The sequence below is a fragment of the Idiomarina abyssalis genome (assembly GCF_900116625.1).
GTDB lineage: Bacteria > Pseudomonadota > Gammaproteobacteria > Enterobacterales > Alteromonadaceae > Idiomarina > Idiomarina abyssalis.
Map to the genome: position 1 here is coordinate 57,672 of NZ_FPBE01000007.1, position 57,671 is coordinate 115,342.

At 47.8% G+C, this 57,671-nt stretch carries 53 protein-coding genes (2 of these 53 cut by a window edge); 19 read left to right on the forward strand and 34 right to left on the reverse strand.

Features of this window, described 5'->3' with window-relative positions; translation table 11 throughout:
* Positions 1-1,038: the 5' portion of a sensor domain-containing diguanylate cyclase gene (locus BM359_RS11575; RefSeq protein ID WP_054490369.1), read on the reverse strand. The gene continues 351 nt to the left of window position 1, outside the view; 1,038 of the gene's 1,389 nt are visible here — the first part of the coding sequence; it begins with the start codon at positions 1,036-1,038; its stop codon lies off the left edge, out of view.
* Between the two features lie 85 nt (positions 1,039-1,123).
* Positions 1,124-1,663, reverse strand: coding sequence for a DUF1415 domain-containing protein (locus BM359_RS11580; RefSeq protein ID WP_054490371.1), 540 nt, complete (start codon positions 1,661-1,663; stop codon positions 1,124-1,126).
* A gap of 36 nt (positions 1,664-1,699) precedes the next feature.
* On the opposite strand from BM359_RS11580, the gene BM359_RS11585 reads away from it, so the two are divergent.
* On the forward strand, positions 1,700-2,161 hold the full coding sequence (locus BM359_RS11585) for a methyltransferase family protein (protein WP_054490373.1): 462 nt from the start codon (positions 1,700-1,702) through the stop codon (positions 2,159-2,161).
* 11 nt (positions 2,162-2,172) lie between these two features.
* Here BM359_RS11585 and BM359_RS11590 read toward each other — a convergent pair whose 3' ends face one another.
* From BM359_RS11590 to BM359_RS11615, 6 genes are all read right to left on the reverse strand, one after another.
* Positions 2,173-2,850 carry a PepSY domain-containing protein gene (locus BM359_RS11590; protein ID WP_054490375.1) on the reverse strand — a complete coding sequence of 226 codons (678 nt, stop codon included), beginning with the start codon at positions 2,848-2,850 and terminating at the stop codon, positions 2,173-2,175.
* Positions 2,847-3,563: a PepSY domain-containing protein gene (locus tag BM359_RS11595; RefSeq protein WP_054490376.1), complete on the reverse strand. Its 717-nt coding sequence runs from the start codon at positions 3,561-3,563 to the stop codon at positions 2,847-2,849. The genes BM359_RS11590 and BM359_RS11595 overlap by 4 nt, the downstream gene beginning before the upstream one ends.
* Before the next feature lie 10 nt (positions 3,564-3,573).
* The gene (locus BM359_RS11600) at positions 3,574-3,822 is read right to left on the reverse strand and encodes a hypothetical protein (protein WP_054490379.1); all 249 of its coding nucleotides are present in this window, start codon (positions 3,820-3,822) and stop codon (positions 3,574-3,576) included.
* A 69-nt stretch (positions 3,823-3,891) separates the two neighbouring features.
* Complete coding sequence (locus tag BM359_RS11605) at positions 3,892-4,482, reverse strand: uracil-DNA glycosylase family protein (protein WP_054490381.1); 591 nt, start codon at positions 4,480-4,482, stop codon at positions 3,892-3,894.
* Positions 4,439-5,278 (reverse strand): patatin-like phospholipase family protein, encoded by an 840-nt coding sequence (locus BM359_RS11610; protein WP_054490384.1) that lies wholly within the window; start codon positions 5,276-5,278, stop codon positions 4,439-4,441. Before BM359_RS11610 ends, BM359_RS11605 begins: the two co-directional genes overlap by 44 nt.
* 42 nt (positions 5,279-5,320) lie before the next feature.
* Complete coding sequence (locus BM359_RS11615; protein WP_054490386.1) at positions 5,321-6,103, reverse strand: ferredoxin--NADP reductase; 783 nt, start codon at positions 6,101-6,103, stop codon at positions 5,321-5,323.
* 143 nt (positions 6,104-6,246) lie between these two features.
* Between BM359_RS11615 and BM359_RS11620 the strand changes: the two genes are divergently transcribed.
* Complete coding sequence (locus BM359_RS11620) at positions 6,247-7,314, forward strand: PepSY-associated TM helix domain-containing protein (protein WP_054490388.1); 1,068 nt, start codon at positions 6,247-6,249, stop codon at positions 7,312-7,314.
* A gap of 2 nt (positions 7,315-7,316) precedes the next feature.
* Positions 7,317-8,147 (forward strand): DUF4198 domain-containing protein, encoded by an 831-nt coding sequence (locus BM359_RS11625; RefSeq protein ID WP_054490390.1) that lies wholly within the window; start codon positions 7,317-7,319, stop codon positions 8,145-8,147.
* Here BM359_RS11625 and BM359_RS11630 read toward each other — a convergent pair whose 3' ends face one another.
* A complete protein-coding gene (locus tag BM359_RS11630; RefSeq protein ID WP_054490392.1) occupies positions 8,148-9,173 on the reverse strand; it encodes a Vgb family protein in 1,026 nt (341 codons plus the stop codon).
* A 105-nt stretch (positions 9,174-9,278) separates the two neighbouring features.
* Here BM359_RS11630 and BM359_RS11635 point away from each other — a divergent pair, with 105 nt between their 5' ends.
* Positions 9,279-11,054 (forward strand): SLC13 family permease, encoded by a 1,776-nt coding sequence (locus BM359_RS11635; RefSeq protein ID WP_054490394.1) that lies wholly within the window; start codon positions 9,279-9,281, stop codon positions 11,052-11,054.
* Here the strand turns inward: BM359_RS11635 and BM359_RS11640 are convergent.
* From BM359_RS11640 to BM359_RS11670, 7 genes are all read right to left on the reverse strand, one after another.
* Positions 11,051-12,184, reverse strand: coding sequence for a GNAT family N-acetyltransferase (locus BM359_RS11640; RefSeq protein ID WP_054490397.1), 1,134 nt, complete (start codon positions 12,182-12,184; stop codon positions 11,051-11,053). The two genes, BM359_RS11635 and BM359_RS11640, sit on opposite strands and share 4 nt — an antisense overlap.
* A 3-nt stretch (positions 12,185-12,187) precedes the next feature.
* The gene (locus tag BM359_RS11645) at positions 12,188-12,427 is read right to left on the reverse strand and encodes a DUF2442 domain-containing protein (protein WP_054490399.1); all 240 of its coding nucleotides are present in this window, start codon (positions 12,425-12,427) and stop codon (positions 12,188-12,190) included.
* Positions 12,408-12,644: a DUF4160 domain-containing protein gene (locus tag BM359_RS11650; protein WP_054490401.1), complete on the reverse strand. Its 237-nt coding sequence runs from the start codon at positions 12,642-12,644 to the stop codon at positions 12,408-12,410. The genes BM359_RS11645 and BM359_RS11650 overlap by 20 nt, the downstream gene beginning before the upstream one ends.
* Before the next feature lie 112 nt (positions 12,645-12,756).
* Positions 12,757-13,590: a putative RNA methyltransferase gene (locus BM359_RS11655; protein WP_054490403.1), complete on the reverse strand. Its 834-nt coding sequence runs from the start codon at positions 13,588-13,590 to the stop codon at positions 12,757-12,759.
* 128 nt (positions 13,591-13,718) lie between these two features.
* Positions 13,719-13,928, reverse strand: coding sequence for a cold-shock protein (locus tag BM359_RS11660; protein WP_054490405.1), 210 nt, complete (start codon positions 13,926-13,928; stop codon positions 13,719-13,721).
* Positions 13,929-14,166: 238 nt separating this feature from the next.
* A complete protein-coding gene (gene ctlX / locus BM359_RS11665; RefSeq protein WP_074930874.1) occupies positions 14,167-15,087 on the reverse strand; it encodes a citrulline utilization hydrolase CtlX in 921 nt (306 codons plus the stop codon).
* A 104-nt stretch (positions 15,088-15,191) separates the two neighbouring features.
* A complete protein-coding gene (locus tag BM359_RS11670; RefSeq protein ID WP_054490407.1) occupies positions 15,192-17,333 on the reverse strand; it encodes a TonB-dependent siderophore receptor in 2,142 nt (713 codons plus the stop codon).
* A gap of 112 nt (positions 17,334-17,445) precedes the next feature.
* Here BM359_RS11670 and BM359_RS11675 point away from each other — a divergent pair, with 112 nt between their 5' ends.
* The 3 genes from BM359_RS11675 to BM359_RS11685 all read left to right on the forward strand — a co-directional run bounded on the left by BM359_RS11675 (position 17,446) and on the right by BM359_RS11685 (position 21,257).
* Positions 17,446-18,591, forward strand: coding sequence for a PepSY-associated TM helix domain-containing protein (locus BM359_RS11675; protein WP_054490410.1), 1,146 nt, complete (start codon positions 17,446-17,448; stop codon positions 18,589-18,591).
* Positions 18,591-19,061, forward strand: a complete 471-nt coding sequence (locus BM359_RS11680) for a hypothetical protein (protein ID WP_054490412.1) — start codon at positions 18,591-18,593, stop codon at positions 19,059-19,061. Before BM359_RS11675 ends, BM359_RS11680 begins: the two co-directional genes overlap by 1 nt.
* Before the next feature lie 72 nt (positions 19,062-19,133).
* Positions 19,134-21,257, forward strand: a complete 2,124-nt coding sequence (locus tag BM359_RS11685; protein ID WP_054490414.1) for a TonB-dependent siderophore receptor — start codon at positions 19,134-19,136, stop codon at positions 21,255-21,257.
* Between the two features lie 71 nt (positions 21,258-21,328).
* Here BM359_RS11685 and BM359_RS11690 read toward each other — a convergent pair whose 3' ends face one another.
* Positions 21,329-21,985 carry an epoxyqueuosine reductase QueH gene (locus BM359_RS11690; RefSeq protein ID WP_054490416.1) on the reverse strand — a complete coding sequence of 219 codons (657 nt, stop codon included), beginning with the start codon at positions 21,983-21,985 and terminating at the stop codon, positions 21,329-21,331.
* 336 nt (positions 21,986-22,321) lie between these two features.
* Here BM359_RS11690 and BM359_RS11695 point away from each other — a divergent pair, with 336 nt between their 5' ends.
* From BM359_RS11695 to vapC, 3 genes are all read left to right on the forward strand, one after another.
* Complete coding sequence (locus BM359_RS11695; protein ID WP_054490508.1) at positions 22,322-24,253, forward strand: S8 family serine peptidase; 1,932 nt, start codon at positions 22,322-22,324, stop codon at positions 24,251-24,253.
* A gap of 167 nt (positions 24,254-24,420) precedes the next feature.
* A complete protein-coding gene (gene vapB / locus BM359_RS11700; protein WP_054490418.1) occupies positions 24,421-24,651 on the forward strand; it encodes a type II toxin-antitoxin system VapB family antitoxin in 231 nt (76 codons plus the stop codon).
* The gene (vapC, locus tag BM359_RS11705) at positions 24,648-25,097 is read left to right on the forward strand and encodes a type II toxin-antitoxin system tRNA(fMet)-specific endonuclease VapC (protein WP_054490419.1); all 450 of its coding nucleotides are present in this window, start codon (positions 24,648-24,650) and stop codon (positions 25,095-25,097) included. Before vapB ends, vapC begins: the two co-directional genes overlap by 4 nt.
* 28 nt (positions 25,098-25,125) lie before the next feature.
* On the opposite strand, the gene BM359_RS11710 is transcribed toward vapC, so the two are convergent.
* A complete protein-coding gene (locus BM359_RS11710; RefSeq protein WP_054490421.1) occupies positions 25,126-26,406 on the reverse strand; it encodes an anti-phage deoxyguanosine triphosphatase in 1,281 nt (426 codons plus the stop codon).
* Between the two features lie 183 nt (positions 26,407-26,589).
* Between BM359_RS11710 and BM359_RS11715 the strand changes: the two genes are divergently transcribed.
* Positions 26,590-27,237, forward strand: coding sequence for a hypothetical protein (locus BM359_RS11715; protein ID WP_054490423.1), 648 nt, complete (start codon positions 26,590-26,592; stop codon positions 27,235-27,237).
* A 1-nt stretch (position 27,238) separates the two neighbouring features.
* Here the strand turns inward: BM359_RS11715 and yafN are convergent, their stop codons facing one another.
* Together yafN and BM359_RS11725 are read right to left on the reverse strand one after the other, a co-directional pair.
* The gene (gene yafN / locus BM359_RS11720) at positions 27,239-27,532 is read right to left on the reverse strand and encodes a type I toxin-antitoxin system antitoxin YafN (RefSeq protein ID WP_054490425.1); all 294 of its coding nucleotides are present in this window, start codon (positions 27,530-27,532) and stop codon (positions 27,239-27,241) included.
* A gap of 93 nt (positions 27,533-27,625) precedes the next feature.
* A complete protein-coding gene (locus tag BM359_RS11725) occupies positions 27,626-28,687 on the reverse strand; it encodes an alpha/beta hydrolase (RefSeq protein WP_234972499.1) in 1,062 nt (353 codons plus the stop codon).
* 232 nt (positions 28,688-28,919) lie between these two features.
* Here BM359_RS11725 and BM359_RS11730 point away from each other — a divergent pair, with 232 nt between their 5' ends.
* Positions 28,920-29,435, forward strand: a complete 516-nt coding sequence (locus tag BM359_RS11730) for a very short patch repair endonuclease (RefSeq protein ID WP_054490429.1) — start codon at positions 28,920-28,922, stop codon at positions 29,433-29,435.
* Here the strand turns inward: BM359_RS11730 and BM359_RS11735 are convergent.
* Complete coding sequence (locus BM359_RS11735; RefSeq protein WP_054490432.1) at positions 29,410-30,654, reverse strand: type II restriction endonuclease; 1,245 nt, start codon at positions 30,652-30,654, stop codon at positions 29,410-29,412. The genes BM359_RS11730 and BM359_RS11735 overlap by 26 nt on opposite strands.
* A 245-nt stretch (positions 30,655-30,899) precedes the next feature.
* Here BM359_RS11735 and dcm point away from each other — a divergent pair, with 245 nt between their 5' ends.
* Positions 30,900-32,258: a DNA (cytosine-5-)-methyltransferase gene (dcm, locus tag BM359_RS11740; protein ID WP_054490510.1), complete on the forward strand. Its 1,359-nt coding sequence runs from the start codon at positions 30,900-30,902 to the stop codon at positions 32,256-32,258.
* 59 nt (positions 32,259-32,317) lie between these two features.
* Here the strand turns inward: dcm and BM359_RS11745 are convergent, their stop codons facing one another.
* From BM359_RS11745 to BM359_RS11780, 8 genes are all read right to left on the reverse strand, one after another.
* Positions 32,318-32,758 carry an EcoRII N-terminal effector-binding domain-containing protein gene (locus tag BM359_RS11745; protein WP_054490434.1) on the reverse strand — a complete coding sequence of 147 codons (441 nt, stop codon included), beginning with the start codon at positions 32,756-32,758 and terminating at the stop codon, positions 32,318-32,320.
* The gene (locus BM359_RS11750) at positions 32,755-34,584 is read right to left on the reverse strand and encodes a DEAD/DEAH box helicase (protein WP_054490436.1); all 1,830 of its coding nucleotides are present in this window, start codon (positions 34,582-34,584) and stop codon (positions 32,755-32,757) included. The genes BM359_RS11745 and BM359_RS11750 overlap by 4 nt, the downstream gene beginning before the upstream one ends.
* A complete protein-coding gene (locus BM359_RS11755; RefSeq protein WP_054490438.1) occupies positions 34,581-35,381 on the reverse strand; it encodes an HNH endonuclease in 801 nt (266 codons plus the stop codon). The genes BM359_RS11750 and BM359_RS11755 overlap by 4 nt, the downstream gene beginning before the upstream one ends.
* A 10-nt stretch (positions 35,382-35,391) precedes the next feature.
* Positions 35,392-37,032: an ATP-binding protein gene (locus BM359_RS11760; RefSeq protein WP_054490440.1), complete on the reverse strand. Its 1,641-nt coding sequence runs from the start codon at positions 37,030-37,032 to the stop codon at positions 35,392-35,394.
* 172 nt (positions 37,033-37,204) lie between these two features.
* Complete coding sequence (recD, locus tag BM359_RS11765; RefSeq protein WP_054490442.1) at positions 37,205-39,112, reverse strand: exodeoxyribonuclease V subunit alpha; 1,908 nt, start codon at positions 39,110-39,112, stop codon at positions 37,205-37,207.
* Positions 39,109-42,825, reverse strand: coding sequence for an exodeoxyribonuclease V subunit beta (gene recB / locus BM359_RS11770; protein WP_054490444.1), 3,717 nt, complete (start codon positions 42,823-42,825; stop codon positions 39,109-39,111). The genes recD and recB overlap by 4 nt, the downstream gene beginning before the upstream one ends.
* The gene (gene recC / locus BM359_RS11775) at positions 42,822-46,289 is read right to left on the reverse strand and encodes an exodeoxyribonuclease V subunit gamma (protein ID WP_054490445.1); all 3,468 of its coding nucleotides are present in this window, start codon (positions 46,287-46,289) and stop codon (positions 42,822-42,824) included. The genes recB and recC overlap by 4 nt, the downstream gene beginning before the upstream one ends.
* Before the next feature lie 90 nt (positions 46,290-46,379).
* Entirely contained in the window at positions 46,380-47,276 is an 897-nt protein-coding gene (locus BM359_RS11780; RefSeq protein WP_054490447.1) for a glycosyltransferase, read from the reverse strand.
* Positions 47,277-47,396: 120 nt separating this feature from the next.
* Between BM359_RS11780 and BM359_RS11785 the strand changes: the two genes are divergently transcribed.
* From BM359_RS11785 to BM359_RS11795, 3 genes are all read left to right on the forward strand, one after another.
* On the forward strand, positions 47,397-48,299 hold the full coding sequence (locus tag BM359_RS11785; protein ID WP_054490449.1) for a hypothetical protein: 903 nt from the start codon (positions 47,397-47,399) through the stop codon (positions 48,297-48,299).
* 12 nt (positions 48,300-48,311) lie between these two features.
* Entirely contained in the window at positions 48,312-48,926 is a 615-nt protein-coding gene (locus BM359_RS11790; RefSeq protein WP_054490451.1) for a LysE family translocator, read from the forward strand.
* A gap of 87 nt (positions 48,927-49,013) precedes the next feature.
* Positions 49,014-50,123 (forward strand): sensor domain-containing diguanylate cyclase, encoded by a 1,110-nt coding sequence (locus BM359_RS11795; protein WP_054490453.1) that lies wholly within the window; start codon positions 49,014-49,016, stop codon positions 50,121-50,123.
* On the opposite strand, the gene BM359_RS11800 is transcribed toward BM359_RS11795, so the two are convergent.
* Together BM359_RS11800 and BM359_RS11805 are read right to left on the reverse strand one after the other, a co-directional pair.
* Positions 50,120-50,986, reverse strand: a complete 867-nt coding sequence (locus BM359_RS11800; RefSeq protein WP_054490455.1) for a tetratricopeptide repeat protein — start codon at positions 50,984-50,986, stop codon at positions 50,120-50,122. The genes BM359_RS11795 and BM359_RS11800 overlap by 4 nt on opposite strands.
* Before the next feature lie 15 nt (positions 50,987-51,001).
* Positions 51,002-52,873 carry a DUF885 domain-containing protein gene (locus tag BM359_RS11805; protein WP_054490457.1) on the reverse strand — a complete coding sequence of 624 codons (1,872 nt, stop codon included), beginning with the start codon at positions 52,871-52,873 and terminating at the stop codon, positions 51,002-51,004.
* A 94-nt stretch (positions 52,874-52,967) separates the two neighbouring features.
* Between BM359_RS11805 and BM359_RS11810 the strand changes: the two genes are divergently transcribed.
* Both BM359_RS11810 and BM359_RS11815 read left to right on the forward strand, forming a co-directional pair.
* Positions 52,968-53,219, forward strand: coding sequence for a hypothetical protein (locus tag BM359_RS11810; protein ID WP_053953456.1), 252 nt, complete (start codon positions 52,968-52,970; stop codon positions 53,217-53,219).
* 7 nt (positions 53,220-53,226) lie between these two features.
* Entirely contained in the window at positions 53,227-54,333 is a 1,107-nt protein-coding gene (locus BM359_RS11815; RefSeq protein WP_054490460.1) for a threonine aldolase family protein, read from the forward strand.
* A gap of 4 nt (positions 54,334-54,337) precedes the next feature.
* Here the strand turns inward: BM359_RS11815 and BM359_RS11820 are convergent, their stop codons facing one another.
* On the reverse strand, positions 54,338-54,763 hold the full coding sequence (locus BM359_RS11820) for a DUF6746 family protein (protein ID WP_054490462.1): 426 nt from the start codon (positions 54,761-54,763) through the stop codon (positions 54,338-54,340).
* Between the two features lie 114 nt (positions 54,764-54,877).
* Here BM359_RS11820 and BM359_RS11825 point away from each other — a divergent pair, with 114 nt between their 5' ends.
* Complete coding sequence (locus tag BM359_RS11825) at positions 54,878-56,710, forward strand: ABC transporter ATP-binding protein (protein ID WP_054490464.1); 1,833 nt, start codon at positions 54,878-54,880, stop codon at positions 56,708-56,710.
* Here the strand turns inward: BM359_RS11825 and BM359_RS11830 are convergent.
* The gene (locus tag BM359_RS11830; protein ID WP_054490466.1) at positions 56,707-57,531 is read right to left on the reverse strand and encodes a mechanosensitive ion channel family protein; all 825 of its coding nucleotides are present in this window, start codon (positions 57,529-57,531) and stop codon (positions 56,707-56,709) included. The two genes, BM359_RS11825 and BM359_RS11830, sit on opposite strands and share 4 nt — an antisense overlap.
* A gap of 12 nt (positions 57,532-57,543) precedes the next feature.
* Positions 57,544-57,671 carry the 3' end of a hypothetical protein gene (locus BM359_RS11835; protein ID WP_054490469.1) on the reverse strand. 877 nt of this gene lie beyond the right edge of the window, so the window shows 128 of its 1,005 coding nt (coding positions 878-1,005); its start codon lies off the right edge, out of view — the gene reads right to left on this strand; its stop codon occupies positions 57,544-57,546.

The following is a 57,671-nucleotide window of genomic DNA, read 5'->3' on the forward strand; positions in this document are numbered from 1 at the left end:
ACCGTATGTGTCGTTAACTGCTTTAAAGTGGTCAAAGTCAATAACGGCAACAACACACCCAAGTTCGCCGTTCTTCCGCATTAAGCTTTGCTCCAGTATTTCCATGCCCGCCGAACGATTCTTAAGTCCGGTTAACGCATCGGTATAGGCAATAACCGCCATGTCATCCCGTTGTCGGATTAGGTCGGAACGAACCTGTTGCTCAGCAATAACGGTTTCGACTGCAGTACCCATCATTCTTACCATTTCGACTTCAAGCTCACTGAAAGGCTCCGCCCGTCTGTTTTTGCGGGAAAACCCTAAAATGCCCCAAGTTATATCATTAAGAATAATAGGCGTACCAATGTAGGTCTCCAGGCCGTAAGTCTGGAAACTGGAGTGATCTTTAAAGCGTGGATCTTCTGAAGCATCATTGGTATGAATTAAGTTATTGGCTTTAAGTACTACCGAGCAATAGGTTGTCTCCAAAGGCAATTGCGTGCCGGCAGGAAAATCCATTTTTGCGGTTTGCGCCCATTCAATGGTGTAAGTCTCGTTTTTAATAGAACTGGCGGTACCAATATCAACACCTAAGTAATCCACACCAACTTTTAGTAACTCATCAATGGAGGCGGGGTCAATCCGGCGTCCACGTTTATGAATCACTTCATGAATGGTGCGCATAACATCAACCGATGCGTAATAATCGCTGACATCTTCAATAAGAGAGTAAAGGCCAATGACCTTACCTTGTTCGTCAAATTCAGGTAGGTATCGAATGTCCAAAAAGCACTTACGTCCATTACGGAAAGTAATGACCTCCGAAAACTCTAGTTTCTCACCAGCCGCAAAGACACGATCATGGTTTGGCTTTACCCGCTGGTAAGATTCGTCACTCAGTACGTCGGTTACCGGTCTACCCAGCATGTCATCCGGCGTTAAATCAAAAAACGAGGCATAAGCCGTATTCACAAAGCGAAAACGTCTTTCAACATCAACATAAGCTACCATCGTTGGCAGCTGTTCAATAATTCTATGAGTAATACGGTTTGTTGACATAGCGCCTCATCGCTTTAAAGCTCAAGGGTACGAGCCAGCATAACTGCTAACTATACTAACTAACAGTGTAGCAAAGTGTCGTAAACTATTCGGATAAGATTGCCTTAAAGAACTCGCTACCCTTACGGCGGGCAAACTCTATATTTCGTTCCGGAATGGATTCCGGGTCATCGTAGTTTTTCAATGCCTCTTCAATGCTGGCTTCTCGCAGCAAGTGTAACGTTGGGTAGGGAGAGCGGTTGGTATAATTCGCCGGATCATCTTGCGCCTCCCCGTCAAAACAATAGTCGGGATGAAAATGCGCCAGTTGATAAACACCCTCGTAACCCTCTTCAACAAGCAAGGCATCGGCAATATCAACCAGAGTCAGAAAGTCATAAAAACCTTCAAACCCGGAAGGAAGAATAAGCAATGTGGTTTCAGTTTCAGGCGTCGCGTCCAGGTGGTTAACTTCATCCAGTAATTGTTGCAGCACGGCTTGAGGTTCGCGCTGAGCAGCGGTCACATATCGAATACTCTTACGCTCAACTTCGCGGCGAGCAAAAGGGCAGATGTTGTACTTTACAATCAGCTGTTGCACCCAATGGCGGGTTTGCTCAATAATCTTAGCTGTATCAGTCGTCATTTTTCGTATCTTTTCCGAAAAGGAAGCCACTTTGCCATGAAATCGCTTGAACTCAAAGTACCGCCCGTGCTGGTTGTTGCCGTTGTTGCCGGGCTAATGTGGTTAACCGCCCATTACACGGAAGCCTTTAACCAGTTTTATGTTGGTCAGCGCGCTGCCGCTATTTTCCTATTGCCATTAGGCGTGTTATTACCCTTGCTGGGTGTTATTGGTTTTCGACGTGCACAGACAACAGTAGACCCACGCGACCCTGCCAAAAGTACAGAACTGGTCACCACGGGTATTTATCAGCGAACGCGGAACCCAATGTATTTAGGCTTTTTCTTTTTGTTAATGGCGTGGGGCGTTTTTCTGGGTAGTGTGTTTTCTTTATGGGGCTTAGCGTTGTATGTGGCTTACATGAACCGCTTTCAGATTATTCCGGAAGAACGTATTCTGACAGAAACCTTTGGTGAAACTTATAAAGATTACTGTCAGAAAACTGGCCGTTGGTGGTAGGGCCGCTTAATTTAAAAAAGCTGCCGCCGTTTTAAGCTCCGGCCCAGTAGAATGAGGCCCGACAAGCTAAACCAGAGCGCAGCGGTTGCCGCAACAATGTTCAGAAGGCTGTTAAAGTCCCGTTCACCGCTGTAGTCCATAAAGTGTAAACGGAACATCCAGTCACTTAACCACCAACTGCTGTTACGGTGATCAATCACTTCGCCGGAGGCTGCGTCTATGTAGGCACGCGTTGCAATGTCATCGCTGAAGGTCACTCTAAAGCCCTTGCTCCGCCAACCAATAATCTCATCACTTCCGGTTACGGCATGCACTTGTTCAATACGGCCAGGGCCATTGTAGCTTTGTCGAGCCAGCTCAGCTGCCAGCGGTGCCGAGGTCTTCCAGTCTTTTCCTGTGAGAGCATTCACATAATGCTTTTTACCATCGGTTGTTGTAACCACGTACTGAGCGGTACCCGCAACGGACCGTATTTCCAGACTTTGAACATTCTCAAAACGTTCAATTAACGCGCTTTCCGGGTAATAAACCGGACCTACGGCCTCTTCAGTAACGGGTTGGAAATAGTCATGGGCTGCCAGCTTCTCATGACCCAACCAACTAAAGTACAAGCCGCTAGCTAACCATATAAATACCTGAATAAAAATAACCAGGCTTAACCAGCGATGCAGTTTGCGCATAAACCTCATACTGACCGCCTTCTTTTTTTACGTGGCCGATAATGAAAGTAAAGCAAGGCAATGCCACTTATCAGAAACAAGCCATTAGCAATGCTAAACGCTTTTAACCACCAGGTTTCAATGTCCACCCTGTCCTGATAGTCCATAATATGGAGCATCCAGAAGAAGTCGAACATCCGCCAGAAATCATGACGCTTGGTTACAAGCTCACCCGTCGCCGCTGAAAAATATAAAGTAGCACCGGCCATATCATTAAAGTCCACTCGCCAAACGGGTAATAAGGCAGGGTTCAGCTCACCCGGGGCTTTGTCTTCAATAAAACTGACCTGGGCTTTTGTGTTTTCGTCACCGGTATAATGCTGTCGCGCTATGTAGCCGATGTCCATTCGATCAAGCTCTATCGGCTCAAGAGACTCAGCCATAAGCAACTGTGTGCCAGCCTTGCTCTCAACGCTATAAACCGGTTGCAAAGATCCATCTATCCACTGCTGTATTAAGCGAACCGACGTGGCTTCGGGGTTTTGTTCCAACACCCAGCTTATTGGAGAGTTTAAGGTATTTTTAGCAATAGGCTGCTCAAGCTCTTTCACCAGGTGATTACCGTGAATAAAGCTCAGATCAAAATACACCATATAGGCACCGCTAATACTCCACACCACCAGCTGTAAGCCGACAATAAGAGATAACCAGCGATGCCAGACTCGCCATTTTCGAGGGTTCATATGCGCTAAATTAATAACCGCCGTTCATTGAGCCAGCCATGCCTACCATACCAATGAACATGAAAATATTGATGACAATAGCAATAGCAACCCAAATAAGAGCAGCTCTTGCCCAATTTTTCTTGTTTGGATTTGTTGCATCTGAGAAGCCCCAGACAAACAACATAATAATGCCAATAAGTGGAATAGCGGTAATTAGAAGGGTGACAAACCAATTGCCAGTAGAGATAACATCATTGTTATTATTCTGATTTTCCATAATAGACCTTATTTTTATAATTTATTATTATGTAGTGCTCTATAAAATTATCGGGTCGTCTCGCAAAAGTCAAAGTAGTTCTCTAACTCTCTGCTTTAATTGAGGAATAACTTCGTCTTCAAACCATGGGTTCCGACGTAACCATAAGTTGTTTCGCGGGCTAGGGTGCGGCATAGGCAATAAGCCCGGCCAATAACTTTTCCAGTCTTTTACTTGCTCAGTCAAATTGCGCTTTGGCTCATTTAAATGCCATTGCTGAGCATACTGGCCAATAGCCAGCGTCAGTTCCAAATTAGGTAACTGCTCTAACAACTGATTACGCCAGGTTGGAGCACACTCCGGACGCGGTGGCAGGTCACCGGACTTCCCTGTTCCCGGGTAGCAAAGTCCCATAGGAATAATAGCCAGTTTTTCTGGGTCATAGAAGGTTTCTCTATCGATACCCATCCATTGTCGCAGCCTGTCGCCACTTGGGTCATCAAAGGGTTTGCCGGAAGCGTGTACACGTCTGCCAGGGGCCTGACCTGCAACCAGAATACGGGCTTTAGGGTTTAGCTGAACAACCGGTCTGGCACCTAGCGGAAGCTCCGGCTCACATAAAGTACAGGCTCTTACATCACGCAGTAATTGTTGCCAGTGCGGCGGCTCTTCCCATTTCATACCCCTGCTCCAACAGTTTTTTGTCCTGAGTAAAACGCCCCACCGGAAAGTCAGCGGGCGGTGCTAACACGGTCATATTACAATCCGTTGGTGGATTATCAATGAAGTTAATGGCGTCATTATACACAGTGGAGCGTCTGGCAACCGCGTCAAATAAAGCCGGATGATGTTTAAAAAAGCGCTTCATAAAGGTCGGCAGTGGTCGTATTTTTTTCCTGAAGCCACGGGGCTGAGACAAAATAACGGTAATGTCCCGGGCACCCATTTCATAGGCTTTAATCACCGGAATAGAGTCGGCCAGACCACCGTCTGTCATAGCTGCACCGCCAACGGTGGGGAAGTCTCGGTAAGCCAAAGGAATAGCGCAGGACGCCGGAAAAAGTTCGTGCAAATTATCGGCTGTCACCCGGGTGTAAACTGGTAAGCCTGTATCGACGTTGGTGGTAACGACATACAAAGGGCGATTTTGCTCAAGGTAATACTGAGTACTCAACGGCACTTGCTCAAACGAAGCATGCCATAGCCAGCTGACATCGCAAAAGTGACCACCTTTTAAAAATCGCCGCCAATTAAGAAACTCGGGCTGCAGTGCATGCTGCAAAAGAATCTTTCGGTTACGTCCATGGTCGCCGGCAAGAAAACCGATCAGGTTAGTTGAGCCTGCCGACACGCCAATCGCAAAATCAAAGTCTGTATGCCCGGCTTCAAGAAAACCGTCCAGTACACCCGCGGCGAAAATGCCACGCATAGCGCCGCCTTCAACCACCAGTGCTTTGTTACCTTGCTCTTGCGTCATACACCTGTCTATTTCTCAATACTCTTTACTTCTCAATACTGTTTATTTCTCAATAAAAGCCTGCTCAATTACGTAGTCACCCTGGCGACGTGACGTTGCCTTTGTGAAACCACGCTCATTCAGTATTGCCATTAAGTCTTGCAGCATAGCGTCATTACCACACAACATAAAGCGGTCATGCTCAGGGTTAATGTCGGGCATACCAATGGTTTTAGTCAAGGTACCCGACTCCAGCAAGTCGGTAATGCGTTGTTGATGAGCCTCGTCACGGAATGGCTCCCGGGTAACCGTTGGGTAGTAGATTAGCTTTTCGCGCACCCAGTCACCAAAGTACTCATTGCTTGGTAAATCCTCGCCAATTTCCTTTTGATAAGCCAGCTCTGAAACCCAGCGAACACCGTGCACTAACACAACTTTATCGTACTGTTCATAAATATCGGGGTCTTTAATAACGCTCATAAAGGGCGCCAGTCCGGTGCCTGTACTCAGCAAATACAAATTTTTGCCGGGTAGCAGGTGCCCCGGAACCAGAGTGCCTGTTGGACGAGTGGACAGTACTACCTCGTCACCCACCTGAATGTGTTGCAGGCGCGATGTCAGAGCGCCATCAGGCACTTTAATGCTGAAAAACTCCAGTTCTTCTTCATGGTTTGCGCTGGCAATACTGTAGGCCCTGAGCAAGGGCTTCTCTTCCAGCTGCAGACCCATCATCACAAACTGACCGTTTTCAAAGGTGAAACTTGGCTGACGGGTGGTTCTGAAGCTGAATAAGGTATCGTTCCAGTGGCGTACCTGAGTCACTTTTTCCGCAATGATACTTCTCATAACTATTCCTCATTGGCGATTTTGTGCGCATCATAACATAACGTGATTAAATCTAAATGAGAATTTTTATCATTAAGTATTGCAAATGAGAATAGTTTTTATATAAGATACATTCACTGATGTTTGTAAAGGATTAAAAAGTCATGGCTCGACGCTCGAGTGGACGCAAAGGATGGTCATTAAAAGACTGGCATTGGATAAGTTCTGCCATCTGCCTCATTGGCATGCTGTTGTTTTCAGTTACCGGCATTACGCTTAACCACGCCGGCTGGATAGAGTCTGCGCCCAGCGTCGAAAGCCATGAAAGTTCTCTCCCACAAACGGAATTGGCCCGGTTGGTGAATGCGTCAGGGAATGACGTTCTGCCAACTTTTTTTCACCGCTGGTACGAAGAAAAGACGCAAAACAGCATCAGTTCAAATGCCGAAATAGAATGGAATGACTACGAATTGTACGTCGCAATGCCCCGACCTGGCGGGGATAGCTGGTTCAGCGTCGACTTAGCCAGCGGTGCCTTTTATTCAGAAACCACCGATCGCGGCTGGATTGCCTACTTCAATGATCTCCACAAAGCGCGTAACACCGGGCTTTTCTGGAGCCTCTTTATTGATGTATTTGCCATTGCCAGCATTCTGTTCACTGTTACGGGGTTATTACTCTTGAAAAAATACAGCAAAGGACGAAAGTCCACCTGGCCTTTAGTTCTGGCCGGATTCATCATTCCCTTATTTGCCATTATGGGTTCTGCACATGCTGCTGAAAATGAACTCACCGTGGAAATTCCTCGCTTATCGGTTGCCGAATACCACGCACCTTACCTGGCGGTATGGCTCGCTAACGAACGTCACCAGCGAGTCGTCGACATTGCCGTCTGGTACGACGTAAACCTGAAAGACAACGAGGGTGAGAAGTGGCTGAAAGACATGCGCCAGTGGTGGCGACGCAGTGGCCGCATGGCCGACATGCCTATTGATGGTGTATCGGGTGCAACGCGTCGTCCGGGCACTAACCGTGTGGACTTAACACCTTTACTGACTCAATTACCGGAGCTTGAAGCCGGTCAATATTACTTATACGTAGAGGCAGCTCGTGAACTGGGCGGCCGTGAAATGTTGCGGCTGCCATTGTCTTTACCCATTGAAAGCCCAATATCCATCTCAGACACCGGCGAGCATGAGCTTGGCCGCGTGTCATTAAAACTGGAGCCTTAACCATGAAATTATCTTCTGTACTGACCACCAGCCTGGCCGTTCTGACCTTATTCGCAAGCGCCAGTAGTGAAGCCCACCGTGTCTGGATAAAGCCGAGTGCAACCATTGTATCCGGCGACTCGGAATGGATTACTTTTGACGCCGCTATTGCTAACGGCATTTTCTATCCGGACCACTACCCGCTGGGACTGGACCGTGTAAAAGCCATGGCACCCGATGGTGCAGCCGTGACTTTAGAAAATGGCCACAAGGGCAAGCTTCGCTCTGTATTCGATGTTGAGCTGGAAAAAGAAGGCACATATACCGTTTACTCAGCCAGCTCAGGCTTATCGGCACGTTGGGTAGACGCCGAAGGTGAACGCCAATACTGGCCACCTCGTGGCTCGCAAAAAACCAATGAGGATTTCTATAAGGAAGTACCTCAGAACGCCAAAGACCTGGAAGTTAGTGAACGCTCACATCGTGTAGAAACTTTTGTTACCTCCGGTGCACCAACCTATGACACTTTGGGTCCAACTGGTAAAGGTCTGGAACTGGAACCGGTCACTCACCCAAATGACTTATACACCGGCGAAAACATTACCTTTAAGTTCAATATTGATGGCACAGCAGCGGCGGGTACTGAAATTGTTCTGGTAAAAGACGGGGAGCGCTACCGCGACCAGTCACAACCCACCAAACTGAAAACCGACAAGAAAGGTGAGGTGACTTTTACTCTGGATGAACCGGGCATGTACTGGTTAGAAGCCGAGTACACTGACAACAATGGAAAAGCCCCGGCGAGTAAACGCCAGGGCTCCTATGTTGCGGTACTAGAAGTATTACCGATGTAATTAATCGGCTGTTACAACGGGTGGTTCCTCTAAACGAACCACGCCCAGTGTATTGGCGTCGGTACCGAACCAAATGGAGTCGGTGCTTTCATCATAAAACATATGACGAACGGTACCGCCGCCACTTTCCAGTTCCATCGGCTCTGAAAACTCATGGGTTTCTGTATCAAAGCCCACCAGCCGGTTAGGCTGAACACCGGTTTCTACAAACCAGACGTCGTTACGCTTATCGACAGCCATGCCGTAAGGACGCGAATTTTCTTCAGCGGGTGCGCGCCAGTCTTTATTCTCGCCACTGACCGGGTCGTAACTGCCAACATACCCTTTGTTGTAGTCGACATACCAAATAGTGCCATCGTCGGCCATACCCAATCGGCGCGGTCGGTTATCTTTTCTATCCAGCTCTATTTCCTGCAGCTTGCCGTTTTCTACAGTTGCCAGTTTATTGGTGCCAAAGAGTGTTGCCCAGGGTTTATCATTTTCGACAATTAAACCATAGGGTCTGGCCGATTCCGTGGGAACGTCCCACAGCATCATCTCACCATCACCGGTTTCCAGAAAACCAATTTGATTACCACCTTGCACCGTAAACCAAATGTCATCGTTGGAGGTAAAGTCCATGGTATGACTGTCACGAGTGCCGTCACCCGGCAGCTCAAATTTCTCGATGTCGCCTGTTGCAGGGTCAATTAACCCAATATGATTCATAAGATTACCGGCGTACCAGGCACCGCGGTCATCCACTATAACGGTGTGAGGGCCAGCGCCATCGGGTAAATCGTAGCGTTTAAATTCTTCAGTTTTTGGGTTAAAGGTGGCGGCGTAATGGCTTCCCTGACCCACAAACCAAACCGTTCCGTCGTGTACCCATGGGTCACGCGGACGGGAGTCCTCCCATGGAACCTGCCACTCCTGAATTTCTGCGTTCGCCAGCCTGCTGTCTTTGTGATCATCACTTTTTGCCGGCGCACTGCTTACTCCCGCCAGACCAATGATTACTGCACTTGTTAAACTTAGGTACTTCATCGTTATGGCCTCCCGAAATAGATTCGTATGTAAGTATAGACGCTATTGCGTCAAACCCAACACTGTGCAATCTTCAACCTTTAACTCTAAAACGGCGCGTCTTACATGCTGGATCAATGGCTTATCGGAATCATATTAGTTGCTATGCTGGTGCTCTTCGTCATCGATAAATGGCGTTATGACCTGGTAGCTATGATGACGCTATTGTCCGCAGCTATTCTTGGTTTGGTGCCAACAGCAGAAGTATTCAGTGGTTTTGGCAACCCCGCGGTCATTACCGTGGCCGCCGTACTCATTATAAGCCAGGCACTGTGGCGTTCAGGTGTGGTTGATGCACTGGCTTCCGCCATGAAAAACATTGGCGATAAGCGTTGGGTGCAGATGATAGCCCTAACCTCCGTCACAACTTTCTGCTCTGCGTTTATCAGTAACACCGGTACCATGGCCATAATGATCCCGGTCGCACTTCAGTTAGCCCGCAGCAGCGGCAATAACCCGTCCAAACTGCTTATGCCGATGGCTTTTGGCTCCTTACTGGGTGGCACCATTACAATGGTGGGTACGCCGCCAAATATTATCATTGCCGACATACGCAGAGAGGCAATGGGTGAAACCTTTGGTATCTTCGAATTTACGCCCGTTGGCCTCAGTATTGCTATAGCCGGTTTGCTTTTCATGTGGTTGCTCAGTCATTGGCTGGTACCGGAAAAGGCCGGTAAATCAAAGTCAGAATCGCTTTACGATGTAAGCAGCTATTTGACAGAACTGTACGTGCCCGAAGGGTCCAGCTTTGTAGGCGAAACTCTGTACGAACTTGAAAACCGTACAGAAGACGACTTTGTTATTGTTGCGCTGCAGCGCGGTGACAAGCGTTGGTCAGCACCGGCTCGTTATTTGCGGCTAAAGTCTGAAGACGTATTAATAGTTGAAGCCAACGCGGAAACTATCCAGCAAGTTATAGACGGCACCGGACTTGAGCTTAATGCCGAAGAAGAAATCGATGACCGTTTCTTAAAATCCGATGACATTACCGTAATAGAAGGAATTGTCGGACACGACTCGCGGCTTATTGGGCGCTCTGCCGCCGATATTAAACTGCGCAGCCGCTACGGCATCAACGTGCTTGGCGTCGCCCGAGAAGGTCAGAAGCTGGGCACCGCACTGGCCAATATTCGCTTTAAGCCGGGCGACGTTTTATTACTGCAGGGAGACGCAGAGATCCTCGATGACGTATTTCAGCGCTTTGGCTGCTTCCCGCTGGCACAGCGCAGCCTGCGCATTGGTTCGTCAAAACGTTTAATGTTGCCTTTGGGTATTTTTGCCGCAACCATTTTATCGGCTGCGTTTGGTTTAATCTCAGTTCCTGTCGCCTTTTCACTGGCCGCAGGCCTTATGGTTATAGTCAATATTCTACCCCTGCGAGAGCTCTATCATTCTATAGACTGGCCTATCATCGTATTGTTAGGCGCAACCATACCACTGGGGTCTGCGCTGGAACGCAGTGGCGCCGCAGACACCATTGCCAATGCCGTACTTTATATCAGCCAGGGGTCACCGGAATTTGTGGCCGTCGGCTTACTACTTATCGTCACCATGTTGCTGTCCAATATTGTTAATAATGCCGCAGCAGCGGTACTTATGGCTCCCATAGGTATCAGCATGGCCAGTAGTTTTGGCGCCAGCATGGATCCGTTTTTAATGGCCGTCGCTATTGGAGCCGCAGTTCCGTTCTTAACGCCAATAGGACACCAGTCGAACATTCTGGTTATGGGTCCGGGCGGCTATAACTTCAGCGATTACTGGCGGCTGGGCTTGCCGCTGTCGCTGGTTGTTACCGCCGTCGCTCTGGTCATGATATTGCTGGTATGGCCGCTGTATTAAGCGCGGTCTTTATAAGGCAGGTAAGTTCGCAGTGTTTTTAGATGTTCGCGTAACGCGGTGCTTTCATCACGACAATACTGTTCAATAGCCTCGTTAAGAGGAGACGCCGTAAACCGGTAAAACCCTTCACGCAAAACGGGTTCAAAGCCTCGATGCAGCTTATGCTCGCCCTGCGCACCAGCGTCAAAGTAGCTAAGGTTATGGTTGATGCAGTATTCAATACCCTGATAATAACAAGCTTCAAAATGCAGAAACTCAAGCTCTTCCTGACAGCCCCAATAGCGCCCGTAAAGCGTGTCTTCACTTTTAAAGCATAATGACGCAGCCAGCATTTCGTCATTCCTATAAGCCGCAAAGACCACAATGTGGTCAGCTAAATGTTCCCCCCAAAGTTTGAAGGTAGCCGGGGTTAAATAACCGCCATGGCCCGAGCGTTTTAAATAGGTGCGCTGGTAAAACACAATGAATTGATGCCAAAAATCTGCGGTTAATTCGTTGCCATGCAAGACTCTCATTTCGACATTTTGATCTGACACCTTTTGCCGCTCTTTGCGTATGGATTTGCGCTTGCGTGACACCAAAGCCCCGAGAAAGTCGTCAACGGAGCTATAACTTCGGTTCTGCCAGAGGAACTGAATATCAAAGCGTTGCCACCAACCCTCTTCTGCCAATGCCTCACTTAAACCCGATTCAACGTACAAACACTGCAAATTGCTGACATCGTGTTCCTGCATCAAAGCAGATTCAATAATAGGCAGAACATCAGCAGCATTAACGCTCTCGGCAGTAACCAGACGAGGCCCCTGACACGGGGTAAAAGGTATAGCATTGATAAGTTTTGGGTAGTACTGAAAACCATAACGCTCGTAGGCTTCAGCGAACGCCCAGTCAAACAAGTACTCGCCATAGGAATGGGTCTTTTTAAACCAGGGCATAATAGCAATCAGTTTGTCGCTATTGTCATGTACCGTGACGTATTGCGGCAACCAGCCTCGCTGAGGCCCAAGACTACCGCCCTGCTCAAGCGCCAACAGAAAATCATAGCAAGTAAAAGGGTAATCACTCTTAAATAACCGGCTCCAGTCAGCCTTAGGTATAGTGGTTATTGTTGAGTGTATAACTGTTTGCATGCGTTAGGTGCTTAAAAGCCCCAACACACTAATGTCTTCATCCAATTGTGGCCAGTGAATTCCCTGGCCATTTCCCAGCAGATGCCAATCTTTACGCTCCTCTTCCGTGGCCGCTTCCAAACGAGGAAACCAGACAATGGGTGCAGAAATTTTACGTCCATCAGCTAGCTCGACCTCAAGCGTTGCTTCGGTAACGGATACATTCACTGCTACAGGATGGCGATCAATCTCTAAAGTATTCATCCCAGGCCTCCAGAAGCTCTTCTTTATGTTGAACGACAATTTTGCTTATACGCCTAAGCTCAAACGATGAAAAGCCTATCGAACTGCTCATCAAAACAGGCTTAAGCCAAAATTTTGCCAGCTTGTTGTCTCGCTGCACATGAATGTGAGGAGGCTCACCGTTTTCATTACTATAAAAGAAAAAGCGATAAGCACCAATTCTTAGTATTGTCGGCATGCTTTAGTTTCCAGGCTTTATAAAGAAATCAAGCTTAGAAAAAACCAAACAATAGAACGTTATGAAATAACCTAAAAGTACGTAATCATTTGCCAGCTCATTTCATCCGGCACTAATTTTCGTAGCTAAAAACCCGCACCCATACATCGGCTGTCAGCTCTAATGAGCTGAGAGCTTCGATGCGCTCACGGCCTTCAGCGCTGCTTCGGTATAGGTGGGGAGTCATAGTAAGTAAATCTTTTATCGCCTGATTTGATGCCAAGGATACCGGAAAAGTTACTTGTTGCTCAGAGGTCAACTCAAAAGCGGAATCGGTTATCGGCAGCGTCTCATTTTTACTTTTTAGCTCGGAATAAATAATGGCTTTTAGCTCTTTTAGATGGTCAGCGGCAGGGTCCACCATAATCAACCGGCCTCCGGGCTTTAAAACCCGCTTAAATTCAGCTTCTACCGGAAATCCGAATACGCATAAAATAGTATCGACACTACTGTCGGCTAATGGGATAGAAACGTTCGATGCCACCATCCAGCTCAAACGCTTGTCCCGCTTTGCCGCCGCTTGTACTGCCCATTTGGAGATATCCAACGCCGCTACACGTAAATCAATGCCTTTTTGCTCAGCTTGTTCAACCAAATAGCGCAAGTAATAACCTTCGCCACAACCCGCATCGAGCACCGCCTGATCACCTTCCGCCAACACTGTGTTCGCCAAAGCCCGGGCCAGCGGCTCGTAGTATCCCTGCTCAAGGTACTCCCGACGTGCCTGCACCATGGCCTTGCTGTCGCCAGGATCCTTAGAGCGCTTATTCTGCACCGGCAATAAATTCACGTACCCCTGTTTCGCCACATCGTAGCTGTGGTTATTATCACAGCGCCAGCTTCGCTCATTTAAGCGCAGCGGCTTGCCATCAAGTGGGCAGATCAAATCAGTTAACGACTGAGTCACATTGGGTTCCGGTTCGCATGTTCTGTCATCATTCTACGCGGTTTGTTCTTAAAATTCAGACACAAAAAAAGCAGCCCGTGGGCTGCTCTTCATAATTTTTAGCTTACCTAGAAGCTAGTCCATGCAAATTAAATTGCCTGGATGTTCTCAGCCTGAGGACCTTTAGGACCCTGGGTTACTGAGAAAGAAACGTTTTGACCTTCAGCTAGCGTTTTGAAACCGTCGCTAACAATCGCGCTGAAATGAGCGAATACGTCTGCGCCGCCTTTCTGCTCGATAAAACCAAAACCTTTTGCTTCGTTAAACCACTTAACAACACCGTTTACTGTATTAGACATAATAAATATCCTGAAATTTTATAAAATAAGTAATCGCTCCGGGCGTTCCCAGTTGCGATGATCATGCGGGGTAAAAAATGAAACTTAAAACTGCAGGACGAAGGTATTACTAAGAGTAAAGCGACGTAGAGGAGTGTTTAACTAACTGTTTCTTATCCAACGCCGGCTACTTTACGCACATTCTATATAATATCAAACAATAGTTTTCATTTATTTTATAAATCACCTTTATAATTCTTTATGGCTTTCTAAACACCTGCGCCAGCATGCAACGAACAGAGCCGCCGCCAAGCTCTATGGTCGGAACCGCTATAGGTAATAACTCAACCCACTGCTCCAGCTGCCGTATTTGTTCTGTGGTCAATGAGCGGTAAGCGGTTTCAGACATAGCCAGAAGTTTGTAGTCATTCACCTCCAGTTCCAGCATGTTGCCTGCAAAGTTACTTATCTGCTGCTCTGTTAATGGCACTAAGGCTTTGCCCGAATTCTTCACTGAACCAACAAAAGTCTGTTGCTCTTCCTTATTGCGGATCATATCCACAGACGCTATAACAAAGTCACTGCCAACCGCCATTAGCACATTGGTGTGGTACACCGGTTTCCCGTCACTGCTGGTGGCATCAAAGGCCATTGGCTGATAGCCCAACTCATTACACAATTGCTCCAAGGCTTTCTCGTTCATGCGTTTTGAGCGGGCACCATAGGCCAATTGATTATCATGATCGAAAACCACCGATCCTGTACCCTCCAGAAAAACTTCTTCTTGCTCTAGCACGCTAAGATCGAGCGTTTTTTCGTATCCATAAGTTTCCTGCAGAAACTCAATAATATCGGCTCGACGTTCCTTACGGCGGTTATTGCAATACATGGGGTACAGCACCAGCTCTCCGGTACGGTGCGTGCTAAACCAGTTGTTAGGAAAGACTGAATCGGGTGTTTCTGTGCCGGTATCTTCAAACAGTTGTACTTTAACGCCTTTACTCTGTAACAGCTCGACCGCCTTTGTAACTTCGTCGTAAGCGGCCTTGGCGACATTGAGTCCCTGCTGCGCTATCGACTGAAAGGCATTATCCGCCATAGTTTCAGGATTTGAAGCAAAGTGATGCGGGCGCACCATAACAACGGTATCGGACGACTGATTCATTGCGTTTATAGACATTGCAGAATTTGCGCGCAGTTATAGCAACTTGGCTGACGCTTAGCAACGGGCAAAAGAAAAGGGCAGCGTTGTTGCACTGCCCTTTCTATGATTACCCAGTTCACTTACCAGGCGTATTTAAGACTCAACTCAAAGTTACGCTCTGCGCCGAAGAACCCTTGATTATAAAAATCGATACTCGAGTAATATTTCTCATCGAACAGGTTGTTGACGTTCAGGCTTAAATCCAGGTTTTTACCTAACTGATAGTTAGCCATAGCGTTTACTACGGTATAGCTGTCCTGATTAAAGGTTTCACCATTAGGGCCAATACCAGGGTTAGATACATCGCTTTGCCAGTTAGCATTAACACCTAATTTTAACGCATCAGTGGCAGTATAAAGCACACTGGCTTTAACCATGTCCTCCGGCAAGTAAGGTGCATAGTCTGAACCATCACGATCCGTTGACTCATTATGCGTATAACTGAAGAAAATGTTCAGCGCATCTGTTGGTTTACCGTTTAGCTCCAGCTCATAACCTTCACTTTCTGCTCCATCCACACCTATGGAAGGAAAAATGGTCGTGCCCGGCAATGGATCCGTATTATCAGGATCATTGATTGCTAAGTTATCTTCCTTAATTTTATAAATAGCAAAGCTGGCAGACAGCGCTTCGTTAAAGAAGTCGCCTTTAATACCAATTTCTGAATTAGACCCTTCAACTGGACCAATCAGCTCGCCGTCAGCGTTAAATGCATTTTGGGGCTGGAAAATTTCGGTGTAGCTGGCGTAGGTGGAAATAATGTCAGTAACATCGTAAACAAGGCCGAGATAAGGCGTATTGACGCTTGAGTTCTCGTAGTCACTTGTTGCCCAGGGCGACTCAGACAATGAATCGTAGTTGGTTAAACGATTACCAATTATCGCGGTAAATTCGTCCGTTAAACTAAACTGTGCGGCAGCATAAACGCCTTCCTGAGTATGAGACTCTAGCGTGCTATATGCTGGTGTATCGCTGAAGTTAGGTTGAGGTACTCCACTCCCCCAGTCAAATAAGCTAGGAACCACAATAGTATCGGTAATACCATAAGACGTAGCATTAACATCCTGCTCAGCATAGAGAGCACCTGCCGTTAACTGGTGCTCGCGACCCAATAACTCAAAAGGGCCCGAAGCTAAAATACGGAATGACGTTTGCTCCCGGTCGGACACATAGTGATTAGGAGACGCACTCAGACCTTCTCCCGTTTCTTTGTTCGGGAAGCCAGAAAAGTACAAAAGATACCCGTCCATTTCACCTTCACGGCGCTCGACATCCATTTGAAGGTCCCAGCCGTTATCAAACGCATGCTCTAGTTGTGCAAAGACATTCGTGCTTTCTCTGTCCCATCTGTTCCATGGCGAAGCGGTTGTCGTACTTACCGGCAAGTCGTCTGCCTGAGTGCCGTCGTCATAAAACAGCGGTAATGCGCCCCACATGCTACCTTTGGGGTTCCGCTCACTGTAGTCTGCACCTACCGTCAAGCGCGTTTGGGTCGTTAAATCGGCCGTTACTACCGCGTAAATTTGTGCGTTTTCTTTTTCAGACAGGTCAACGTAGCTTTCACCTTCTTCATAGGCCATCGCCACTCGCGCTTTCACATTACCGTCTTCGGTCAACGTCTGAGAATGGTCAGCCTCGAAGCGATAATTACTCCAGGAGCCAATACCAACACTCGCATAGCCGCCATCTTCTGTTTTTGGGCGCTTACGAATGAGGTTAATTGCTGCAGAAGGTTCCCCGGCACCCGTTAACAAGCCGGTTGCGCCCCGCACAATTTCCACTCGCTCAAATACTACCGAGTCGGCTAAGGCTTCACTAAAGAAACTGTTGTAGGCAATTGGCACGCCATCGAACTGGAAGTTAGTTACGTCACGCCCGCGAGAGCGGAAGAAAAAGCGGTCCGTTTCAGCCTGCTGCGCCTGAATACCCGGGGCAAATTGCATAACATCTGCAACAGTATCTAATGCGAAACCGTCAATAAAATCGCGATCGATAACTGAAATAGACTGAGGTGTCTGGCGTAGAGTTAACGGTAGTCCTGTTGCCGTTGTCGCACGGTCAAGCGGGCTTCCGGTCACTTTAATGTGTTCAAAAATCTTTTCTTTAGTCTCGGTATTTTGTTCAGCTTGGTCTGAATCTTCTGACTGCACCGCAAACGCAGTAGAAGTTAACAGCACCGATGTTACTGCTGTCGCTAAAAAGCTTTTGGCGAATGCCTTCATGAATTGTCTCCCGACTACAGACTGTAAATGCGAATTGTTATCAGCCAACATTGTATTTGATAATTGTTCGTATTTACAATATCATTTCGGAAAATTTTCCAGGGGGCTCAAAATGACGCAACGACAATGGTTTAAATTACACGGATGGTGCTCATTACCTATATGGGTATTGTTCTGCTTTATCTGTATTACTGGCACCATTGCGGTCTTCAGTCACGAGCTCACCTGGCTATTTAACGAGAATGCACGCGCCGTCAACCCAGACAGCTTGCCTGCTCAACCTGTTTCAGAACTTGTTGCCGCAGTTAAAAGCCAGTTCCCGACCGCCAACGTCACTACAGTAATGACTTTCGAACCTTACCTTATTAATGCGGTTATCTTCTCGGCCGAGAATATTCCGAATGGCATTGCTTACGTAAACCAGTACACCGGCGAAATTCAGGAAGTGAACCAGGGAATTACCTTTATTAACTTTATGCGCTCGTTGCATAGCTGGCTGCTATTCCCCTGGCAAGAAGGCTATAGCGTTGGCTACTATTTAGTTTCAGCCATGTCATTTGTCATGATAGGTGCGTTAGTTACCGGGCTGGTTATTTACAAAAAATTCTGGCGTGCCTATACACAACCTAAAGTTCGCGCTAAGCAGGGCAAGAAAACACTATTAACTGACTTACATAAGCACGGCGGTGCCTGGTCTATCTGGTTCCTTATTGTTATGAGCCTGACCGGTCTCTGGTATTTCACCCAGCAAGTGCTTTGGCATGCCGATATCGATATTGAAGGGCATGCACCGTTAGTGGAAGTATCTGACATTCCCATGGGTGAAAAAGCACAGCCACCGGTTTCCTTTGAACAAGCCCTGACAATTGCTGAGCAGCGTTTCCCGGATATAAGGCCCAGCTTTATTATGATGCCGGAGCACAACCGCGACATGTTCAAAATTATGGGTGGCGGCGACTTTATCTTTTACGATCAGTACTCCTATCGGCTTGATATTAACCCGTGGAACGGCGAAATAGCCCGTGCCGTTTCACCGGAAAACATGAATACGCTGCAAACCATCCAGCATATTATTGATCCCCTGCACTACGGCACTATTGGCGGTATCTGGACCAAAGCCATCTGGTTTATTTTTGGCCTTATATTGTCAGCCATGTCCATTACCGGATTTTTAATTTGGGGCTCGCGTACTGTTAAAGCATCGAAAGAGAGGCGAGCTGCCGCTCAAGAACAGCTGCAAAGCGAGGGGGCGCAGTAATGGCACGTCGCAAAAATACATTCTGGAACCGAAACAAATTCAAACTCAGCGGCTTAATTCTCATTCTGCCTATTTATTTTTTGTATGAGCAACTGCAACCGCCCGTATTCCCGGATGTCTGGGAAGAGAAATCGGTCGGACCTTTTGAAGTTGCCATACAGCCGTTAAATAACGATGCGCCGTATGCGCACCACGACGACTGGGTAAAAGACTTTGCGGCCTATGTAAATGACGGTGAAGTCAGCAATATACGCCAGGGCTACGTCAGTATCGGCGAAGAACCGGTTGCCCTGGAAGCCTTGCAAAAAGATGACGTCGGCATTCTGCATGGCAGTGAGTTACTGCAACATGTGCATGCTATTGCGCCACAACAATATCAACCTGAACACCGCGTTTGGGTGACATTGCAGACCTGGGACGGCAATGTGCATAAGGCCTCATGGCAACTTCCCGGAAATTGGTTAAAATAAAACTTTAAACACGAATCATTTTCATTTACGATCCACCTCAATTTAGACAGCAGTTAATTTTTGAGGGGAACAATGAACATTCACAAGACCTTACTGGCGGCCAGCATCCTGGCCGCCTTAACCGCCACCAACGTTCACGCACAAGAAGAAAGCCCGGAAAAGACTCAAGAAGAGATGATGGAAACCATCAAAGTCAGTTCGCGCGGTCTTATCTCTTACGTTAGCGCGACCGGCGCCAAATCTGACACCCCGATTATTGAAACACCTTTATCGGTTTCAGTTCTGACCGAAACCCGTATTGAAGACTTAGGCGCAGTAACAGTGCAGGACGCTATTGGTTACGTAGCGGGTTTATACAACGGACCTTACGGCGTTGATACCCGCGGTGACTGGGCACAAATTCGTGGCGTCTCTCCAGTACAGTATTTAGATGGCCTTAAGTCGTTGTTCGGCTACTACAACAACGTGCGTATTAACCCCTACTCGTTAGGCCAAATTGAAATATTGAAAGGACCAAGCTCGGTCTTATATGGACAAGGCTCTACCGGTGGTATTATTAATTTAGTCAGCAAGCGGCCTCAGGCAGAGACCGAAGGTCAGTTCTGGGCACAATTGGGCAACTATTCGCGCAAGCAAGTAGCTGGCGACATTACCGGCGCCTTAAACGATGACGCGTCGTTAACCGGGCGCTTCATTGGCTTATACCGCAACAGCGACACCCAAACCGACTTTGTGCCCGACAACAGTCTGGTACTCAACCCTTCCTTAAGCTGGCACGCTTCTGAAGACACTAAAATTACTTTGATCGGCAATATTCAGCGTAACGAATCAGGCTCCAGTACACAGTTTTTTCCGTGGCAGGGCACCCTGTTCCCGAACGAGTTTGGTCAAATTGACAGTTCCACCTTTGTGTCAGAGCCGGGCTTCGATAAATACGATACTGAGCAGGACGCGTTAACCGCTATTGTTGAGCACGATATAAACCTGGACTGGAGTCTGCGCTTAGCAAGTCGCTACAACGACAGTCATGCCGACTACAATACGATGTATGGCTGGCCACCAGTTTTCGCCGACGACAACCGCACGGTTAACCGCGTTTCTTACTTGTCTCGTGCTGATGCAAGAACCTGGACCAGCGACCTGCAGTTGCACGGCTCTGTTATTACTGGTGCTGTTGAGCACGACTTAGTCTTCGGCCTGGACTTTCAAGACTCTTACACCGATAACGACTACGCTTACGGTGCCATGAACCCATTAGATTTGTATGCGCCAGTGTACGGCCAGGCAACAGGCTTGCCGACCGAATCCGATGTTGTTGACTATGCCTCTTTAACCAGCCACCAAGCGGGTGTGTATGTGCAGGACAACATGCGTATAGACGAAAAATGGCTAATCTCAGCCGCTTTACGTCGCGACCGCGCAACAAATAATCCTGAAGGCGGAAGCGCTACCGATCAGTATGCGACAACCGGCCGCCTGGGCTTCATGTACCTTATGGACGGAGGTTTGTCTCCTTACCTTAGTTACAGCGAATCTTTCTCTCCACTTATTGGCCGAGATGCGTACGAAAATCCATACGTACCGTTAGAAGGTAAACAGTGGGAAGCCGGTATTAAATATCAGCCTCAGGGTACAGAGCACCTGTTAACCATTGCTGCTTATCAAATTACAGAAGAGAATCGGGCAACCCCGGTGAACGATGCTGATGCACCAAACCCGGACGGCCAGGTGCAAATAGGCGAAGTAGAGATTGAAGGTGTCGAATTTGAAGCACAGCTCGCCTGGGACTCCCTGGACGTTTACGCCAGCTATGCCTACACCGATACGGCTATTAGCAAGAGCAACATCCCATCTGAAATCGGCAAGCCACTGTCAGCCACCCCTGATCATCAAGCTTCTGTTTGGGGAACTTACCGTCCGGACAACTGGAATGGCTTTAAAGTTGGTGCCGGCGTTCGCTATGTAGGGAACACCTCTGACGGTAACGTGGTATATAACGGCAACCCACTGTACTTAGAAACGCCAAGTTACACGGTGTTCGACGCCATGATTGGTTACGACTGGGATAACTACAGTTTGAGCCTTGATGTGGACAACCTGACAGACCGGACTGTTATTACCTCATGTGGTGCACGCGGCGACTGTTTCTATGGCCAGCAACGCACGGTTATGGCGAACTTCCGTTATAATTTTTAAGACTTAGTAAGTTTCACGTGCAGCCCCGAACGCCTTTCTTCCCAGCGTTCGGGGCTTTTTTATGGGGGAGTTTATTCAGGAGTGTAGTACTCAACACCAATTTGAATACGGTCGCGGCCATTTTGCAGGCGCCAGCGGTTGGTGTCGCGCAATGAGTAAACGCAGCCGCAATATTCCTGCTGATAAAAACGCTCGCGCTTGGCAATTTCTACCATACGAGCGGAGCCGCCTTTTTTACGCCAGTTAAAGGTCCAGTAATGCAGACCGGGATAACGCGCAACCGCACGCTGACCGCAATCATTAATCTGTTCCATATTCTTCCAGCGTGAAATACCTAAGCAGCTGGTAATAGTGTCAAAGCCGTTTTCATGCGCATACAACGCCGTACGCTCAAAACGCATATCAAAACATACTCTGCAACGCTCACCACGCTCAGGTTCCCACTCCAGGCCTTTCACCCGCTCAAACCAGTTTTTGGTGTCGTAGTCACAGTCAATAAAGTCCACACCAAGCTTTTCCGCAAAACGGATATTCTCTTCTTTACGCAGCAAATACTCCTTTTCAGGGTGAATATTTGGGTTATAGAAGAAAATCGTAAACTTAATGCCCGCTTCAGCCATACGCTCCATTACTTCACCTGAACAAGGTGCGCAGCAAGAGTGCAGCAGCACGTGGTCAGAGCCCGTAGGCGTCTCTAAAACAATGGATTCTTTCTTGTTTCTAGCCATAATTCTCTCTTCGCGGCTGAAATTTGTGCGAATTATAACTCAAACAGGCGGGGGTGATCACGTCTTCACCCGTTTATCGAACGAAAAATACCGAAACCTGCAAATACCTCAATGGCCATATCAGACCTAGGTTATAGCGTTACATATGTTGGAATTTTGTAAATTCTTTAAACAATCTTTACATTCTCACTCTTTAAATCGTTTATTTTTTGTTATTAAATGCAACAAATGATGTCAAACGACGTCATTTTCGTGCAGCCAAACGACGTATCCTCTGCTGCCTTCTTTGAAGGACTCATTGCAGTCCACATAAAAACAAAAAGAGAATATTACGTTATGAAAAAACTAAGTGTTCTTACACTGTCTGCTTTGGCAGTGTCGGTTTCATCTGCTTTTGCAAAACCACCTGAGCATTCTCAAGCTCAGCCACTACTTGATAACCAGAAGCAAATCGAAAGCGCCGCTCCGCAACGTTACATTATTAAATTTAAGAATAATGGTAACGCCGTACAGAAAATGGGGAACCGTGGCCGTTCTGAACTTGCGATATCTCGCGCAAACAACATGGTCAAAAAGGCCGGCGGTAAAGTAAAACTCAGCATGCGCCATAACCTGGCAGTTGCTGCTGAACTTACCGAAAAACAGAAAAAGCGCCTTGAGAAAAACCCTAACATTGAATACGTTGAAGTTGACCAAAAACGTCGCTTCATGGCTCAAGACGTACCTTACGGCATCGGCCAGGTTCAGGCTGACTTAGTTGATGACAGCGTTGCAGCTGCATCTGCCGGTGGTAAGAAAATTTGTGTTATCGATTCAGGTTTAGAGCTGCCGCACGAAGACATGGGTACACGAGGCGGCACCATCAACGGTACTAACGATAGCGGCACAGGCAACTGGCATGATAATGGTGGCCCTCACGGCACACACGTTGCTGGTACTATTGCCGCTTTAGATAACGGCCTGGGCGTTCGTGGCGTTATTGGCAGCAACCCTAACCTGCACATTGTAAAAGTGTTTAACTCAAGCGGCTGGGGCTATTCATCGTCACTGGTTTCAGCGATTGAAACTTGTGCTAATAATGGCGCAGACGTCGTTAACATGAGTTTAGGTGGCGGCGGATCAAGCCAGACCGAAGCCAACGCTATGCAAGACCTCTATAACCAGGGCGTGTTGCTTGTAGCCGCTGCTGGTAACGACGGTTCAAGCTATAGCGAAACTGATCCAATGTCTTACCCTGCGTCTTACAACGCCGTTGTTTCAGTTGCGGCAGTAGACAGCAGCAAAAACCTGGCGTCTTTCTCACAGAAAAACAGCCAAGTTGAAATTGCAGGCCCGGGTGTTAATGTCCTTTCAACTTACCCAGAAGGCACTGGCCAGCAGGGTAACTACGGTACTATGAGCGGTACGTCTATGGCGTCACCTCACGTAGCTGGTGTTGCAGCGTTAGTTTGGTCACATCATCCAACCTGTACCGCACAGGAAATCCGTAGCGTTCTTAACACCACAGCGCAGGACTTAGGTGCAGCAGGACGTGACGTTAAGTTCGGTTACGGTTTGGCACAAACCAAAGACGCTGTTGATTACATCGACGCTAATGGCTGTAGCGGAGACGGAGATCCGGATCCAGAACCGCCAGTAGGCAACGAGCTTGTTAACGGCGAGACTGTTAGCAACTTGTCAGCTACAACCGGTGATTCGCTATACTACACCTTAGATGTTCCAGCCGGTGCAACAGACCTGAGCTTTAGCATTAACGGTGGTTCAGGCGATGCTGACCTGTATGTTCGTTTCGGTTCAGAGCCAACTCAGTCTAGCTACGACTGCCGTCCATACCAGAGCGGTAATACCGAAACTTGTACTATTTCTAACGTACAAGCCGGTACTTACTATGTCATGGTCAATGCTTACTCTAGCTTCTCTGGCGTTAACCTGACTGGTTCGTTCACAGAGTCAGATGATGGCGGTGAAGGCGGTTCAGCTTCTGCATCAGACCTTTCAGGCTCTGCCAATGAGTGGACTCACTACTACGTCGACATTCCTGCCGGCATGTCATCACTTGACGTAACCATGTCTGGTGGGAACGGCGACGCTGACCTTTATGTTCGTCAGGGCAGCCAGCCTACGGAATCTAACTACGAGTGCCGTCCTTACCGTTCAGGTAATAACGAAACTTGTAATATAGATAGCCCGGCTGAAGACCGTTGGTACATTAGCCTTAAAGGCTACACTAACTACTCAGGCGTAGACCTGTTAGTTGAATGGGAATAAGTTTATTCCCTAATTAAAACTACTCGTTAAACTAGAAGGGCGCCAATACGGCGCCCTTTTTTATTTGAGCGAATTATAACGAAAGCTGTCCGTAGTGATCACGGTTTTGACAAGATTAAAATTTAGACTAAAATAAGTATATCCCTTTTGGATATACAAGGAAACTTATGGCTAAAACAACCGTTTTCAAAAGTAACCAAACACAGGCAGTAAGGTTGCCAAAAGATGTTGCCTTTTCGGAAGACGTTAGAGAGGTAGAAGTTTTAGTGGTTGGTGAAAGCCGAATTATTACTCCAGCTAAGACAAGCTGGGCATCCTGGTTTAGTGGCGAGCCTGCGAGTAGCGACTTTATGGTTGAACGCGAACAGCCTGAAGAACAGGAGCGCGACCCACTATGAACCTGCGCTATATGCTCGATACGAATATTTGCATTTATATTATGAAAAATAAACCCCCATATTTGGCGCCTATTTTTGATGAGCACTCGCGTGAGCTCTGTGTTAGTTCAGTGACCGTTATGGAGCTTCAGTACGGCGTGGAAAATTCGCAACAACGAACCACGAATGCAGACAAGCTCGACAGCTTTCTGGCTCGTTTGGCGATATTAAATTACGGCTCTGACGCTGCTTACCATACAGCACTTATCCGTCATAAACTCAAACAGCAAGGCACGCCCATTGGCCCGTACGATCAGATGATAGCAGGCCATGCCCGATGCCAGGGACTTACCGTTGTTACCAATAACGTCAGCGAATTTGAACGGGTTCCGGGACTTATTACTGAAAACTGGTTGCGGCAACCACCGCAGTCTTCTGTCAATGAACCAACTCCGGCCTATCGTTGATTTAGGGCTAGTGTTATATCGATAAAACTTATATCTTGTCGAACACCGACCCGGTGTCCGGGCTGAATAATTTACTGTAGAGCTTGGTCGCGTAATTATCGGTCATACCCGAAATATAGTCACAAATAACACGCTTTGGGTTCTCTGCGTTTTTATACTTTTGCAGAGTAGAGCCCGGCAGTAGTTGCTCTGGGTTTTCGCTCAGTACCTGAAAAAGCTTCATTATCATCATCTGGCCTTTGTATTCCAGAACCTGCACCGAAGAGCTGCGAATAACATGCTTAAACACAAAGTCTTTCAGTACTTGCAGGGTATGTTCAATGTGCTCAGGCAACTGGGCCTGAAGATCTAACCAGGGCGATTCAAACTCATTCTGTTCTGTGACTTCAATCGCATCCACAAAATGCCCGACAAGCTTACTAATGGCGTGCTTGCGTGCCCGGCTTTGGCCTGAGAAAAGCGCTTCTGTGTAAAATCGCTCTTCCTGCATAATGACGCTGTTATCGCCAAGCACAGCGAGTACGTCTTCGCGCCACTGTTTTTCAGTGACCAAATTCAGCGCCAGTGAGTCTTCTAAATCGTGCACGCCGTACGATATATCATCTGCCAGCTCCATAATGGAGGTATCAAAGGCTTTATACTGTGCTTTGGTTTTACCCTCTTTCGTTTTAGTGGAACGAAAAGTCGCTTTGTCTTTGGGAGTCAGCGGTTCCAGTATCCAGTCCAGCACATCCTGTTCGTCGTCATGAATAGATTTGGGCGGTTTAAAAGCACTTAAGTGATCTTCGTCAGACAGTGAGCGAGTACTAACTTCGCTATGCAAAACCGGATACTTAAGCACACCGAGTAAAGTGCGCCGGGTCAAATCCAGACCGTCGTGGTCAGAATACTCACCCAGCTTTGAAATAATACGCAGCGTCTGCCCGTTACCTTCAAAACCACCGCTGCTGTGCATGTGGTAGTTCAGCGCCACTTCGCCGCCGTGCCCGAACGGCGGGTGACCAATATCATGCGCCAGACAAATGGCCTCAATTTGAAAGTAAGACGGGATATGCGTCGAAATAGAGTCGTTCTCTGCATACTTTTGCTTTAACTTCTCACAAATGCCCGAACCAATCTGCGCCACTTCCATAGAATGCGTTAAGCGCGTGCGATAAAAGTCACTTTCGCCCACACCCAACACCTGAGTTTTTGCCTGCAAGCGGCGAAACGCCGACGAGTGAATAATACGCGCCCTGTCACGCTGGGCATCGCTGTCCGGCGTAGCGGCATTAAAGGTTGTGGTTTTTCCTGAGCGGCGTTGGTGCATAGCAAAATGTCTTCGTTTGTTTTTTCAGTTACTCACAGCAAAACAAATTTTTGCGGGTTTGCCCAGAGAAACCTGTTCATAAATGGCACACCTCTTGCTGTTCCCTATCCATAAACGCGAATAACGCACTAAACAGGCAACACATTGCCACCCGGCAATGCCAGTTTTGGATAAGGAAAAGCCATGAACATGACCCCTGTGAGTGATAACGCGAGTTATCCGGCAGCAACAACCACGCAAAGTGACAAAGCCCAGGAGCCAGTCAGTAAAGACGTTGCCACTGGAGAAGACAAAGAGTCATTCATCGACAAAGCGTATCGCAGCATATTGTTGAATCGTATGGGTGTTGATACCGGGCATCTGGAAGAGATTGAGCAAAAAATAGAAGAGCTTGAGAGTAAATCCAGCCTGACTAAGGAAGAAAAAGACGAGCTTAACAGCCTGATGGAAGCCCGCGATCAGCTATTCGAAGACGCTATGCGTCGCCAGGCCGAAGAAGGCAATAACGGCAAACAGTCCAATATTCCCATATCAATAACTGAAAACTTTAATGCCCGTAAGATTTCACCCAACGACATGAGCGAACTGGCCAGCCAGTTGTTTGAAGCTGGCGTTATTACTCGTGAGCAGCGTAGCGCAATGAGTTTTCAAATCTCCAAAACCAGCCTACACAAAACCTTTACGCCAGAGTCTCAGCAGATAGACCCGGATGAGCCCATGGATTTTGTGAAGTTTTGGGAAGATAGAGTAAAAGCCAACGACTATTTTGACGTATCAGCAAAAGAAAAAGCGAAAGACCAGAGAATTTTAGATGTGCTGCGGCAAGTGTAATTTATTTTTTTGAGTCATCCAGATCAGACTTTTTCGCTTCAGCTAAAAGCTTCTCTGCATCGGCGCTAATAGCCTTTAGCCGCGCTGCTGTCGGCCTGAAAAGGGATTCTACTTTAGGGTTACAAGCTTCCAACTGGCGCACCATGGCTTCAAATAACTCGGCACCCACCATATAACCAGCGGTTTTATTGTGGGAAAGTACCGCCACAGGCTCAGCTTCAAAATACTGGCAGGGGTGCTTGCGCACGTCACTGGCAGATACCGTTTTTTCAGCCAATATAGTTTGTGTGTTCATACTTTACCTCACCACTTTTATACCTATTGACTAAATTATAGCCATAAAACATACGCAGTTACAAACAAAATAATATACATAAATATGTACAATTTAATTTTCTGTCTGTTTTTTCAAATCACTATTCTGCGCTTCAATTTCACTGATGTACTTTGACTGGTGCTCGCGTGCGAACTGCACAGCTTTATTCGAGGCCTTTAGCGCACTCTCGTTGTTGTCATTCATTGCATAAACCGTTGCCAGGCTGTCCCATAAAACTTCGGACTGGTCGAATACCTCAACACCTTTCTCCAGAATAGCCTGTCCCCAGTCAACTTGGCCTTCATAAGCGGCCTTTAAGCCATACACGTTGTATTGCTGAACCGACATAGGAAAGTCGTAACCCACTGTTTTTTCGTAATCAGCGTAGAACGCCTGCAACTGCTCCAGCGACTTAATTTCAATATTCGGAACCGCGTTAAACCCACGAAAAACGGATTTAAGCCCCTCAACATTGCCAATTAATGGCGTGCTGTCATGGGTTTCGTTTGGGAACTGCTTTGACTCCCAGTTAAAAGCCGATTCCGGCTTCGCTTCCAGCACCTTCAATAAACGCTCATAGCCCTCAGCCATTTCATTAGGCTCATTCGCCATACTGACAAACCAACGTACCGCCTGTTTTTCTGCCTCGTGCTCTGCCACCTTTATGTCTTTTATAAGCGCAAAGTCATCCCACCAAAGGCTTGGGCTAACCGATATTGCAGCGTTGATAAAATCTGAATGGTGAGTCGCCAGATAACTGGTGTAGAGCCCTGACAGCGAGTGCCCGGTAACCACCGTGTAAGGCGACACTCTGTACTTTTTCTGCAACGCTGGCATCAGCTCATCTTGCAAAAACTGGGTGTACTGCTCGGCACCGCCAGAGCGGTCAGCGTAGGCTTCCATTTTGGTGTGAGTAAAGCGCTTTAAGCGGTTCCTCGCACTGACCCCGACAACAATCATTTCCGGCACGATAGAAAACGTACTTAAAAAATTAACGTTACCCGCTATGTGCTCAAACTGCGTTGAACCGTCCATAACCAGCAGCACCGGATACTGAAAACTGTCTGAATGCTCATAGCTTTCCGGCAACGCAACCCGCGCCGTGACTCCTTCATCAAGGAGCTTAGATTCCATAGTGAAGATTTCGGACGCATGCACGCTGACAGCGGTGAAGAGAACGAACAGACAGGCAAATGAACGGGTTAGGCTTTTAAAGGAAAGAGTCATGAGATCAGTAAGTTACTGTGTCGTGGGAGGTATATTAGAACTATTTGCAGGTGGGGGCAATTGGGCGGCCTATTGCGACAGCTTTCATCTGGCGTTAATTTAGTTATCTCATGCTATTAAAATCGGAGGCTACGCTTAATTGGCAGACGTTCATAATAAAGATCAGCGACGCAAGAATATGCGTGCTATCAAGTCAGCTGATACTTCAATTGAGGTGCGGGTTCGCAAAATGCTCTGGCATGCTGGCTACCGGTATCGCCTGAACGTAAAAAGCCTACCCGGAACCCCCGATATCTATTTGCCTAAGTATCGCGCAGCAATTCAAATTAACGGCTGTCTTTGGCACGGGCACAATTGCCCTCAGTTTGTGCTGCCAAAAACCAAGACTGAGTTCTGGAAGAGCAAAATTACCGATAATGTAAAAAGAGACATCAAGAACGCCGAGACACTTCAGTTACAAAAAATTCGTTTACTGGTTATATGGGAATGCGCCCTCAGAGGAAGAGGGCGTCTTGATGAAAATTATATGCTTATCTTATTAGAAAGATGGCTGTCATCAGAAAAAACATTAGCTATCGTCGACAAACAAGGCGCTAAATTTCCTGATCCAGCTAACTTTATTTCTCAGATTAACCCTGCTTTGGCAATTCACTGATTAACTGTTGAAAAGACATTAGCCGCTTTCGAGAAGTTACTGAATACTGTTGTTGAATCGGCGTCGGCACAACTAATTGCAACTGACTACCTTCCATTTCTTCTAGTTGGTCCTCAGAAATTGCAGGCTGCAAAGTAATTAGATGCTTTCGATATACACGCTGCCCTTCCGAAAGCACCTGTCGCCATCGATCTTTGCATGTTGTCTTAGCACCCAGAATAAATAGCTTTTCCTTAGGAAAAGCAGAGTCTGCATACGCTTCATTTGAGGGCATCAAAAAGTCTGGCTTTTTCTTACCTTCGGTTCTCCCACTGCGAATGAACTCCACTTTGTTCTCCTTAAGAATACATTCAATGTGATTCTCAAAAGCATGTCCCGATCTTGATTTTCGTCGATTCTGGACGCTTAATGAAAAACTAATAAACTGGTCGACATCATCGCCATTCTCACCAAACCCCGCTTTTAGTTGATCAGCAACACGCTTACGTTCAAACAACTTGAAAAGGTGCTCCTCTTCACTCATCCATTCAACTAATACTTCATCAGGTTCTGACACTGGATCGCTATTACTGCCTGATAACTCCCGTGCTACAGCCGAAAATTTTCTAGTTGCTGGAAATTCTTCGCCAAACTCATTTATTAGAAAAGCCAGCTTGTCGCCGTCTTTATTTTTAGCTTGATATAACTCAACTCCAAGTTCTGATAGCAACATTTGAATCGGCAGCTCAATTCGGGCCTTTTCAATTCCAAGATCGATCAACGATGTTTCAAATTGTTGTTCAAAAGCTCCAAATATTGAACGTAACTGAAGCTCGGTTTCCGAATTGCTCTCACAGAAAATAAGATGAAGGCCTTTTTCTGGAGTAACTGCAATTATGAAAAAGTCACCTTCTTTAGCTAAATCAGTGACTTCATTGTCAGGATAGTACAACCGATACTCAGGCCCCCTATGCTCTTTATTTGCACGTGTGTCGTACCAACTCAACTTCGCTTCAACAGAGATAACCTCTTCATCGCTCAGGTAATACATGGTTGCCTGATAATAGAAGGTCTCTCCTTTTGATGGCTTTCCCAGATATTGAGTGATACCCGCCTTGGTCAAACCTCCGATCTCATGCTGGTTTGAACCACGACTTTTACTATTTGCACGAGTTACATCAACAGCACGAAGGTACTTTGCTGCGGCAGCAACAAAAACATCACTGACTTTTTCGAACATCCTTTTCCCCAACAGTTACTAGTTTGAAAATTATCCTATATCACTATCTTAGTTTTCACAAAAATCGTAGCAATACGTTATGTCACACAATCGATTAATCCAAACTTCAGGGAAACGCTTTACATCCTGTACTACTGTATGAAGCAGTATAACACTGTATAAAAGATCAGGTTTTTATTGACGGAATGGAACAAATGTGTGATCTTTGATCACAGAATGTTCCCTAAGGATAGGTTGTGGACCAAATGAGTTTAGATATTAGTAATAAAAGTAACGAGCTTGGCGATATCGAAATCATCTCTAAGGCTTTAGAAATCTACGACCAGACATTCCTTGCGGAATACTTAAACCAATTACCAGGCAATAAGTGTAATCGGGAAACCATTAATCGCTGGATGAAAGGCAAGGCGATTCCTAATCTCACTCACACTGAATACCTTCATATTCAAGAGCTTTTTCCAAAAGAGACGGTAACCCCGGAAAATTGCGAATTTAAGTTTATCGATTTGTTCGCAGGTATCGGTGGAATCCGTAAGGGATTCGAGGAACAAGGCGGACTCTGTGTTTTTACCAGCGAATGGAATAAGTTTGCAGTTCGTACGTACAAAGCCAACTTCGCGTGTAATGAAAGTTACCACACCTTTAACCGTGATATCCGGGACGTAACATTGTCGGCCGATGAATCAGTGTCAGATGAAGAAGCTTACGAACATATTGATAGAACAATTCCTGATCATGATGTTTTGTTAGCCGGCTTCCCATGCCAACCGTTCTCTATAGCGGGGGTATCAAAGAAGAACTCTCTTGGCAAAAAGCATGGGTTTGAGTGCGACACGCAAGGCACACTGTTTTTTGATGTCGCGCGTATCATAGCGTCGAAACGCCCCCGGGCTTTCGTACTCGAGAACGTCAAAAACCTTAAAAGCCATGACCGCGGCAAAACTTTCAAAGTCATAATGGCAGCACTAGATGAACTTGGATACGACGTAGCGGATGCAGACCATGTTGGTGGTAAAGACCCTAGAATTATCGATGGTCGACACTGGGTACCTCAGCACCGTGAACGTATTGTGTTAGTTGGTTTCCGACGCGACCTAGGTATCGGCAAAGGATTCTCACTAAAAAATATGCAAAAACCGCCTGTGGAAGCTCGACCCACTATCGGTGATATTCTTGAAAAAGAAGTCGATCCTAAATACACACTTACTCCTAAATTATGGGAGTACCTGTATAACTATGCGAAAAAACACAAAGAAAAAGGCAACGGATTTGGTTTTGGCTTAGTTGGCCCTGACGACGTTGCCCGAACTTTATCCGCACGATACTACAAAGACGGATCAGAAATACTGGTCGACCAAGGATGGGATTTTTCGAAAGACTTTAACAATAAAAAGAACTTAGAACACCGCCCGCGTCGACTCACACCGTTAGAGTGTTCGCGCCTCATGGGGTTTAGCACCCCACAAGGAGGGGAGTTTAAAATTCCCGTTTCTGATACTCAGGCTTATAAGCAATTTGGGAACTCGGTTGTAGTACCGGTTTTTCGGGAAGTAGCTAAAGCATTAATCGTTGAAATATTTAAGTATCGCCGACAGGCAGCCTAATATTTAAGCTTATTATATCAAGATAAGTTATTTATCATTAAAAATATGAATACAAAACCTTAGAAAACGGGCCTCCATCCCTTTAGAATGACTGTTTTTGGCTCACTTCGGTTTTGCTCCCGCTGTGATTCCTCTTCACCAAGAATTACGCGAATGAGGAATGTGTTTTCATGTTTAGTAGAGGTAAATACAACTGAATCGCCCGCTTTGGCTCTCCACTTTGAAAAGAATTTCGTCATATGAGTTAATCGGTACTCATTTCTAGTACTTTTAGCGGGAGTGAATATCCTACCATTGTAATAAATGTAGCGCATTTCCCATTTCTCACCATCAGGGTCGATACATGTTAGCCACACATCAGGATTAAATTCACGAATATCGAGTTGGGGAAAAAAATCAATAAGCTCTTGGCTTCTCTTGGGAACTACAATACCGGCTTGGTGACCGCCTGTTTCTCCAGTGTCATTTTTTGTTAGAGCTTTTTCGTACGACTTCGTCATTTTATTCCCTCTGCTGGACTTTCCTTCAGCGCTTTTCTAAGGTCACTCTTATCATGAGAAGCAATTGCAATTGCTTCCTCCCCAAGCTCTCTTTTCCAAAGACTCCTTTGGATCATGATTTCTTCAACAGTGTGTTGGTAAAAGAGGCGATAAATAGTAACAGGCCTTTCTTGACCTCTCCTATGAGCTCTCGCAGATGCTTGCATTTCTATAGCGGGGTTCCAATTTTGAGTATAATGAATTACTACATTAGCTGCCGTTATATTTAACCCCGAACCTGCAGCTTTGGGATTAAGAATTAAAATGGCTGAAGCTTCCGCCTTCGTAAACTGGTCTACAATTGACTGTCTCTCTTGTTGAGGGGTAGAGCCATTGATAGAACTCCAAAAATCAACTTTAACTCCTCGCTCCGCCGCCGCCTTTTCTATTAGTTCTCCGCAGTTGTTATAAGCAACAAATACTAAAACCTTTTTTTTGCTCAAAACGGCTTCACGAATCAACTGGATACATAATTCCAGTTTTGGCGTCATTAGTGGAGAACTCTGAACAAGTGTGAGCTCTATATCATCATCCCAGTTGGGTAGCCCGAGTTGTTTTGTTCTTAACCAAGGATGAGCACAGTACAACGCTAACTGCCCCACAGCCACTAGGTTCCCAGCAGAGCCGTACTCAGATACTGTCTCTTTTCTGATTCTTTCATATTCAGAACTACCAACTGAATCTAACTCTACTGGAAAATCCACTTCTGTTCTTGCTGGAAGATCGTTTGCAACGTCTTTTACTCGGCGTTTTAGTAAGATGGTATCTATAACATAACTTAGATCTTTTGCGCCTTGCTCTGTATCAGGGTAAAATTCAGTAAAAGATTCTTTCGTACCTAAAATTCCCGGTATGGCAATATCAGCTAAGGACCATAGATCTACTAGTGAATTCTCTATAGGAGTACCTGTCACGGGTATAGTAAATCGCCTAGGAAGTAAACTAACAACATTTCGCCTCTTCGATTCAGGATTTTTAACTGCCTGAGCCTCATCGCAAACGACATAGCTCCAATCAACACCTCTAAACATAGCTATATCATTTACTAAAGTATCATAAGTGGTGATTACAACTTCAGATCGCATTAAATCTTTGTAAAATCCGCTTCGCTCACTCCCTCGGTGAACTTGAAGAGTCAGATTAGGAGAGAACTTGTATAATTCCCTGCTCCAATTTGCTATAAGCGTGGTGGGACAAACAATTAACGCTGGATTCTCTGGAGTAGGTCGATTTCGAAGGAAAACCGCTATAATTTGAAGTGTTTTCCCCAACCCCATTTCGTCAGCAAGAATAGCTCCTCCTAGAGTTTCTAAAGAATCGCATAGCCAAGCTACACCACGTTCTTGATAGGGGTATAAAGTTGCGTTTAATCCCTCAGTGGGAGACGGTAACGACATTGTTGCGGAGCGAGCGTTTGCCGAGTCGGTAACTTCGGCTGATAATTCTATATCTATCCCCTCTATTCCCTCCCTTTTTAATCTAATGACATCGGGATAGCTAAGGTTCTTCTGAATCCTTTCTGGTATCACATTATTTAGTAATTTCGGTGCGTCGTGTGGAAGTGGTTTTATCCTGTCGTTATCGAATAGCCAATTATGTTCATTACTCGAGCACGCGATAAACTGACGGTTATTTTCTTTTTTTACTTTCGCTCCAAGAAACACACAATATTTGCCATTCTGACGATCAATGTAGAGAACAGGGTTCAAAAGTCTGTTAGAAAAGGAGTAGGGCAGTCTGCTATTACCAAATAGTCGATAATCTCTCGGAAGTTGATTTAGATTCATATCCCCATTATGCTCCGAAGTTCTTCAGGTAAAAAAGGGGGCTTACGCTTGTGAGCCGCTCTATGACAATTTGGGCACAGCGGTATTAAATCAGTCTTGGGATCATAAGCTCGAGGGTGGCTAAGTGCGGATACAGGCTCTATATGATGAACTTCTATTATTGACGATACAGACTCTCCATAATAGTTTTCACTGATAAAGCCACATACACCACACTTTTCTCCATGTATTGCTATACATAACAATCGATTTCTGGGGCTTCTCTCTCGTTTTTGGCTTATTGATAAATATGTATCGCCCTCGATTTCAGCTTCTTTTTCTAAATCCTCGTATCCTATTAACTCAGCTATTGCAGCTATTAACGGGACCATCATCCACCTTATTGAGTCACGTATTTCGCCAGATGCATGTGGGTTTAAAACTTTTCTTATGACTGAAATTTCCAAGCTTGCAGAAACTAACCAATCCGAGGTCTTGAAGTTATTATTAATTCTTACTTCATAGTTGGTCTTTAACTGTTCAACAAGGGCGTGAGCAAGAGTATAGTCCTCATCAGATGCGAAATTATTTATATGCTCAACACACTCCTCCGCATACGAACCAAACTTCACAGTCACAACATGTCTTTTCAGTCCCCCTGGACGAATAGAAAAAATTGGACCGCTGCTGCGGTTATAATTATCAAACCAGAAAGCTAATCCTCGTCGAGCCTCCATGAGGCTTTCGGAGCCCCGCATGGATGCCCCGATAGTTCTCTTAATTTCGGCCGCTATTCGTTCAATTTCTTGATAGTCCATATCGATGCATTTAATCGCTTGAAGTAGGAACTTCTATTGACCTTAAAAGTTTCCGTAAATTTGAGGATACTTCATCGCGTATATCTTCCCACATTATCGCAAGCTCTTGATCTGTATTCTTGTGCTCGGCAGCGGCGAGAGCCCAGAGAAGAAGGTCTAAGCCCTCAATAGATATCCCTGATTTTGTTTGGCTATATACTTTACTATAGAAATCATGTTGCTTGTTTAAATGCACACCAGTGGAATGGTTAGTGTCGCTAGCACTCGTTAAACAAGGCTCCCAAAGTGCTCCGTTTGGTATGCTCTCTATTGGACTTACATATAACGCATCTGGATTGGCATTGCTCTCAATCGGAGTAAGGATTTTTATGCCTTTCCCTTTATTGTTGTCGACAACCGCTGCTCCCGATCCCTCATCAACAAATGATGCTGTCACTTTCGACGTATTTTTGGTTTCGGAGATAGTTTTGTTCGAATCGCTGTGTGATATTCCGTTGGTTACTTGGGTAGCTTGTTTGCGCCTGTATCTCCGTTCCGCCTCTTTGCGAGCGGGGTTTAATAATTCTATTAGAGCTTCTTCTAATGCAGGGTCCAACAGTATTCGGCTTTTTTTAACATCGACTCTGAAAGCCTCGTCCAACTGATGGTCAAAATCAAATTCGACCCGCAACAGCGACCAGTGAGGATCATCTGAACGCCATAGACCTAAATATCCCCCGTAGTGGATTACTCGACCTTCGCGATGAATATAAAAACCCTGTCCTCTATTAGAAATTTTTGCATTCTTCTTCTTCTCCTCATTCGTCAGGTCTTTAGCGTGAGGTAATATCCAAGCTTTGACTGTAGCCTTATGAACACTACCGTCTTCGGTTTGTATGGGAAGAAGAGTAAGCTTATCTGGTAGAACTTGCTCTGATTTTTCCGGATAAAAAGGGTTCCAATGTTCAACTGAAACGTCGTTAACGTTTATATCGATTGTGCGATGTTCTTTTTCTTCAGGATTAAGATACTTATGAAAAATAAGTGCACAATGTTCTATTAGTTTCGACCTTCGATTTTTTATTGCCGTTTGTTCTCTTGTTCCTCCTGGTTCTTTATACGCTTTACTCAAAAGTCTGTCGCATCTAGACCAGACTACTAATGTTCCCGATTCACCACAAAGCTCTTCAAAAATATCTTGTTCATCTCCAGAGACTGGTTCGTCTAACATTTCCCACGAATTCGTATTAGCAACATGCTCTAAATCCCAAGTAAGCTTAAGTAATTTAGCAGAAGATTCAGTTCGAGAAATTAATGAGTATTTCAGGCATACAGAACTTGAGGCCGTTTTCAAACCTAGCCCAAATTTTCCAAGTGATGATAAATCGTCGCGAACTTTAGCTCCATACCTCATAGCATTTCGAAGTCCATCTTCATCCATACCGAATCCATCATCGCCAAAATATACAAATTTACGGCCATCAGCAGTCAAATCGATATTAATATTTATGGTAGTAGCGTTGGCAGCAATTGAATTATCGATAATATCTGCTGCTGCAGTATAAAAGTCATAGCCAGTATCCCGAAGCCCATGTATCAGGCGAGAAGGATCTGGCTCATTTACCATATTGGTTTGCTGCTCATCTTTCACTTCGCTAATTGTATCGTCCATGTGTCTTCCTGTTTGTTCGGTGCGCAACTTTTTAATAAATTACTTGGTTCGTTTAACTATAAATTATTTTTTTTGTAACAGTCTACACATGCCTTTTTATTTAAAATTTTTTATTTCTCTCTCTCTACTAAAAGCCTAACTGCCGAAGTAAACCATGACTAATCTCAAAAATTTAAAAACTCCAAACCAAACTCAACCGCTCCTTAGCCCGAGTAATCCCCGTATACAAGAGTTCTTTACTCAGCACGGGGCTTTCGTGGTCAGGCAGCACCATAACGGTGTGTTTGAATTCGGAGCCTTGAGACTTATGCACAGTCATAGCGTACACGGTTTCTATGTGGGTTAGCCGGCTGGGCAGCACCCAGCGTACGCCTTTATTTTCAGACTGATTCTGGTCGGGAAAGGCGACGCGCAGGTGCCCGTGTTCGGGGTCTTTAAAGGTTAGGCCAATGTCGCCGTTGTTCAGCTTCAGTCCGTAGTCGTTTTTAGTGACCATAACGGGGCGGCCTTCGTACCAGGTGTTGGCGTTTACGCCGAGTATGTCGCCGACTTTTTGGTTAACGGCTTTTACGCCCCAAGGGCCTTCGCGCAGGGCGGTCAGGATTTGGAAGTTGCTTAGGTTTTGCAGGGCTTCCTGGGCGATATCGTTGATGTTGTTGGCATCGTTGGTGGTTTCGGTATTGTTCCTGACGTGGAACGTCAGGCTACCGGAGGTCAGGTTACGTTTAACCACGGCTTCGAAGGCTGGGGCGTCTAGGCTGCTGACTTCATACAGGCTAACGGGATAATCTTCATCGGCGTTTTTGGCTTTTTCGAGTTCCTGTTTTGTTGCGACGTTGTCTTGCTGGTTAATGGCGTTAGCCAAGTCAGCAATAGGGCCTGTGAAGCGGTAGCTTTTGCGGAATTTCACAACGTGTTGCAGGCGTTGCTCGCCGTTGTCGTCAATTAAGTCGTCTGGAAACGCAGGTGTCTCGGCTACTTGCTGCAGCCATTGGGCAGTTTCTGTGCGGTAATGGCCTTGGTCTGCGCCTTCACACAGGTTGCCCAACACGGCGCCGGCTTCTACGGAAGCCAGCTGGTCTTTGTCACCAATAAGCACCAGCCGCGCGTTTTTCGGTGTGGCTTTTAGCAGCGCGGTCATCATTTCAATGTCTATCATTGAGGCTTCGTCGACTATCACCACGTCGGTGCGCAGTGGGTTGTCGGCGTGGTGTTTAAAGGCGCGCGAATTCGGTTTTACACCCAGTAAGCGGTGCAGAGTTTTACCTTCGGGCTTTATGGAATCTAAGGCGTCTTTCAGGCTGGCGAGCTTTGTATCACCTCGCAGCCTATTCAGCTCGCTCTCTATTGATTCGGTTAGCCGCGCGGCGGCCTTACCGGTAGGTGCTGCCAGCGATACACGCAGCGGCGGCAAGCCGAGGAATAAGGTCTGATGCTGCAACGCAGTTAGCAAGCGCACTACGGTGTAGGTTTTACCGGTGCCGGGCCCCCCGGTTATTACGCTAAAACGGTTGCGCACGGTATTGGCACAGGCAACGCGTTGCCAGTTAATGTCGTCAGGCTTTTCATCGTCAGCCCGGGCAAACAGTTTCGCCAGCGTGCTTTTCAGTAAGTCGTCATTAGTTACCGGACGGTCGCTCATGCGCGCCTGCAAATCACTCTCTATAAAGGCTTCGTACTGCCAGTAGCGGCGCAAATACAGTTTGCCGCCACTTAACACCAGCGGCTGGTTGCCTTTGCCGTCGGCGTCTACGCACTGGCTTTGGGTTAATGCCGCTTCAATATCGGCACCAAACTGACGGAACAACGCGCCGGGAGTATCGCAGTTTGGAGAATAACGGTTTTCAGGTGGTAAATTCAGTACGCTTTCGGGTTCATTCTGTAGCGCTTTTATATCAATGCTGGTATGCCCGCGGCCGGCTTCATGCGAGGCACACAGGGCTGCCAGCAATACCTCACTGCGCATTTCTCCGGCTTGCTGCAAAAACTCCACAAAGGCCAGGTCTATTGAGCGTATCCAGCCGGCGTCGCGCCACTCACGCAGGGCATCAAATAAGGTGTTTGAGGTTACTTCTGTCATACCGGCTCCTTATCTGAAAGGTTATTACCCGCAAAAAGTGCGTCCAGCTGTTCTATTAACGCCCGTGGCGGCCGGTCACAAAATGCCCCGCCGCTTTCCGCCCGGTGCCCACGCAAGAACAGATACACGGCACCGCCTACATGAGTGTCATAGTCGTAGTCGCTGCCTAAGCGCGCTTTTAACAAACGATGCAATGCCAGCGTGTAAATGACGTATTGCAAGTCATAACGGCTGTGCAGTATTTTCTCGCGCATGGCTTGTTCGGTGTAGGCGTGGTCGTCTTCGCCCAGCCAGTTGGACTTATAATCCGCCACGTAATATTTGCCGTTGTGCTCAAACACCAAATCGATAAAGCCTTTGAGCATGCCGTTCAGCACATTAGGTTCCAGTGCAGGGCGTTCGTGCCCCGGCAGAATATGTTCGTGAACCAGAGCATCCAGCCTTTGTGCGTTAACTTCACTGGCACCGAACCAGAATTCCGGCTCGGCTTTGTATTGCTCCAGTGCGCTTAAGCTAACGCGGTCACCGCTGCCATTAATTGAGAATTCGTTGTGCAAATAGGCGTCCAGCCAATGCTCCAGGCTGTTTTGGTGTTCCTGCCAATAAGGACTGACACAAAAGCCCTCTACCAGCCCGGTACGCTCGGCAGCGTCACCCGCGATTTTCGCAAAGCCGATATTGGCGGACTCTTCCAGCAAGTTATGCAAAAAGGTGCCCGGCCCTGCGCCTTTGGGTAAATGATGAATGCTGTCCGGGCTTGGCTCGGCGGCACTGGCAACTTCTGTCTCATCCGGGTCGTCGCGCTCATCCAACAGGTTCATTTCATCGGGCGACTGCGGTGCCTGCACACTTTTTGTCACCGCACCTTCGTATTTCAGCGCGCTGTAACTGGCCACCCACCAACGCTCCAGTTTGCGGCCTGCGGGCATGCTGCGCGGTGTGAGTTTAGGCGTTGTTTGTTCCTGCTCCAACGCACGAACTAAAGGCTCGTCGTCTTCCAGTCGCGTTAGTTGTGTGTGCGGTGCCTGGTGCCAGCGCTCGCTGACTTCGTTGTACAGCTCATCGGTTAGTGACTCGCCGCCGTTCAGCAAATAAAACAGCGGATTATTGCGATGCTCTTTCACCGCTTCCAGCGCAATAAAAGTGGCGTATTGCGCGCGGGTAACTGCCACGTACATTTTGCGTAAGTCTTCGGCGAGGATCTCATTACTCAAGCGCTGCTTGTTGTCGTCGTCTTTTGACCACAATACCTGTAGCTCACCGTTTTCATCGTGGTACACCGCCGGCGGTTTTATCCGGTAGGCTTCCGCCTGGGTGTAGGCTACAAAAGGCATGAACACCAACGGGTACTGCAGGCCTTTCGACTTGTGAATGGTGATGATTTTTATCAGTTCGTCGTCGCTTTCTAAGCGCAGCTGCTGCTCGTCACTCTGAGTACGGCTGTTGCTACCGAAACCGTGGCGTTCGTTCACCTGCTCGGCAAAATGGTTCACCAGCGCCGGAATACCGTCCAGTACCAGGCTTTGCTGTTGCAGCAGCTCGGCAATGTGCAGCACGTCAGACAGTTGGCGTTCGCCGTGAATGCGGTCTTCCAGCAGCTTAGCCGGCACCTGATGGTCGTGCAGCAGGCTGTGCAACATGGCGAGTACGCCCTGTCGCTGCCACTGGTCGTGATAACTTAAAAACTGTTCTACTCGCTGTTCCCACTCGCGTTCGTGACTGTGAATATGTTCCAGCTCACTCAGCGGCAGACCAAGCAACTGTGTCGCCAGGGCACTGCGTATCAGCGACGGGTCGCGCGGCTCGGCGCAGGCACTCACCAGCGCCAGCAGGTCTTTAGCAACGCGCTGCGCAAATACCGATTCCCTGTCTGATAAATAAACGCTTTTCAGCCCGCGATCGCTCAACGCCTTTTTAATGGCATTGGCTTCGTTAAAGTTGTTTACCAGCACCGCAATGTCACTGGTTTTAACTCGTTGCTCGAGTTTGTCGTCGCTGTTGTAATAGCCCGCCTGCGGGTCATTAAGCAGGGAGGAAATCAAGTTAGCGTGATGGTTCGCGGCAGCCCGGAAAAAGTCATTTTTATTGCGTTTTTCTTCGCCGGACACCGACCACAGCAGCGCCGGTGCAGTTTTTAAATTGCTGGATAACAGGCAATGCTTGAAAGTGCGCTTTAGCCCATTTGCACCCACCGGGTTAAAGGGCAGCTGATTTTCTGCTTCGGTTTTAAACAGGAAAGCACCGCGGGGCAGTTCTTCGGCGCGCTCAAACAGCGCATTAACGCCGTCCACCATGGCCTGCGACGAGCGGAAGTTACGTGCCAGATTATAATGCCGGCCTTCGGTATCGCGCCGGGCTTTTAAATAGGTGTAAATATCGGCGTTACGGAAGCTGTAAATGGCCTGTTTGGGGTCACCAATAAGAAAAATGCCGGTGCCCGGGTGCGGCTCCGCCAGATTATAAATGCGGTTAAAAATCTCGTACTGCACCGGATCGGTGTCCTGAAACTCGTCCACCATAGCTACTGGATATTGCTTACGAATAGCCGCTGCTAAGGCTTCGCCGCTGGGGCCTTTCAGCGCGTCCCGTAAACGCGTCAGCATGTCGTCGTGGCCCATTTCGGCGCGCTGGTTTTGCAGTTCGGCAAAGCGGCTACTGACCCAGAAAGCCGCGTGTTGTTTTACTTTAGCCAGCTCTTCCTGCTGCTGCACTTTGCTGCGCTTAATACGTTCCTGCAGCTCGCCTAAAGTGGCCCAACTTTGGGGCATGCCGCCAAGTTTGGCCTCGGCAAACTTCTGTAGCTCGTCAGTGCTAATGTTTTTCCAGTTTGCCGCCGTAGCTTCCGGCTCAACCAGGTCAGGATCGCCGCACCAGTCCGCAAATTTCTGAAACTGCTTAAGTTTGGTTGCCGCGCCTTTGGCTTGTGATGTTTTATCAACCAATTCCTGCACAATAGGCGCAACTTCCTGCTTTATAGCAACCATTCGCTGCTGATGCGCGCTTTCAGCTTCTTTCAACAGGCTGTGCAAGTCACCATCAATCGGTGCCTGTCCGCTTTTGCTTAAGCTGTAAGTGAGCCCCAACAAGGTTTCCGGTGACTTAAAGTCCTCCAGCAACCGGGCGCTGAGTTCAGCGTCGGCCGGGTAAATAAAACGCCGGAAGTAGTCTTCAGCGGCCTGCAGGCGCAGCTCTTCGTTGTCGGTTTCAACGTCCTGGCTGAACAGGCTACCGCTGGCAAAGGCGTGCTCTTTCAGCATGGACTGACACCAGCCATGAATGGTTTTCACCGCGGCTTCGTCCATGGACTGCGAGGCTAAATCCAACAGCCGCGCCAAGTGCATCAGGTTCTGCCCCTGCGCTGCACAGTCGTCGCGCAGGCTGGCTAAGAAAGGGTCACCTTCTACGGCTTCCGGGTCACGGAAGTAAGCTGCGGCTTCGGCTAAGCGTGCGCGAATACGATCACTCAGCTCTTCGGTGGCAGCTTTGGTAAAGGTCATGACCAGAATGTTTTTCGGCACCAGTTCGCGATCAAACGCAGTTTCTTCCGTACCATTATGCGAGCCATGTCCAATAACCAAACGCACATAAAGCGCAGCAATGGTGTAGGTTTTACCGGTACCGGCGCTGGCCTCAATTAAGCGGCTGCTGTTCAGCGGAAAATCGAGCGGGTTCTCTAGCGTATGTCCTGAGGTATGTGACGGTAACTGGCTCATGACTTTTCCTCCGGCACCAGGGTTAAGCGCATAGGGTCATAAAGTTCGTCCATAAAGCGGCGGAAGTGCGGTGATGCCTGAATGGCTTGGTAACTTTCGGCAACGCGCCCACAATAATCGCTTTTGGTGACCAGCGCCGGGTCTTGAAAGCCTTCTTCTTCGTATTTCTGTCGGGCGGCTTCATGCGCCAGCATTTCGTCCTGGCCGTTCTTGTCCATTGCGCTTAGCCAGGTCATGGCTACGTCCAGATGCATGGGCTGCGGCTGCTGCGCTGACAGAGCCACTAGCTCCAGTATTTGTTCCAGTTGTTGCACCGCAAGCTCAGCGGGCACCGGCGCCACCTGCAACTGACAGCCACCTTTGGACACAATTAAAAGCCGTGTCGGCTTTTGTAAATTCAATAACAACAGACCAAGGTAATAAGCGCTGGCGTGCTTCCAGCCGCCGCTGTTAATGCCTTTACCGTTTTTAGCAGCAATATTGCTGGCCGAGGTAACCACCCATAGGCGCTCTCCGCTTTCATTGGTATGCAGCCCGGTTAGGGTGTCATCAATGATCAGCCCACTGTGCTCAAAAAACACCTCAACCGGAAACTCATTAACACCCGAGTAACCGGCAATGCTCTGCTGATAGGTTTCCAGTATCTCCTGCGACTGCTCCAGCAACTGAAACCCATTTTGCTCCGCTATTGCACCAATGCCTAAAGCCCCTTCGCGCTTTATGCGGTTCAGCTCTTTTAGTAGCGAGGCTTCAATACCAGCCCCTGCCAGCAGCGCCCGCTTGCCCGAGTCAACCAGACGCGTAGTCAGTGACCAGCTTTGCAGGTTATCCATCACAAAGGCTTCGCTGTCGTCCAGATCTTCACTGTTGCGGCTAAAGTAAGTATCCAGTCGCCAGTTAAAGTACAGCCGGGCGGGCTCTTCAATAAAGCGCTTAATGTCGTTAATGCTCAGGGTGCGTTCCAGCTCGTCGTCCTGGGAGGTTCCCGAAGCCGGGCGGCTCGCAGAAGCCAACGAGCCCTGATGCGCCTGCGCCCATTCACTGGCATAGGTGAAATAGTCCGGGTCTTCCTGGCTAAAGTAATACGGGTTAAACGGCTGTAATTTGTGCTCAACGGTCAGGCTGTTAATGTCCACTTTCCAGCCCTGCTGAAGGTGGTCACGCAGTTGCGCCACCAGCACCGACGGCGTCCGCTCGCTGTTGTCTTTAGCGCTGTAACCTACCCAGCTTAGGTAAAAACAGTCACGAGCTGAAAGCATTGCTTCCAGGAACAAATAGCGGTCATCGTCACGCCGCGAGCGATCGCCCGGCCGATACCGGTCGGTCATTAAATCAAAATCCACACGCGGCGTTGAACGTGGGTAATCACTTTCGTTCATGCCCAGCACACACACGTATTTAAACGGAATGGCCCGCATGGGCATTAAGGTGGCGAAGTTTACCGCCCCCGCCAAAAAGCGTTGGTTCAGGTTCTGCTGATCCACACGTTCTAACCAGGCGTCTTTAAATATGGGCAGGCGAAGTTGTGACTCGTTATCCGCCTCTACGCAAATATCCCGCAGCTGATACAGCTCGTCACCCAGCTTGGCTAACAGTAAGCGATCACTGTCTTCTTCGGCCTCGAAAAATTGTTCCAGCAACCACTCGCCCTGAGTGACCCACTCCGGCAAGGTGTGTTCACCCTGCGCGCGCTGCCACCATTGTTCCAGTGTGCGCACCACGTCCGCCAGACACCCCACCAGCGCGGCACTTAGTCCAGCTACTTCGGTATAAGGCTCGACATTGGCCCAGGGTGACTCGTTTTCTAAACCAACGTCAGCCAAATCGCCCATGGCGTAACCGGCTATCATGCGTTTCAAGCCAAACCACCAGCTGTTGGTTTCTTCCGCTGCCGGCATATAAAACTGGCCGCGCTGCTCGGCATTAAGCCCCCAGCGCGCGCCGGCTTCTTTTACCCAGCGCTTTAACTGCGGCAGGTCATCGTCACTCATGTCAAAGCGTTGCTGCACCGCGGGTACCGACAGCAAATTGAATAAATCGGTCTGGGTAAAACGCAGCTGATCAACCTGCAACAGCAGTTCCAGCGCTATCATTAACGGCCGCTGATGACGCTCACCCTGGTCGGCAATGGTGTAAGGAATGGCGCGCGGATCACGCTCACCAAAGCGGTTATGATACCGACCAAATACGGCATCAATGTAGGGCGCGTAGGTGTTTACGTCGGGTAGCATCACCATAATGTCGCGCGGTTTTAACTGCGGGTCTTTTGCGAAGGCATCCAGTAGCTGGTCGTGCAACACTTCCAGCTCACGCTGCGGACTATGGCAGACGTGAAACTGCAATGACTTGTCGGCGGCACCTGGCGCAGGCCATAGCTCGCGGGTTTCCTGTACCGGTCGCAGGTTCAAAATGTCGTCCTGCAGCTGAGCTAATAAATGGTCCGTGTTGTGGGGCTCAAACAGCTCCAGCTTAATGGTATTAAAGGCTTCCTGTTTGGCCAGAGTTTCGTCGTATAAGTCCAGTAGGCGAATGTAGTCACGGCCCTGCTTGCCCCAGGACGCCAGCAAGGGATGCGCCAGCTGATGCAGTTCGTCGTCGTTCGGGTTGTCGGGCAGTTCCGGTTTATGCTTTAAGCGCGAAGAGGCTTTAACCGCCTGCCGCAAGGCTTCTTTGCCATCGACAATATCCGCCCAGTGGTACTGCGATGGGTTATGCACACACAACAGAATTTGGGTATAGCCTTTAATGGCATCCAACACCTGCAGCATTTGCTGCGGCAGCGAGGAAATACCAAACACCACCACCCGTGGCGGCAAACCTGCAGGGCGTTCAGTTAACGCCTTTGCCGTATCAATAAAGCGCTGATGCAGCTCCGCCCGGTTATTCCAGTAGTCATCTATGCCAATGTCGTTACTGACTGCACGCCACAATTCCGGCTGCCACAACTGTTCGGCTTCAACGGGCTGGCCGTGTTCCAGCACATCCTGACCACGCACCCAGTTATCCAGCCAGTCGGCACGATACACCGCGTACTGATCAAACAAATCAGCCAATCGCCCGCTTAGCTGATACAGCTTGCGCCCGTCGTTGTCGTCGGAGGTATAGTGCTTAAGCGGTGCAAAATGCGGGTTGTGCTCAATTAGCTCGGGTAACAAACGCATTAACCGCCAGGTTAAGCGGTCTTTATCAAAGGGGGAGGTTTTGGGAATGTCGTCACCGAGCACGGCTCTGTATGCTTGCCACTGAAACCGCGCCGGCAGGGTGACATCTATCATGGCAGCAATGCCACTGGCCTGGGCTAAATTAATTTTCAGCCACTGGGCAATACCGTTACTTTGTACCAGCACGGTTTCCTGCTCCAGCGGCGCCAGCGGGTAGTTTTGGGTGAATGTAACCGCCACATCGGTTAGGTCTTCCAGCCGATGTCCATGCGCGACAATAAAGCCGGGGGTCAATTCACTCACTCGCTGCTCTCCCTGTAGGGTTACTGTAAGACATCCATCCTAATCAATAGGGAATTATCTTACTAGTTATAGAGCAACTTATCGACGCGCTTATTTAGCCAGTAGTTTGTCTTTGGCCTGACGGTTCGCTTTACGCATTTCTGAGAAGGTCGAGTTCTTTTTATAGCGCCCCTTCTCTACGTGGCGGATTATCGACACATCTTCAATGTTTAATGGTTTTCCGTGCGTACCCAATAACCAGCGGAACGCGCGATCCTCGTAAGTTTTTACCCACCGGTCTTTCGGCTGCTGATAGCAGTCTATCTGCTCGCAATAGCCATAGCGACGTGCCGTATCACCATGAACTATCTGCACCGGGCCGGAGGCTTTTGAAAAGGTATGAGTGGTAAAATCCGCCTGCTGCAAACATTCTTCAACTGAGGTTTCTTTACCATTACACAGAACATCATGCTCTTCGCTCAGTAAAGAGGTTCGGGAAACCTGTTCCGGAAACGCCAGAATGCAGGACTCTTTGCGTAAGGTCTGTTTTAAGCTTGGGAAGGTATTTTCCCCAAACAGTAAGTCGCAGTCGGTAAACCAAATCCAGTCGGCTTTCGTTTCTTTTGCAGCTTTATTACGGCCTATACCACGGCGTAGTAAGTCGCCTTTGTTGAGCGCGATAAAATTCCACTCGATATTATCAACCTGTTTCGATTCATACTCTTTAATTAAAGCAACGGTGTTTTTGTCTTCGGGGCAATAAAAACCGGTCAGCGTAACTTTAAAGTCCTCCGGGGCATTATCCACCAGTGACTTCAACTGATACACAAACAAATGCGAATAGTTCCAGCAGTGACTGACAATTTCAATATGTTCAGGTGTGCTGGTCAGGTCTTCAATTTCGGTTGACTCCGGTACATCATATAGCCAACTAGCCGGAACGGGACTGGATACCGCAAATCGCAATATGAACTCTTTACTTTGCTGTAACCAACTTCTTAGTGCCATTCAGCATTACCTCGCATTCGCTTTCTTTGAACGTACTATGGTATTTTCAACACAGGCTACAGAAGAACTGGACGCTTTGTAACCACTCTATAACGAACGAAGGGGTTAGTTGTTAAACCGATGAATTTAGTTAAAGGTTTTTTCACACAATTGCGCTATCGCTGGTTACGAAAATATAAATCGCTGGCGGGCTCAAGTCTTAAACGAAACGCCCAGGCGATAACTGAACTGCAATGGCAACAGCGCGACACCTTAATTCAGTCGGAACACGCATTGCCCGGTCAGTTGATAGTGAACCTAACCTCTTTTCCTGTTCGCTTTGCTAAGCTGCACCTGACATTAAAGTCGCTATTGTTACAGACGGTAAAAGCGGACAAAGTCATTTTATGGTTGTATCAGGACGACATTGCCAAACTTCCGGCAAGTGTCACTGTACTGCAAAAATACGGCTTAACCATTGCGCCAGTGGGTACCGACACCCGTTCCTATAAAAAGCTGATTCCGGCACTTAAAAGCTTTCCGGATACCTTTCATGTGACCGCTGATGATGACATCTATTACCGTCCTAGCTGGCTGGCAACCTTAGTCAATGCTTATACGGGTAATGACCAGGAGATTCTGTGTTGGCGGGCACATTACTTACGCCGGGCAAAAAGCGGAGAAATACGACCCTACAGGCAATGGTACCCGAAAACAGAGGTACGGGGTCCCGATCCGCGTCTGTTTTTTACCAGTGGCGCCGGAGTGCTCTTCCCGCCGGGTTGCTTTGATAAGCGCGTAACCGATCAAGAACTGGCTTCTTCTCTGGCTCCTTATGCGGATGATTTATGGTGGTTTTGGTTGGCCAGCCTGAATAATTGTATTATTCGCCGGGTGGGCAACAACCCTAAACTGATTAACTGGAAAGGCAGCGGTGGCAGTTCGCTGTGGCAGTTCAATAAGCGCGAAGATGGCGGCAATGACGCACAGCTACAGAATTTAATCGCACATTTTGGTCTGCCGCCAACCTTAGAGAAGAAGTAAAAGGATCAGAGAATGGAAATTTTTATTGCGGTATTTTTCTTTGCTTTTTCGACAACTATTACGCCGGGCCCCAACAATATTATGATTATGTCTTCGGGCGTGAACTATGGTGTTAAGTCCAGCCTGCCGCACTTTCTCGGCATTTGCCTTGGCTTTCCGGCCATGGTTCTGGTGGTTGGCATGGGGTTTGGTTCAGTGCTGGAGCAGTTCCCGCTTCTGCACCAAATGATTAAAATTGCCGGTACTGTCTATTTGCTTTGGCTGGCCTGGGTCATCGGCTCACAAACCCCCAAGGCAATTGAAAAGGGTGACCGTAAGCCATTAACGTTCTGGCAGGCGGTTTTGTTTCAGTGGGTAAATGGCAAGGCCTGGGTTATGGCAACAGGCGCAGTGGCAGCATTTACCACAGTTGCAGGCACCCTTTGGTCAGAAGTAATGGAAATAACTGCCGCTTTTCTGGCGGTGGCATTTCCTTGTGTAGGCGTTTGGCTGGTGGCCGGCGCCGGACTGAGACAGTTACTCACCAACCACACGGCACAAAGAATTTTTAATATCTCCATGGCTGCATTGCTGGTCTTTTCTGTTATACCGGTCGTACTGGATATATGGCAGTTCTATTTTAGTTAGCCTCAATTTGAACAACATAAAAATAACAATTTACGCTTACCTGACGATATGGTTAACTATTGACCATAAAGGCAATAAGGATGAGTCATGGACGTGAAAACCAAACAAGTATCTTTTGATCAACTCATCTCAGAATTGTCGACTCGCCTAATTAACAGTGAGCCCACGGAAACCTACGAATGTATTGAAGAAGTTATTGCGGCTATTGGCGACTACACAGAGGCAGACCGTTGTTACGTATTTGAGTTTGATGACCATATTAAGCACATGACCAATACCCATGAGTGGGTTCGTGACGGTCACAAAGCACACATAGATAACTTACAGGCCATTAAAATCGATGATTTACCCTGGTTTTTCAAGGAAATGAAGGAAAACCATGTCTGTATTGTTAACGATGTCCAGACACTGCCCCCTGAAGCTAATGCAGAAAAAGCAGAGTTTGACCGCGAAGACATAAAATCCGTTATTTGTATTGGTATGGTCGCTAACCACAAACTTCTGGGTTTTGTCGGCTGCGATATGGTGCAGAAAAAGCGCCAATGGCAGCCAACCGACCTACGTCGCTTAAGCCTGGTTGCCGACATGATAGCCAATACCCTTGAACGGCAACGTACCTATGCAGAGCTTATCCACACCCAGCGGGAGCTGGAAAAAGCTAACCGTCTGTTGCAGGCGCAGGTAGCACAAGATGGTTTGACCGGTATTGCCAATCGTCGTGCCTTTGACGAACGCATTACTAACGAAATTCAGCGTGCTTCTCGTCACAAAACGCCTTTAGCGCTGCTGTTAATCGATATTGATCATTTTAAATCGTATAACGATCACTACGGCCACTTGCAAGGAGACCAGGCACTTAAGTCTGTCGCCGACGCGATGTTTGATCAATTGCAGCGTAATACAGATTTTCTGGCGCGTTATGGCGGAGAAGAGTTTGTTGCGGTAATTTCAGCCACCGACGAGCAAAAGACGAAAGACAGCATTCAACAATTGCTGGAGGCCGTTCGGAACCTCAAAATAGAACATGAACAGTCGCAGGTTGCGCCCTATCTAAGTATTAGTATCGGCGGTTATCTGCACACACCAACCACTGACGAAAATACCGAAGCTTTAATTAGCCGAATGATTTCAAAAGCAGACTCGGCGCTTTATCGCGCCAAGTCTGACGGTCGTAACCGGGGCTATTTAGATAATTAATTCCAGCTGGATATTTGCTTTTGTAATTCTTTATCATCAACCCCTTTGAGCCCGGCTAACAACTGCTTAGATTCTTCTTCATTGCCTTTTAAGGTAAGCAGTTGAGCCAACCGAAAGTTTGCCCAGTGACTACCGGGAGCATTCTCAGGTAATTCCGATTTAAGATATTGCCTTAAAGCCTGTATGCCATCATCAAGTTGGGTTTCAGCCAAAACTGACGTTTTTCCTATTTGATACAAGGCCATAACAGAAGCATCCCCCTCTGCAGACTCGCCCGCAACAGCCTGCTCAAATAAAGAGAGCGCTTTTTCGTAGTTCTCGTTTCTTTGCTCCTGAAACCCTGCATAAACCAGAACATCGGCGTTATTCGGGTATTTAGCTAAAGCTTCCTTTAGTAATTCGCTGGCCTGTTCGTCCTGCTCATGCTGGCGGAAGTATCCAATTTTCGCCAGCGTACCCTGTGCCGGGTCAATTTTCTCAATTGCTTCAATTTGAGTCAGGGCTTTATCGTCATCACCACCCGCCATAGAAGGCGCCATTAAATAGAACTGCATTAAGGCGTTTCTGTATTTCAGCGAATCAGGCTTAAGCTCTACGGCTTTTTCAAACGACTCAAGTGATTTCCCCGCATAGCTTAACGCGCTAAAAAAAGCGTCTTGCGCCTGCTGAGCCATGACAACACCTCGAGTATGCCAGGCGGCGGCATTTTCAGGTTCGCTCTTAACCCAGTCTTCAGCAATGTCTTCTGCCTCATCCAGCTGCTTTTCAGATAAATGCTGCTGAATAAGCTGCTGATTTGACTCCCCGGCATAAGCGCCGGGGAGAAAAAAGGCCACAGTTAGCGCCAATGTTATCCATTTCACAATGACTCTCCTTAGTTAGGCCTGCTTCTGCTCTTTAACCCACTGGTCAACACGACGCTCCAGAATATGCAGCGGCAATGCGCCACCACCCAAAACGGTATCGTGGAAGCCACGGATATCAAACTTATCGCCCAAGGCCTCTCTGGCTTCTTCACGCAGTTCCAGAATGCGGATCATGCCAATTTTGTAGGCCGTTGCCTGACCAGGCATAACCAGGTAGCGACGAACTTCTGAACGCACAGCGCCTTCAGCAATCGGCGTGTGCTGCTGGAAGTACTTAACCGCTTCCTCTTCAGTCCAGCCTTTAGCGTGCATGCCGGTATCCACAACTAAGCGCACCGCACGCCAAATTTCGGTGGTTAAGCGACCAAAGTCAGAGTAAGGGTCTTCATAGGCACCCATTTCCTTGGCTAATTGCTCTGAATATAAGCCCCAGCCTTCACTGTAAACCGTAAAGCCAGCCTGAGTGCGAAACTCTGGTACCGACTCCAGTTCCTGAGCAATAGAAATTTGCATATGGTGACCCGGGTTACCTTCATGATAGGCAATGGCTTCCATTTCATTTTTCGGCATGGAGCTCATGTCCGACAAATGCGCATAGTAAATGCCCGGACGCTCACCGTCAGGCGAACCAGGGTAATAATGCTGGGCCGCACCGTCTTGTTCACGGAAAGGCTCAACCCGTTTCACCACCAAGTCGGCTTTTGGCAAAATACCAAAATACTCAGGCAGCTTTTCATTAATGTACGCCAGGTATTCACGAGAGTCTTCCAGATACATTTCCGCGCCTTCGTCGTTGTTCGGATAGAAGAAGCGCTCGTCGGTACGGATATAATCAAAGAAGTCCTGCAAATCGCCATCAAATTCAACTTTCTCTTTAATCGCGATCATTTCATTAGTCAGTCGCTCGACTTCGCTAAGGCCTATCTCATGAATTTCATCAGCGGTTAAGTCAGTCGTCGTGTAGTTAGCTAAGCGGGCGTTATAGTAAGCGTCACCGTTTTCCAGACGATGCACGCCGGTGGCGACTTCGTCGGTGTTTTCAATGTCACTTTCCAAAAAGCTGATTAAGGCTTCGTAACTTGGGCGAAAACGCTCCAATAGCGCTTTACGCACTTCTTTTTCGTATTTGTCGGCTTGTTCAGCGGAGATCGCATCATTTTCCTGAAGCGCACTGAGCTTGTTTTTAGCATCTTCCAGTAAGCTTGAGTCACCTTCTTCATCAAAAGGGGCACCTGAAGTCAGGCCTTTTGCCTCTTTAATAACCTGCTCATACGCAAACCGCGGAGCACGAACGCCGTTTTCCACTTGTTGTTTTGCGCGTTGCAATAATTGCTCAATGGCCGTTGCACCGCCGTTAATACGAGAGATGTAGGCTTCCATGTCTTCGGCACTGTTAACCCGATGGAAGTTGATTAAAAACTGCGGTAGGAAGGTGTGCGCACCACGCATTTGGTCAAATACGTAGTCCATACCACGGAATTCCGCATTACGCTTGGCCTGTTCGTATTGGTAAACCCAAACGTCATACGACGTCTGAGCCTCCAGGTTCAGCTTGTCGTAATCGAAGTTCGCTTTTAGCTCTTCAACCGTGCCTTCCAACCATTCGAGCTGCTTCTTCTCAGCAGCAACGGTCATGTCATCAATGTCACCGTAGCGGTCTTTACGACCTAAAAAGGTCATTTGAATGGGGCTTTGTTGAAGCTGTTCTTCGTATTTTTCTTCAAACCACTGGTTCAGGCGCTCAGTTTCGGACTGCGCGCTTTGCTCAGTCTGTTTAGATTGCTCAGCAGCCGTTTGAGAATTTTGGCCGGAATTGTTTTGCTGCGGTTGTCCGCAGGCCGTTAATAAGCCCAAAACAGCCAGGGCGACAATGGAATAACGCATAGCAGTGTCCTTTATTCTTCTTTTGATACAGGAAGAAAAACTATAGCGTGCTTGTTACACTAATGGAAATGCTTAAATTGTAACCGACTGTTTTATGGCAAAACCTAACAAGAAAGGGCCGGTTCGCACCGTGCAGATTTCTTGTCTGCAGTGCAAAACGCCCATATTTAAATACCGCAAGGGTGGCAAAGGTGCTTTGGTAAAATGCTTTATTGAGCGTATTGTTGAAGACCACACCACCAAACCATGCCATTGCCCCGGTTGTGGGCAGGAATTTGCGCGCGAGACTATGATACGTGGCACTCCTGCCTACAAAATTATTGGCGGTAAAGTCCATTCAAAGTAGGAAAACCATGACAACCTCAATAACGGTAAAAACAAAACAGGCGTACCAGCACGCTGCCGAGCAGGCGAGCACATCTCTTTTGCGTCAATCCCAGCCTGGCATGGCGGATGAGCTCAAATTATTGTCTGAACAACTTCAGGGCAATGAGAAAAGAGACGTCTATGGCAGCGGGGCGCTCATTAACGACTTTGAAGAAGACGTTGCAAAATTACTGGGCAAGCCAGCCGCTTTGTTTTTACCTACGGGAACTCTGGCGCAGCCACTGGCCCTGCGTATACATGCCGACCAGCGTCAGCGTAATGGCGTGTCACTGCACCCCACGTCGCACTTAATGCTGCACGAACAAATGGGTTTTGAAGCTTTGTGGCAGCTTAACGGCACCACCACAGGCTTTGCCAATAAACCGATAACACTTAGCGATTTAAAGTCCGTGCAAACACAGGATCTGGCTGCCGTTTTACTGGAGCTACCCATGCGTGAAATTGGGGGGCAGTTACCCGACTGGGACGACCTGGTCGCACAGTCGCAATGGGCGCGCGAGAATAATATTGCCATGCACTTGGACGGAGCCCGGCTCTGGCAGGTACCAACCGCTTATGACTGTTCATTGCCCGAAGTCTGTGAGTTATTTGACTCGGTTTATGTGAGTTTTTATAAGGATTTAGGGGCTATCTCGGGTGCTATTCTGGCGGGGTCAGAAGCCTTCATAGAGCAAGCCAAAATCTGGGCTCGCCGTGCCGGTGGCAATATCATTACCCAGTACCCACAGGTTTTGTCTGCTCGTTACGGCTTAAGAGAGAATTTACCCATTATGCCGGACGCGGTTAACTACGCCAAAGCACTCGGCGAAGCACTCAACGAGTTAGAAATGCTAAAGGTAAATCCGGAGATACCGCAAGCCGCGATGTTTCACCTTCATTTTGCTCTGCCCGCTAATACGCTCGGCGAGAGAATAACTGACTACGCCAGCAATACAGGTGTCATGCTATTACCGCTGCCAAGAGCAGAGATCAATGGTGAAGCTATTTGTGAGATTTCAATTGGAAGAAACGCCATGTCGCAACCACAAAGCTTCTGGCTGCGACACTTTAAGGCGTTTTTAGAAACGCTTTAGGCTTTTAGTGGTGCTCTTTGTGCTCACCTTCATGGTGTTTGCTATGCTCGCCTAACACGTGGTTCAGGGTGTCTAAGTAGCTTTTACCAAAGCCTTTAACACGTTGTTTGTTCATTGCCTCAGAGCCTAAATGCACTTCTTCCAGAGAGTTTGCCGCGACATCAAGCTCTTTACTTAAACGGGCCAGTGCCACTTCCAGTGTGTAAGTCAGCTCGTGTACTTTCACCATGTCCTGTGAGTCTAAATCGCCATTCACAATTTCCTGTAATTTAGCGTTATATTTCGTCAGGTTCATAATAGCCTGTTCTAAGTTTTCAGAAGCCTCTGGTTTAAAATGCTGGTAACGCTGCTCGTCATCATTGTCACTGGCCGTAGCGGCTACATTAAAAAGCAGTGCTGCGCCTGCTAGTATCATTGTTAAAGCTTTCATAAAAACCTCATTAGTTGTTAATGGTTCTCATTATTGTTCAAATGTCCATTTTTTACAAGCTGAATGAATGCGAACCTGATATTCTTAGCTTGATGTATATCAAGGAGTGACGCAATGTTTTCGTGGTTCGAGCGCCGATTAAACCCTTTCCCTGCGGAGGAACCCACTCAGGCTCCTACTGGCTTTTTTGCTTTCTGCTGGCATTATACGAAAGGTGCGACCCCCTTTCTTGCGGTTACGGCGCTACTTATGGCTGCCATTGCCGTAGCTGAAGTCTGGCTATTCGGCTTTTTAGGGCAGATTGTCGACTGGCTGGCCGCTCAGGACAAAGAAACTTTATTAAACGACCAGTTCTGGCCGCTGTTAGGTATGAGCGCGCTGGTTTTGTTAGGCCTGCCTCTGCTGGTCTGGTTTCACTCTCTACTGACCCACCAGACACTGCTTGGCAACTTCCCCATGCGTATCCGCTGGCTGGGCCACCGCTACCTGATGAAACAGTCCATGAGCTACTACCAGGATGAATTTGCCGGTAGGGTCGCCACCAAGCTGATGCAAACCTCGCTCGCCCTGCGCCAGTGCATAATGACCTTTATTGAAATAGTGAACTATGTCGTCGTCTATTTTCTGGGGATGTTTGTCATTATTGGCAGTGCCGACTGGCGCATGATGCTGCCACTGGCGTGCTGGCTTATTTTGTACGCACTGCTGCTGCGTTTCTTTGTACCTAAGCTGGGTAAAATCTCCGCCGAACAAGCGGATGCTCGTTCCAATATGACCGGCCGCATAGTCGACTCTTACACCAATATACAAACCGTTAAGCTGTTTTCGCATTCTCAGCGCGAAGCCGCTTTCGCCCACGACGGTATGGATACCTTTTTAGGCACGGTGCACAAGCAAATGCGCCTGGTCACTCAGCTTTATGGTTTTCTTTATTTCATTAACTGCGCACTGCTGTTCAGTTCGGCCGCTACCGCCATTGTGTTATGGATGGATAATGCAGTCACTCTGGGGGCTGTTGCCGTGGTTATTGGCCTGGTTCTGCGCTTATTTGGTATGTCACAAATGGTCATGTGGCAAATGTCGACCTTGTTTGAAAGCATAGGTACTGTTCAGGACGGCATAGGCTCTATTGCCGTACCTCAACGCATTGTTGATGAACCTGATGCACCACCTTTAAAAGTAGAGTGCGGCGACATAGCCTTCGATCATGTGCGCTTTCATTACGGCAAGGGGCATGGCGTAATGGACGACTTTAATCTGCACATTAAGCCTGGTGAGAAAGTCGGCATTGTTGGCCGCTCCGGTGCCGGAAAATCCACCCTGGTGAACTTGTTACTGCGTTTTTATGATGTTGAAGGCGGTGAGGTTCGTATTGATGACCAGGCCATTCATAAAGTGCAGCAGGACAGCCTGCGAGCCAATATTGGTATGGTAACTCAGGACACTTCTTTGCTACACCGTTCAGTGCGTGACAACATTTTGTATGGTCGCCCGGGAGCCAGTGAAGAGGAACTCATGAATGCGGTGCGACGCGCTCATTGCGAAGAGTTCATTGCGGACTTAAGTGACAGCAAAGGCCGCACCGGTCTGGATGCCCACGTGGGTGAACGCGGCGTGAAACTGTCCGGCGGCCAGCGACAGCGCATTGCCATAGCCCGCGTCATGCTAAAAGACGCCCCCATTCTGATTCTGGACGAAGCCACTTCGGCACTCGACTCTGAGGTGGAAAATGCCATTCAGGAAAACCTGTACCAACTGATGCAGGGCAAAACCGTTATTGCCATTGCTCACCGCTTATCGACTATTGCTGCTATGGATAAGCTGGTGGTTATGGATCAGGGGGAGATTATTGAGCAGGGCAGCCACGAACAGCTGCTTGCCCAGGACGGTCTCTACGCTAAGTTGTGGCGTCATCAGTCAGGTGGTTTTTTAGCAAAAGAAGCTTAGTGCTTCAGCTCGTACGCTTCGTCTGATTCAATTTTGGCGAAGCGTACATCCAGTTCCATTAAGCGTTTTTTACCCCGGGCTGTCATGTCAGTAATAAACTGAAACTGCTGTCTGGGGTCTATCGGGTAGGCTTTTAAGCGGTATTTGGTGCCCCAGGGTTGTTCCGCCGCTGTTACCGCTATGGGCTTGCCCAGCTGTAAGTATGGACTGGTCAGAGCCACCTCTTCCAGAGCATCACGTATTTGATAAGCGTCGGCTTCCGGCTGAGTATAAAATTCAGCGATACACATTAAACTGGGGCCGCCGTTGTTCGCATTGTGAATGAGGTTATCCCAGAGCTTTAAGTGTGGCACCCAAATTACGGTGTCGTCGTTGGTTACTAACTCGACTGTACGCATGCCTATATGGGTAACTTCGCCATAACTACCGTCAACTTCTATCCAGTCACCCGGTCTGTAGGGCATTTCATGAATAGCCACCACCCCGGCAATTAAACTACTCACATAGTCTTTTAATGCAAAACCTATAGCCAGGCCCGCTGCACCCAGTGTTGCCACCATGTTCTGCAACGTTGGCTCAATAATCCGGGGCATGATCATAACCAGGGCAACAACCAATACCAGTATGCGAATCATTGGTACTAAGGCCAAAGTGTACAGTCGGCGCTTACCATGCAGGTGGGAGGCAACCCAGGGTAGAACACGCTGAGTCAGCCAAACTATCGCTAGTGCAAAAGCGAAAATCACTGCTATTTCAAAGATCGCGAAGCCGTCCAGCGATTTAAAGAGTCCGGTAACGTCGTCTACTGATCCTGTTTCCATTAATGTCTCCCGTTAAAACCGGTCTAACCAAAAGCCCCTGGAGGCCAACAATTCTCTGACAACCGGGTAACCGCGTGCAGTGACATACCAAAGCTCCTGCTCAAGCTCTATCAAACCTCGCTGATGCAAAACCTGTAGCT

Coding starts and splice junctions, on each gene's coding strand:
- BM359_RS11680 (WP_054490412.1), top strand. CDS start 18,591: ATGGCACGTCGCAAAAATACATTCTGGAACCGAAACAAATTCAAACTC.
- BM359_RS11755 (WP_054490438.1), bottom strand. CDS start 35,381: ATGGACTATCAAGAAATTGAACGAATAGCGGCCGAAATTAAGAGAACT.
- BM359_RS11715 (WP_054490423.1), top strand. CDS start 26,590: ATGAACATGACCCCTGTGAGTGATAACGCGAGTTATCCGGCAGCAACA.
- BM359_RS11805 (WP_054490457.1), bottom strand. CDS start 52,873: ATGCGTTATTCCATTGTCGCCCTGGCTGTTTTGGGCTTATTAACGGCC.
- recD (WP_054490442.1), bottom strand. CDS start 39,112: ATGACAGAAGTAACCTCAAACACCTTATTTGATGCCCTGCGTGAGTGG.
- yafN (WP_054490425.1), bottom strand. CDS start 27,532: ATGAACACACAAACTATATTGGCTGAAAAAACGGTATCTGCCAGTGAC.
- BM359_RS11670 (WP_054490407.1), bottom strand. CDS start 17,333: ATGAAGGCATTCGCCAAAAGCTTTTTAGCGACAGCAGTAACATCGGTG.
- BM359_RS11745 (WP_054490434.1), bottom strand. CDS start 32,758: ATGACGAAGTCGTACGAAAAAGCTCTAACAAAAAATGACACTGGAGAA.
- BM359_RS11645 (WP_054490399.1), bottom strand. CDS start 12,427: ATGAATACTTTAGAGATTGATCGCCATCCTGTAGCAGTGAATGTATCC.
- BM359_RS11580 (WP_054490371.1), bottom strand. CDS start 1,663: ATGACGACTGATACAGCTAAGATTATTGAGCAAACCCGCCATTGGGTG.
- ctlX (WP_074930874.1), bottom strand. CDS start 15,087: ATGTCTATAAACGCAATGAATCAGTCGTCCGATACCGTTGTTATGGTG.
- BM359_RS11600 (WP_054490379.1), bottom strand. CDS start 3,822: ATGGAAAATCAGAATAATAACAATGATGTTATCTCTACTGGCAATTGG.
- BM359_RS11615 (WP_054490386.1), bottom strand. CDS start 6,103: ATGAGAAGTATCATTGCGGAAAAAGTGACTCAGGTACGCCACTGGAAC.
- BM359_RS11635 (WP_054490394.1), top strand. CDS start 9,279: ATGCTGGATCAATGGCTTATCGGAATCATATTAGTTGCTATGCTGGTG.
- BM359_RS11750 (WP_054490436.1), bottom strand. CDS start 34,584: ATGAATCTAAATCAACTTCCGAGAGATTATCGACTATTTGGTAATAGC.
- BM359_RS11710 (WP_054490421.1), bottom strand. CDS start 26,406: ATGCACCAACGCCGCTCAGGAAAAACCACAACCTTTAATGCCGCTACG.
- vapB (WP_054490418.1), top strand. CDS start 24,421: ATGGCTAAAACAACCGTTTTCAAAAGTAACCAAACACAGGCAGTAAGG.
- BM359_RS11605 (WP_054490381.1), bottom strand. CDS start 4,482: ATGAAATGGGAAGAGCCGCCGCACTGGCAACAATTACTGCGTGATGTA.
- BM359_RS11610 (WP_054490384.1), bottom strand. CDS start 5,278: ATGACGCAAGAGCAAGGTAACAAAGCACTGGTGGTTGAAGGCGGCGCT.
- BM359_RS11685 (WP_054490414.1), top strand. CDS start 19,134: ATGAACATTCACAAGACCTTACTGGCGGCCAGCATCCTGGCCGCCTTA.
- BM359_RS11695 (WP_054490508.1), top strand. CDS start 22,322: ATGAAAAAACTAAGTGTTCTTACACTGTCTGCTTTGGCAGTGTCGGTT.
- BM359_RS11825 (WP_054490464.1), top strand. CDS start 54,878: ATGTTTTCGTGGTTCGAGCGCCGATTAAACCCTTTCCCTGCGGAGGAA.
- BM359_RS11785 (WP_054490449.1), top strand. CDS start 47,397: ATGAATTTAGTTAAAGGTTTTTTCACACAATTGCGCTATCGCTGGTTA.
- BM359_RS11795 (WP_054490453.1), top strand. CDS start 49,014: ATGGACGTGAAAACCAAACAAGTATCTTTTGATCAACTCATCTCAGAA.
- BM359_RS11810 (WP_053953456.1), top strand. CDS start 52,968: ATGGCAAAACCTAACAAGAAAGGGCCGGTTCGCACCGTGCAGATTTCT.
- BM359_RS11595 (WP_054490376.1), bottom strand. CDS start 3,563: ATGAACCCTCGAAAATGGCGAGTCTGGCATCGCTGGTTATCTCTTATT.
- recB (WP_054490444.1), bottom strand. CDS start 42,825: ATGAGCCAGTTACCGTCACATACCTCAGGACATACGCTAGAGAACCCG.
- BM359_RS11630 (WP_054490392.1), bottom strand. CDS start 9,173: ATGAAGTACCTAAGTTTAACAAGTGCAGTAATCATTGGTCTGGCGGGA.
- BM359_RS11830 (WP_054490466.1), bottom strand. CDS start 57,531: ATGGAAACAGGATCAGTAGACGACGTTACCGGACTCTTTAAATCGCTG.
- BM359_RS11820 (WP_054490462.1), bottom strand. CDS start 54,763: ATGAAAGCTTTAACAATGATACTAGCAGGCGCAGCACTGCTTTTTAAT.
- BM359_RS11650 (WP_054490401.1), bottom strand. CDS start 12,644: ATGCCGACAATACTAAGAATTGGTGCTTATCGCTTTTTCTTTTATAGT.
- BM359_RS11815 (WP_054490460.1), top strand. CDS start 53,227: ATGACAACCTCAATAACGGTAAAAACAAAACAGGCGTACCAGCACGCT.
- BM359_RS11590 (WP_054490375.1), bottom strand. CDS start 2,850: ATGAGGTTTATGCGCAAACTGCATCGCTGGTTAAGCCTGGTTATTTTT.
- BM359_RS11690 (WP_054490416.1), bottom strand. CDS start 21,985: ATGGCTAGAAACAAGAAAGAATCCATTGTTTTAGAGACGCCTACGGGC.
- BM359_RS11625 (WP_054490390.1), top strand. CDS start 7,317: ATGAAATTATCTTCTGTACTGACCACCAGCCTGGCCGTTCTGACCTTA.
- BM359_RS11780 (WP_054490447.1), bottom strand. CDS start 47,276: ATGGCACTAAGAAGTTGGTTACAGCAAAGTAAAGAGTTCATATTGCGA.
- BM359_RS11620 (WP_054490388.1), top strand. CDS start 6,247: ATGGCTCGACGCTCGAGTGGACGCAAAGGATGGTCATTAAAAGACTGG.
- BM359_RS11675 (WP_054490410.1), top strand. CDS start 17,446: ATGACGCAACGACAATGGTTTAAATTACACGGATGGTGCTCATTACCT.
- BM359_RS11735 (WP_054490432.1), bottom strand. CDS start 30,654: ATGTTCGAAAAAGTCAGTGATGTTTTTGTTGCTGCCGCAGCAAAGTAC.
- BM359_RS11585 (WP_054490373.1), top strand. CDS start 1,700: ATGAAATCGCTTGAACTCAAAGTACCGCCCGTGCTGGTTGTTGCCGTT.
- BM359_RS11760 (WP_054490440.1), bottom strand. CDS start 37,032: ATGGACGATACAATTAGCGAAGTGAAAGATGAGCAGCAAACCAATATG.
- dcm (WP_054490510.1), top strand. CDS start 30,900: ATGAGTTTAGATATTAGTAATAAAAGTAACGAGCTTGGCGATATCGAA.
- BM359_RS11640 (WP_054490397.1), bottom strand. CDS start 12,184: ATGCAAACAGTTATACACTCAACAATAACCACTATACCTAAGGCTGAC.
- BM359_RS11790 (WP_054490451.1), top strand. CDS start 48,312: ATGGAAATTTTTATTGCGGTATTTTTCTTTGCTTTTTCGACAACTATT.
- BM359_RS11725 (WP_234972499.1), bottom strand. CDS start 28,687: ATGGAATCTAAGCTCCTTGATGAAGGAGTCACGGCGCGGGTTGCGTTG.
- vapC (WP_054490419.1), top strand. CDS start 24,648: ATGAACCTGCGCTATATGCTCGATACGAATATTTGCATTTATATTATG.
- BM359_RS11660 (WP_054490405.1), bottom strand. CDS start 13,928: ATGTCTAATACAGTAAACGGTGTTGTTAAGTGGTTTAACGAAGCAAAA.